The organism is Shewanella sp. AS16, assembly GCF_021412365.1.
GTDB classification, from domain to species: domain Bacteria; phylum Pseudomonadota; class Gammaproteobacteria; order Enterobacterales; family Shewanellaceae; genus Shewanella; species Shewanella salipaludis.
Genome location: NZ_JAKCLK010000012.1, coordinates 1 through 57671, shown reverse-complemented (window position 1 = coordinate 57671; position 57671 = coordinate 1). Strand labels below are relative to the sequence as shown.

The following is a 57671-nucleotide window of genomic DNA, read 5'->3' as shown; positions in this document are numbered from 1 at the left end:
ACCATGATAATCAAGATGATCCCGGCTCAGATTAGTGAATACTGCGGTATCGAAAGGCACGGCCGCCACCCGTCCCTGCACCAGGCCGTGGCTGGAGACCTCCATGGCACAGACCTTGGCGCCCCTGGCCTCGAATTGGGCCAGTTGTTGCATCAGGGTGATAGCATCGGCCGTGGTATTGCCGCTGTCGACCAGCTCTCCCCAGAGGCCATTGCCCAGGGTGCCCATCACAGCGGCGCGGTCACCGGCAAGGCTCACCAGCTGGGCGAGCAATTGGCTGACCGAGGTCTTGCCATTGGTGCCTGTGATACCGACCAGCTTGCAGCTGCGGTGCAAGGGATAAAACTGCGCCGCCAGGGCAGACAACTGCCTGCTCAACTGAAAGAAAGCTATCTCTATGCCCCGCCCGCTCGCGCCGGCGGTACGGTTCACCCGGCCATGCGCATCAGGATCATCCGTATGCACCAAGGCCAGGGCGCCCCTTGCCAGGGCTTGGTCCACAAACTGACGGCCGTCGACCTTATGGCCGGGAATGGCCACAAACAGGCCTCCCTGCACCACAGCACGGCTATCCAATGTCAGCATGTTAACGCTTTCGGGTCCTGGATAATGAAACCAAGGCGCCAGCAGATCCCGCAATAATATCATTCTGCACTCCTCGGAATTCCGGCCAATTGCACTTGCGCTTTCGCAGTCATTGGCTCAACGTTTAACATCTGCAACGCCCCGGACATCACGGCGGCGTACACGGGGGCGGCAACATCGCCGCCATAATACTTGTCGCCCTTGGGCTCATTAATCACTACGACTATCGCCAGCCTGGGATCGTTCACAGGCGCGACTCCGGCAAACTGGGCCACATAGTCATCGCCGTAACCGCCGGCGACGGCCTTGCGTGCCGTTCCCGTCTTGCCGGCCGTGGGATAGCCGTCGATATGAGCCTGGGTCGCGGTGCCGCCCTTCTGAGTGACCCCAACCAGCATATGCATCACGCTCTGGGCCACGGCCGGCGAGATCACTTGCTCGCCCTGGGGTTTTTGTTTGAGCTTGAGGATAGACACTGGATAGAGCACGCCCTTGCTGCCCAGGACGGCATACATGCGCGCCAACTGCAGCGGCGTCACCGTCAGGCCATAGCCGAAAGACAGGGTGGCACGTTCAAACTCGGACCAGCGCCGGCGATCATGGATAAGCCCGGCGCTCTCACCCGCGAGATTGATGCCTGAATAATTGCCCAAGCCCACCGACTGGAGGTAACCCAGAAGTTGCTGTACCGGCATGGACAAGGCTATCTTGGTCATGCCGACGTTGCTCGAGTGCACCAAAACCTCGGCCAAGGACATATCGCCATAATAGCGGCTGTCACGGACGATCTTGCCGCCTATGCGCATCAGGCCTGGGTAGGTCTTGATGACCTCGTCCTGCTTGACAGTGCCCGCTTCGAGCGCCGCCGCCACCACGAAGGGCTTGATCACAGAACCCGGCTCGTAGGTGTCTGTCATGGCGCGGTTGCGCATGCGATAGGGCTTCAGTTTCTCCCTGGCGTTGGGATTGTAGGAAGGGGTGTTGACCATGGCCAGCACCTCACCCGTATGTACATCCAGCACCACCACAGAGCCTGAGGTGGCCCGGTTCATTTCCGTGGCGCGTTTGAGCTCGCGATAGGCCAACTGCTGAATGCGTTGGTCTATGCTGAGCACCAGATCGTTCGGACTCTCGCCTTCCTGCACTATGTCCAGGCGTTCGACCACATGACCATCACGGGACTTGCGCACTTTCTGCTTGGACGGGGTCCCCGTCAGCCAGGAATTGTAGGTATTCTCTATGCCTTCGATGCCGATATCGTCTATGTTGGTGATGCCGATCAGCTGGGCGGCGATCTCGCCGGCCGGGTAATAGCGCCTGGATTCAGACTTGAGGAAGACCCCGGGCAACTTGAGCTGACTTATGTAATCGGCGACGCCGGGGGTCACCTGGCGTTTGAGGTAGGTGAAACGTCTCTTGGGGTTGCTCTTGACCCGCTCGAGTATGTCATCGACTGGCTCATGCAGTACATCCGCCAGGGCCTGCCAGCGGCGCATGTCGGCGAAACCATTCTTGTCATGCACCTGCTTGGGATCCGCCCACACGGCGCGCACGGGCACGGACACGGCCAGCATCTCGCCGTTTCTGTCGGTGATGAGTCCCCGCTGCACCTCACGACTCGTGGTTCTCAGGGTGCGCATGTCACTCTCGTGACGCAGTTTCTCCGGCTCTATGATCTGTATGTAGGCGGCACGACCTATCAGGCTGACAAACAAGAGGCAAACCAAGCCCACGACGACATAGAGTCGCCAATGGATCAGCTCGGGTTTCTGTTTGCGCTTTGCCTGTTTACTCATGACTTCCTGTTCTCATGGGAGCCTGACCACCACTTCTTCGCTGGGCAAGGGTCGACTCATATTCAGTTCTTTGGTTGCTACTCGGGTTATGCGACTGTGTTCCGCCAGAGATTGCTCTTCCAACAGCAAGTTACGCCACTCTATGTCCAATCTGTCCCGCTCCTGCAGCAGCTGATCCCACTGGGTCGTCAGCTTGCGGCTCACATGGCTGGTGTACACCACCAGGATGGCGTTCAACAGCACCAGAGTCGCGACCACCAGCACCCACTTATGGCGCCAGAGGTCGAGCACTATTATCCGGGTCAGATTGAGCTGAGGCTTGGACATGAGCAGGCTCAGTAATCCAGACGCTCGGCGACCCTGAGCACTGAGCTCCTGGCCCTGGGGTTGCGCGCTATCTCTTCATCCGACGGTTTCATCGCCTTGCCCACCGGCAGCAAATGACGCGACTTGTTGATCTGCGCTTCGGTGAGCGGCAGTCCATGGGGCACGCTCTCGCCCTGGCTATGACGACGAATGAAACGCTTCACCATCCTGTCTTCCAACGAATGGAAGCTTATCACCGACAGACGCCCCTGGGGTGCCAGCACCTTGAGTGCGCCCTCGAGCGCCTGGTCTATCTGCTCCAGTTCGCTGTTAATGTAAATCCTGATGGCCTGAAACACCCGGGTCGCCGGATGCTTGTTGCGTTCCTTATTCTTGGTGATCCTGTTGATGAGCTCGGCCAGATCCTTGGTGCGCAGGAAAGGGGTCTTGTCGCGATCGGCGGCGATACAACGGGCTATGTGGCGGGCATTTTTTTCCTCGCCATAGGTCTTGAAGACCCAGGCCATGTCTTCTATTTCGGCCCTGGCCAGCCACTGAGCCGCGGTCTCACCCTGGCTGTTGTCCATGCGCATATCGAGCGGGCCGTCACGCAGGAAGCTGAAACCTCGCTCGGCATCGTCCAACTGAGGCGATGACACCCCTAGATCCAACAAGACACCATCTATCTTGCCCGTCAGGCCCAGCTCTGCGACATAGTCGGCCATCTGGCCGAAGCCGCCGTGGACTATCTGAAACCTGCTGTCGTCGGCAAATTGCTCGGCCGCGGCTATGGCCTGTGGATCTCTGTCGATGGCGATGAGGCGGCCATTGGGACCGAGCTGACTCAAGAGATAGCGGGAGTGCCCCCCCCGGCCGAAGGTGCCGTCGATATAGATGCCGTCGCGCTTGAGGTTCAAGCCGGCAACGGTTTCTTGCAACAACACGGATAAATGGGCAAATTCCTGACTCATATTCTCTTCTTCAATTGGTTAACGCATGGCTTAGAGTGAAAAATCCGCCAATCGCTCGTTCACTGCGAGCCGTTCGCTGCGGATAATTTCCTGACTGTCTTCTATCTGCTGTTGCCATGCAGTTTCATCCCAGAGCTCAAACTTATTCAGTTGTCCCACCAGCATCAGATGTTTATCCAATCTGGCGTAGCGGCGCAGGGTTGGCGTAAGCAGTATCCGTCCATTCGCATCCAGCTCAGTCTCATGGGCGTAACCTAACAGTAAGCGTTTTAATGCACGTTCTGTGGGCTGGGTATCGGAGAGACGCAGCAGTTTAGTCTCGACCCTTTCCCATTCAAGGAGGGGATAAATCAACAAACAGTGAGATTCGATATCGACGGTGACAACGATTTTTCCGGCATGCTCAAGCTGCAAAGATTCACGGTATCGCATTGGAATGGCGATCCGTCCTTTGATATCTAAGTTGATTGCGCTTGTGCCCGAAAACACTTCATTGCATCCCTGTTGTTGTTGAAGTAACTCTTAATATATCCACAAATATCCACTATTCCCCACAAATGCTAAGTTTAGGGACAGAATGCAAGCAATGTCAAGGAATGGGATCTTTTTATAAAGCCAGGCAGCAAGCGGGTTAGCAGCATGTTGAAACAGGATAAAACCGCTGCAAACCGAGGTGGTAAAAAGTGGGCTCGGGAGCTAAACACGTGGAAACAATAGACATAAATTGACCACCAGGGTGGGGCCGACAAGCCTTAAGGTGGCGGATAATGCCCGCAATCGCCCGGCCAACCCTGAGTTTCCCTCGAAAAAACGGCTCAATATACCCGAAAGTCCAAGGAGAATAAACGCCGTACGCCAATGAGTGCGGGGGTAAGGAATCGCCGGGCCATGCCTGCGGGGAAAAAGATCTCTGTCGCTGCAACCCGATAACGTAAAAGTCACCTAATAACCGCCAAAGGGCAACATGCCGACCGGCATTTGCCGCCGCGGAGTCGGCAAGGGCTGCGGGACGGGAGAACCGCCGCAGGCGTGCTGGCCGATGGCGGAAAAACCGCATATAGTCTAAACATTAACCATGAGTTGCCCACAGCAGGCAGTTGTCATCGGCCTAAATCAATGAATAAGGGATGCTTCATGATAAGTTTAGACAGCATGTATGCCATGTTAGCCAGACCGGTTCGCTCGGTATTCAGACCCAAGCGGACCGTCGAGCCGGTGGCGGCCGCCACCAAGATAGCCACAGACAGTCACGAGGCGCCGCAGTCGCAGCTGCCGCCCAGGCTGGAACGGCGCAAGACAAGCATAGATCGCCGCCGCGATCCGGACGCCGACAGGCGCCACCATACGGAAACAGATCGCCGTCGCTCCGCCAGGCAGGAAACCGATGCCAACAGCCAAACGCCGACAGAGCACCCGACAGATCACATAGACGTCGAAGTATGATGGCGGCCGCGATGCAGGTTAATCTGGGCTTGGCCGCTAAAGCCGAAGCTCGGGTCGCAGCGGCCTAGCTGTGACAGAAGCCTAGCTGCGACAGCGGGCGACGGCATCCTGCCAGGCAGCATACAGGGACGCCCGCTTCTCGGGCGTAATCTGGGGCACAAATCTGCGTTCGATAGCCGTCTTATGTTTGATTTCATCCATGGATTGCCAAAAACCCACAGCCAGTCCGGCGAGGAAGGCGGCGCCCATGGCGGTGGTCTCTGTCAGCCTGGGACGCAGCACCTCGACATCCGTGATATCGGCCTGGAATTGCATCAGAAAATCATTCACCACGGCACCGCCATCCACCTTGAGCTGCTTCAGGCTGACGCCGCAGTCTTTGCTCATGGCGTCGAGTAAGTCGCGGCTCTGATAGGCGATGGCCTCGAGCGCGGCACGTATGATGTGGTTACGGTTGGCCCCCCGGCTCAGGCCGAACAGGGCGCCCCTGGCACCTGGATCCCAATAGGGCGCCCCCAAGCCGACAAATGCCGGCACCAGGTAAACCCCCTTGGTGTCTTCCACCTTGCTGGCAAAATACTCAGTGTCCTGGGCATCACGGATCAACCCCAGCTCATCCCGCAACCATTGCACTGTCGCACCGCCCATGAAGACGGCGCCTTCCAGGGCATAATTCAGTTCGGCCCCTGGGCCGGCGGCTATGGTGGTCAAGAGGCCATGGCGGGAACGCACCGCCTGTTTGCCCGTATGCATCAAGAGGAAGCAGCCTGTGCCATAGGTATTCTTGGCCATGCCTTCCTCGACACACAGCTGGCCAAACAGGGCCGCCTGTTGGTCGCCGGCCATGCCAGCCACCTTGATCTCCCCATGGCCACCTATGAGGGTGCTGCCGTAGACGGCGCAGGAAGGTTTCACCTCGGGCAGGATAGCCGCGGGAATGTCGAGCGCCTCGAGCAGTTTGGGATCCCATTGCCCAGTGTGGATGTTAAACAACAAGGTACGCGAGGCATTGGTGGGATCTGTCACATGCACCTTGCCCTCGGTAAGCTTCCACACCAGCCAGGTATCTATGGTGCCAAACAACAGCTCGCCCCGCTGCGCCCGCTCCCTGGCACCCGGCACGTTCTCCAGCAACCAGCTTATCTTGGTGCCGGAGAAATAAGGGTCCAACAACAGGCCTGTGTTTGCCCTGACATACTCCTCCAGCCCCTGGGCTTTTAAACGCTCACAGATCTCGCTGCTGCGGCGGCACTGCCAGACGATGGCGTTGTAGATGGGCTTGCCCGTGGCTTTATCCCAGATGACTGTGGTCTCACGCTGATTGGTGATCCCTATGGCCGCCACCTCATCGGCCGGGATCCCGGCCCTGGCGAGCACTTCGGTGAAAGTCGAACTCTGGGATGCCCAGATCTCCATGGGATCATGTTCGACCCAACCGGGTTGGGGATAGAACTGACTGAACTCACGTTGTGACAGCGCCACTATGTTGGCCTGGTGATCGAACACTATGGCACGGGAGCTCGTGGTTCCTTGATCGAACGCGACTATGTATTTCTTGGTCACTATGGCTTTCCTTATGACTCTTTCTCTTGTGCTTGCAACTGCAGGGCCAAGCAACGGCGGCTCCCCAGGTCGGACTCGAGCCCGTTCGCCGCCACATCCAAGCCATGACTATACAATAATGGCCAACAAACACAGTAACTGAAAAACAAAAAAGCCCAGCAATTGCTGGGCTTAATATTAATACAACCTCAGTATACGGCCATTTTACATCTTGTAGCTCAACTGCAAACCGGCAAGCCAGACGTTACCGCCGGCCTCACCGTTGAAGCTGACATTGGCCAGCCCCAGCAGATCCTGGGATTCGTTAATTGACGCATCGCCATGGGCCTTGATGTAAGTCAGCGCCAGATCCAGAGTCAGGTTGGCCGTCGCCTGATAACCAGCGCCAACACTGAACCATAAACGGTCCGAATCCGGGATAGTGATGGTGCGATATTCATCATCCACGGCCGTCTTGTCCAGCGCCACGCCGGCACGCAGCAGCCAGGCCTTATCCAATTGGTAAGTCGTACCCAAAGCGAAGCGCCAGTTATCCTTGAAGTTTTCCTCTTTCACCAGATCCGACTCCAGGCCACCCATGGGCTTAACCTCACCCGGGAAATAGGCCACCAGCTGCTCGAACACGCTCCACTGAGTCCAGTTGACGCTGGCATGCATGGCCCAGTCATCCGTCAGCTCATGGTAAGACGCCAGCTCGGCGAAGGCAGGCAACTCCAGCGGCAGGTAACCCGGGATCTCCAGGTCCTGGCCACCCGTATAGAGCAAACCTGAAGCCTGGCCATCCAGTTCCAGCTCAACGCTGCTGTGATAGGCGAAGCCCAAACGGTTGGCCGCATCTATTTGCCAGCTGGCACCCAACTGCCAACCATAGCCCACGTCATCGCCTTCCATGCCCTTGAGGCTGGTACCGGCGGCGGGTAAGCGCGCGGCAATCTGGGCCGGCACATAAGGATTTGCCTTGATGGCACCTATCCAGCCGGGTGCAGAGGCACTGATCTCGCCGTCGCCATAGACCAGGCGCAAACCGGCACCCAAGGTCAAGGCATCGTTGAAACGATAGGCCAGGTTAGGGTTGAACTCGACCGTGGTGACCGAGGTGTGGTTGCCGAAGATCGCCGTTGGGTGTGTCGCCGCAACTTTGGTCTCCAGGCCATAATTGGAGTTTATCGCCAGGCCCCAGGTCCAGTGGTCGTCGAGTTGATTCGAGTAATAGAAGTTAGGCACCAAGGCATTGTCCGCGACATCGACGGCGTCGGCATCCATCACCATAGGCTGTGAGCCCAACAAGGGAGAGCTCAAGGCAAGCTCACCCTTCACATCGACATCCGGCATCACATAGATGCCACCGACGGAAAGATTGCGTCCTGGGAGCAAACTCAGCATCGCCGGATTGCGTGCCTGGGCACTGGCATTGTCCGCCATCGCGGCTTCGCCGGCAAAGGCGCGCCCCAAACCCGTCGCCGAATACTCGGCCAACTGAAATCCTGCCGCCTGCACTTGAGCCATGGCTCCCAACATAGCCGCACTCACGGCCAAACTGATGTAACGTTGTTTCATTGTTATTCTCTGTGTTTTTTTGTGTGTTTATCACTGAGTCGAGTTGTGAAAATAGAGTAATAACTCCATTCCGGTAGCAGGCAGTGTACTCATACGGCGCCCGTTTGCAACCGAGCAGAAAAGAGGCGCTCAAAAACCCGGCAATACCAGGGCGTGGGACATGGCACTGAAGAAAGGCGCAAGAGAAAGTGGAGCAGGAGAGAGTGAATGGCGCTGCAGAGGATGAATGAGCCGCCGGCACCGGACTGATGCAAGTCAGCTCAGCGCCGGCGCCCCAATTCGGGTGGCGTCATGGCGGATGCGGCAGCCTGAAAGGCGCAAGTGAACCGATTAAGCCCCTAAACAGAGCCTTTATCGACACGGATTAACTCACGGGCGCCAGCATAAAAACCACGCGAACAAGCTGCTCTAGTGGTTTAGCTCAGGCACAAGCGCCTTAGGCCCGCCAGGCGGGAATGCCGGCCTCATACTCCCTGATGCTCGCCTCATGGGACAGGGTCAGGCCTATGGCATCCAAGCCATTGAGCAGCTTATGCCGCGCCGATGCCGCCAGGCTGAAGTCGAATACCGCCCCCGAGGGGGCCGTCACCTTGAGCGTCTGCAGATCGACGCCTATCCTCGCCCCCTCGTTGGCTGTCACTTCGTCGATCAGCTGTTGTACCTGGGCATGGGTGAGCACCACGGGCAACAGGCCGTTGTTGATCGAGTTGCCATAGAAAATATCGGCGAAGCTCGGCGCTATTATGACCCGCAAGCCAAAATCCGCCAGTGCCCAAGGCGCATGTTCCCGACTGGAGCCACAGCCGAAGTTCTCTTGGGCCACCAACACCGAGGCCCCCTGGTATCTCGGCTGATTGAGGGAGAACTCGGGATTTGGCTGTAAACCCGCCTCATCCAGATAACGCCAATCGTGAAACAGATGCACGCCGAAGCCATCGCGGGTGACCTTGGACAGGAACTGCTTGGGGATGATCTGATCCGTATCTATGTTGGTGCTGTCTATCACCACGGCCAAACCTGTATGTTCAGTGAATGCTTGCATTGGGTACTCCTAGTAAGGCTTGCGAATATCGACGAAATGGCCGGCCACTGCAGCGGCGGCGGCCATGGCCGGACTCACCAGATGAGTCCGGCTGCCACGCCCCTGGCGGCCCTCGAAGTTGCGGTTGCTGGTCGAGGCGCAGCGATCGCCGGCCTCCAGCCTGTCGTCGTTCATCGCCAGACACATGGAGCAGCCCGGCAGCCGCCATTCGAAACCTGCTTCGATGAAGATCTTATCCAAACCCTCGGCTTCGGCCTGCAGCTTCACCTGACCCGAGCCAGGTACTACTATGGCCACCACGCCGGCGGCGACCTTACGGCCCTTGGCATGAAAGGCGGCGCTGCGCAGATCTTCGATGCGCGAGTTGGTACAGGAGCCGATGAACACCTTGTTGATGCTGACCTCTGTCATCCTGGTGCCGGCCGTCAGCCCTATGTACTCCAGCGCCTTCTCCATGCTGGCACGGATAGCGGCATTGGGCTCGGCCTCGGGATTGGGCACGGCCTCGTCTATGGCCACCACTTGCCCAGGGTTGGTGCCCCAGGTCAGTTGCGGCGCAATATCGGCGGCGTCGAGGATGACGCTGGCATCGAATATGGCATCGGCATCGCTTTTCAGCTCGCTCCAGGCCGCCAATGCCTGGCTCCAGGCCTCCCCCTTGGGGGCAAACTCACGTCCGGCCAGATAATCGAAGGTGGTCTGATCCGGCGCCACCATGCCCGCCTTGGCCCCCATCTCGATCGCCATGTTACATACTGTCATGCGCCCTTCCATCGACAGTGCCGCTATGGCCTCGCCGCAGAACTCGACCACATAGCCAGTGCCGCCATCCATGCCTATCTTGCCTATGATGGCCAGGACTATGTCTTTCGCTGTCACACCCTCGGCCACCTTGCCGCGCACCTCGATCTTCATCGTCTTGGCCGGCAATTGCCTCATGGTCTGGGTCGCCAGCACATGCTCGACTTCCGAGGTGCCTATGCCGAAGGCCAGGGCGCCGAAGGCACCATGGGTGGCAGTATGGGAGTCCCCACAAACGATGACGGTCCCTGGCAATGTGATGCCAAGCTCAGGGCCTATGACATGTACTATGCCCTGATTGGGATGGTGAATATCGTACAGGCGCACGCCGAATTCTTCGCAGTTCCGGGCCAGGGTCTCCACCTGGGTGCGGGCCATGGGGCTCAGGGCCGTCAGGCTGGCACTGCGGGTCGAGGTGTTGTGATCCATGGTGGCGAACGTCTTGTTTGGCGCGCGCAACTTGCGGCCCGCGGCCCGCAGACCACTGAAGGCCTGGGGCGAAGTCACCTCATGCACCAGATGCCGGTCGACATAGATGATGGGCGCCTCGCCCTCCGGGCTCGCCAGCAGATGACTGTCCCACACTTTCTGATATAAGGTTTTTGCTACCGACTGAGACATTACACCCCCTCCCTAATTGCCCTGGCGATATAGTCGCCCATCTGTGCCGTCGTCTTGGCGTCCGCTCTGTGTTCGGCGCTCAACAACTCTCCCGTTAAATAACCGTCGGCCAATGCCTTGCCGACGGCGCGTTCTATGGCGGCGGCGGCGGCTTCCTGCTTCAGGCTATGGCGCAGCATCAGCGCCGCCGAGAGGATCTGCGCCACAGGATTGGCTATGCCCTTGCCTGCAATGTCCGGAGCGCTGCCGCCGGCGGGTTCGAACAGGCCGAAGCCGCCGGCGTTCATGCTGGCCGAGGCCAACAGGCCCATGGAGCCGGTTAACATGGCGATCTCGTCCGACAGGATATCGCCGAACAGGTTAGAGCAGAGCATGACGTCGAACTCATGGGGACGGCGCAGCAGCTGCATGGTGGCATTATCTATGTAGATGTGTTCCAGTTCGACATCGGGAAAGTCGCGCGCCACTTCTTCGACCACCTGACGCCAGAGCACAGAGCAGGCCAGGACGTTGGCCTTGTCGACCGAGGTCAGCTTCTTGCGGCGGCCGCGGGCGGCCTCGAACGCGATACGGGCGATGCGCGCTATCTCGCGGCGACTGTATCTCATGGTATCGAAGGCTTCTTCATCTTCGCCCTCGCCCTGACGCCCTTTCGGCTTACCGAAATAGATGCCGCCGGTTAACTCACGCACACACAGGACATCGAAGCCGCGGGCCGAGATGTCACTGCGCAGCGGCGACATATGTTCCAGCCCGGAATGCAACTTGGCAGGACGCAGGTTGCAGAAGAGTTCGAAGTGACCCCGCAATGGCAAGAGCGCGCCACGCTCCGGCTGCTCGTTGGGCGGTAACGTCTCCCACTTGGGGCCGCCTACGGAACCGAACAGTATGGCGTCGGCCGCTGCACACCCCTGCAGGGTTGCTGCCGGCAAGGGGCAACCATGCTTATCTATGGCGATACCGCCGACATCGAATTCGGCATATTCCATCTCCAAAGCGAAACGCGCCTCGACGGCACTCAACACCTTGCGCGCCTCGGCCATCACCTCTGGTCCTATGCCGTCACCGGCCAACACTGCTATTTGATAACTCATACGCCACCCAACTCCTTATTTTTCTGAATGCTATCGGCAATCGACACCCGTCGTTGCGAGACGTTAAACGCTGCCCAGCTCTTTGCTCTGCTGCATCCGCTGCTTGCAATCCGCGACCCTGTCGGCACGGCGGATCAGGTTCATCACATGCACCAATGCCTGGGCCGAGGCTTCAACCACATCGGTCGCCAGCCCCAGGCCGTGGAAGTTCTGCCCATGATAATTGGCCGTGATGTCCACCTGCCCCAGGGCATTCTGACCTTCACCCTTGGCCCCCAGCTTATAGCTGGAAATATTGACCTTGTGGGCCGTTGCCCGCGCTATCGCGTTGTAGGCGGCATCGACCGGGCCATTGCCAGTGGCGGCCTCGGTTTTCGACTCACCATCTATCGCTATGCGTACGGTCGCCGTCGCCACACCTTCGGTGGAGTCTGACTGCACCACCAGCTGTTGCAGTTGGTAATGAGCGTCAGTTTCCGTCTGGGCCTCCATGAAGGCCAGGGCCTCCAGGTCATAATCGAACACTTGCCCCTTCTTGTCCGCCAGCTTGAGGAAGGCCTGATACAAGAGGTCCATGTCATAGTCGCGCTCGCTGTAGCCCATTTCCTCCATACGGTGTTTGATCACATGGCGGCCCGAGCGCGAGGTCATGTTCAGGTTGTTACGATTCAGACCTATGCTTTCCGGGGTCATGATTTCATAGGTATTTTGCGCCTTTAACATGCCATCCTGGTGAATGCCCGAGGAGTGGGTGAAGGCATTGGCCCCGACGATCGCCTTGTTGGCCTGCACCGGCATGTTGCATAACTGGCTGACCAGATTGGAAGTGCGGTGGATCTCCTTGGCCCTGATGCCGGTTTCCACTCCCAACAAACCCTTGCGGGTCGCCAATATCATGGCAATTTCTTCCAGTGAACAGTTACCGGCGCGCTCGCCTATGCCATTGACGGTACATTCAATCTGTCTGGCTCCCTGCTCCACCGCGGTGATAGAGTTCGCCACCGACATCCCCAGGTCGTCATGGCAATGCACCGAGATGATCGCCTGATCTATGTTGGGAACCCGGTTGAACAGCGTCTGTATGATGCCACCGAATTCGCTCGGCACCGTATAACCTACGGTATCCGGGATATTGATGGTGCGGGCACCGGCGGCGATGGCCGCCTCCACCATGCGGCACAGGTTGTCTATCGGGGTGCGGCCGGCATCCTCACAGGAAAACTCCACATCGTCGGTGAAGCGACGGGCATATTTCACCGCCCCGACCGCCATGTCCAACACTTGCTCGAAGGAGCGCTTCAACTTGCTCTCGACATGTATGGTCGAGGTCGAGATGAAGGTATGAATGCGGAACTGCTCCGCCACCGACAGCGCCTGGGCCGCCGCATCTATGTCTTTCTCCAGCGCCCTGGCCAGGGCGCATACCCGGCTCTGCTTGATGGTGCGGGCTATGGTCTGCACCGACTCGAAATCCCCCGGTGAAGACACAGGGAAACCCACTTCCATCACATCCACGCCGAGACGCTCGAGTGCCAGTGCAATTTGCAGCTTTTCCTTGACCGTCAAACTGGCGGCCAGCGCCTGTTCGCCATCGCGTAAGGTGGTGTCAAATATGATTACCCTGTCAGACATCTCGCTTCTCCATAGGAGGTCATCCCCCGTTGATTGCAGCTTTACCCGCACCTGAAAACAAAAAACCCCGCGACTGTTAGCGCGGGGTTTGTGAATGCTTGCCTATTTATCGAGCGTGCAACACTAAGACCTCCGCGCAGTATCTGCGAGAGAGAGAATGAGGAGGTCGAGTGTCAGGCTGATGTTGTTCATTGGAATTTTCTATTCACCAAATGTAGATTTTTATTCTGTATCAATATTTTGAACTGGTTAATATTTAACGTGTGGCGCCATGGGTGTCAACCCCGAATTTTTCATGTTCAACACATTAGACCAGTCAGAAGCCGGCGAAAACAGTTCAATTCCCCTCCGGGCAAAGACCAGATGGTCCGCCGCAACAGCCAGGGCGTTCATGTAAGCCCAAGGGGCAGCATGGGGATAAGCGGCTCATAGCATAAGATTTTTATGCAACTTAGCATGAAAAACTGGGTATACTGGCGCCCGGTTTATTCTGGGATCCCCACTCGCGCACTATCGGAGCATTAAATGGATTTTCGTGTCATGGTTCTGAGTCTGCTGATATGGCTGACACCGCTCGCGGCGGGGGCCATGGAGCAGATGGATAAGCTGAATCTCTTGATGTATCAGTATCCGACCCAGGCCATGGAACAGATAAACCAACTGGAAAAACAACTGGATAAACCTGGCACGCCTGAGATTGAACGCCTGCGCCTCAGCCTGTTGAAATGTTTCAATCTATTGCAACTGGGTGAGAATGAAGCCGCCCTCAACCTGGCACAGCTGGGGGATGCCAAGGCCAAGCAACTGAAACTGGATAGGGCCAGGCCCTATTTCCTCACCTGTCAGGCAGATGCCTACACCAATTACGACATGCTCAAGCTGGCACTGCCCTTGTTGGATTCGGCCGTGATCTTGGCCAAGCGCTACCAGCAACCCCAGGCGCTGGTCAATGCGCTGCGCCTCAGGGGCCAGTTGGATACGGACACAGACAATTTCACCTCGGCCATCGAAGATTTACGCCTGGCACTGGACATCTACCCCGACATTCACACCCAGATAAACGACTGGAGCTGGCCACCACAGGCCTATCTCTACGCCGCCATGAGCAATTTACTCTACGCCAGCGGTGATCTGCAGCAGGCCCTGTATTATGCCAACCTGGGGCTGCAATCCGACGAGGCTAAAGGCAAAGCCCAGCAAGCCTTGTTGATCAATGCCGCCATGGTGACTCTGGCCAATGGTGACACCCAGGCCAGCGACAACTTGCTCAAGCAAGCCAAGGCCCTGCAACCGGAAATAGCCTCACCACTGGAACTGGCCTTCAGCTATGGCATCATAGCCTCGATCGACTTCAAACGCGGCCGGCTGGACAGTGCCGAGGAGTTGATCCGACTCAGCCTGCACACCTTCGAGGCGCAGAGGAAGTTAATTGTAACCATGCGGGCCAAGCGCCTGCTGGCGCAGATCCTCTTTGCCAAGGGCAAGAACGACGCCGCAATGGAACTCATAGAGCAAGCGATAAGCCAGGGCATAGAACTTGGGCAATACAGTGACCTGGAGGAGTTTTACGCCATAGTGAGCCAACACTACGCGGCCCAAGCCAACTTCAAGTTGGCCTATGCCTACTCACTCAAACGCTATCAAGCCAAGGAACAGGCAGATCAAGCACTCAACGATGCCCGCTTCATTCAGTTCAAGGCCAGATTGAATCAGCAGGAATCCCTGCAGCTGGTCTCGCAACCCGACACCGGCAACGCCCTGTTTGCATTCAAGGGTCTCTACTTGGCCCTGATAGCCGCCACCCTGGTCCTGCTGTGTGTCTGTGTCTGGTACCTGATCTACCGTAAGCACAGGCATCAAGCCGGCAATAGCGGCGTGCAAGAGTCAGGCTCCATGACGCAGGAATTGGATGCCATGCTCAGTGGTGCCAAACGGGGCAACACGCCATTGTCACTCTTGTTGTTCAACACCAGCCATGTGCGCCAGGTCGATCTGTCGCCTTTGCAGTCACAGATGGAACAAAGACTCAGGGAGCAGGACAAGCTGATACGCTATTCGATGGATGAGTTGGTGATCATCTTGCCCCATACCTCAGCCGTCGGTGCCAAACGTGTGATGGAGCAGCTCGTCGACTGTATTCAGCCCTGGCAGGCGGGTTTCAAGGTCAATCTGGGGCTGGCGACACTGCAACATTTCGATACCTTGGCGTCGCTGATAAAGCGGGCCAACATAAGTCACTTGGGTCAGGTCAAAGCCACAGAGTCACCGGCGTCATCACCACAAGCCCAATAGCTGGGACACAAGTGCCGTTTCCGCCCTCACTCCCCCGCCAGATAGGCACTGATTTCGTCGAGGAACTCACCGCCGAAACGACTGAGCTTGCGTTCACCCACGCCATTGACCGCCAGCATCTCCCCAGGGCTGGTCGGCACCATGGCCGCCATTTCGGCCAGGGTGGCGTCGTTGAACACCAGATAGGGAGGCACATCTTGCTGTTCCGCCAGATTTCGGCGCAATAATTTCAACCTGGCAAACAACTTACGATCGTAATTCTGTGGCACCCTGGCCTGACTCGGCCTGCGTTTGCCCGTGATAAGTTGAATTCTGGGCTCGGCCAACATCAACACTAGTTCGCCCTTGAGCACGGGTCTGGCGGCTGGATTCAAGCGGATCGCCGAGCCGCGGCTGATGTCTTGGCTGGCCAGCCCCAAATGGATCAATTGGCGAATGACACTGAGCCAATACTCATGACTCTTGTCCTTGCCTATCCCCCAGGTCGTCAACTTGTCATGTCCCCTGTCCAGCACAGGCGCGGCCTTCGCGCCCCTGAGCACTTCTATGACATGGTTGATGCCGAAACGCTGTCCCAGGCGATAGATGCAGGACAGCACCTTCTGGGCATCCTGGCTGCCATCATAACGCTTGGGCGGATCCAGGCAGATATCACAGTTACCGCAAGGCTCGAGGGCACTCTCATCGAAATAGTGCAGTAACACCTGACGCCGGCAGGTCTGTGCCTCGGCGAACGCCGCCATGCTGTTGAGCTTATGGAATTCGACCTGCTGCTGCGGTCCGGGTTCGGACTGCTCGATAAGATGCCGGACCCTGCCGATATCCGCCGGATCGAACAACATGAAGGCCTCGGCGTCCAAACCATCGCGGCCGGCACGGCCCGTCTCCTGGTAATAGGCTTCGACGCTCTTGGGAATGTCATAGTGCACCACATAGCGCACGTTGGACTTGTTGATGCCCATACCGAAGGCGACGGTGGCCACCACTATGTCGAGTCTGTCCTTGAGGAAGCCGTCCTGGACGGTCGCGCGCTCTTCCTGGGTCATGCCCGCATGATAAGCCCCGGCATTGAACCCTTGTTGGCGCAAGCGCTCGGCCACCTCATCGACCCGGCGCCGGCTGCTGCAGTATATGATGCCGCTGTTGCCCTTCTGCGCCGTGATGAACTGCCTGAGTTGATTGGCGGCGTTGAGTTTCTCGGCGACCGTATAACGTATGTTGGGTCTGTCGAAACTGGCCAGCAGGCTGTAGGGGGTGATCCCCAGGCGCTCACAGATACTGGCGCGGGTCGCCTGATCTGCCGTGGCCGTCAAGGCCATCATAGGCACATGGGGAAAATACTGTTTCAACTGCCCCAGGGCGGCGTATTCCGGCCTGAAGTCATGGCCCCACTGACTGATGCAATGCGCCTCGTCGATGGCGAACATGGCCAATGGCAGGGACTGCAGCCGCTCTATGAAGTCGGGCCGCAACAGGCGTTCGGGCGACACATACAGCAGCTTAAGCTCACCGAACCTCAACTGCCTCAGCACCTCCAGACTCTGCTCCCTCGGCTGGGACGAGTTGAGATAGGCAGCGGCGACGCCTGTCTGCAACAGGCTGTCGACCTGATCTTTCATCAAGGAGATCAAGGGAGAAACCACCAGGGTCAGGCCCTCCATCAGCAGTGCCGGCAGCTGGTAGCACATGCTCTTGCCGCCACCGGTCGGCATGATCACCAGACAATCCTCGCCGGCGCACACCCTCTCTATCACTTCCCGCTGGCCATCCCTGAAGGCGCGGTAGCCAAATACTTGTGCCAGGCGCTGTGACAGCGGATCTTGTGATACTTCCAATGCAGATGGGTCCATGGGGCTCGGATGTCAAAAGTGAGGCGCACTATTCTAATCCAGCTCGCCGGCCCTGTCTTGCCTCAATCGCCTTCGTGTCTCCTTGGGTTTGCATTTCTCGCCTGAATGGCGGTAGATTAATTGCTCTAAAAAGAATCATTCGGCTTGCATAGGCACAGGGACACACATGGCTACAGCTATTCAAACAGAAACACTCCAAAGGGTCGCCCAGATTTTCGACGCCCGGGTGCCCTTCCATAACCTGCTGGGATTGGACATCAAGCGTTATGATCTCGACGGCGTCGAAGTGACTATCAGGATGAAGCCAGAGCTGATAGGCAACATACACCAGCAGATCCTCCACGGCGGCGTGACAGCCACCATACTGGACGTGGTCGGCGGCCTGACCGCCTTCGCCGGCCTGGTGGCCAGCCGTGACGATTGGTCCCTGGAGGCCTTGCAGCAAAGGCTCAAGACCCTGGGCACCATAGACATGCGGGTCGATTATCTGCGCCCTGGCCGCGGCGATGTCTTCACCGGCACGGGCAGCGTGATCCGCGCCGGCAACAGGGTCTCTGTCTGCCGCATGGAGCTGCATAACGAGCAAGGCACTCACATCGCCTTCGGCACGGGCACCTACATGGTCGGCTAGCGCTTGCTATCTCCCCATAGGGGATAATGCCAGGGACGCCTCCAAGCCGTCACGGCTCGGTGGCAGCCAGGCTTGCCGGCCATGGCAGACTAACGGGACAGGGAGCGTTAAAAGAAATAGCCCCAAGGCTTGAGCCAGGCAGTTCGAGGGCCTACAATCGCCACTCCAATCGACTCCGAACTGCTCACATGCCCAATCTCGAACACCGCAAAGGGATCTTCCTGGCGATTTGCGCCTATTGCCTCTGGGGCTTTGCGCCTCTGTACTTCAAACTGCTGCAACAGGTGGCCGCCACCGAAATACTGCTGCACCGCATCATCTGGTCGTTCGCCTTCATGTTGTTGCTGATGGCCGGCATCGGCGGCTTCTCCCGCCTGAGATTGCTGCTGCGCCAGCCGAAACAACTGGCGGTGTTGCTGCTGACCTCAGTGCTGATCGCCGGCAACTGGCTGCTGTTTATCTGGGCGGTGAATAACGACCACATGCTGGATGCCAGCCTGGGTTACTTCATCAATCCCCTGCTCAACGTGTTGTTAGGCATGCTGTTCTTGGGTGAGAGGCTGCGCAAGCTGCAATGGGTTGCGGTGGCGCTCGCCTGCGTGGGGGTGATGATCCAGTTGCTCTCTTTCGGCTCCATCCCCTTGGTCTCACTGGCATTGGCGGGCTCCTTCGGCTTCTACGGCCTATTGCGCAAGAAGGTCAATGTCGATGCCAAGACCGGGCTGCTGGTCGAAACCGCGATCCTGCTGCCCGTGGCACTGAGCTATCTGCTGCTGACCCTGGACAGCGCCAGCGCCAACATGTTCACCAACCCCTGGCAGATGAACCTGATGTTGATGGCCGCCGGCATAGTGACCACCATTCCCTTGTTATGCTTCGCCGGTGCCGCCGTCAGAATCCCCCTGACCCTGTTGGGTTTCCTGCAATACATAGGCCCCAGCATCATGTTCATCATGGCCATAGCCGTGTTCAACGAGCCTTTCGATGTCGAGAAGAGCATCACCTTCGGCTTCATCTGGAGCGCCTTGCTGCTGTTCAGTGCCGACATGCTCATCAGGCGCAAGCAAACCAGGCTGGTGTCCGACTAGCTCGGCCAGCCGCTGACCTGGCGGCCGATAAACGGGCGATGAAACCAAAAATGCCAGCTGAGCTGGCATTTTTATTGGGCGCTTACTGCAGATCTAGGGCGAGAATTTTGGAGCGCCGCTGATAGTTATACAGCTGCTTCTTCTTCTGCGGCAAGGCATCCACTTCGACTATGTTGAAGCCATGCTCCAAAAACCAGTGAATGCTGCGGGTGGTGAGGGCAAACAGCCGATCATAGCCCCTGACTCTCGCCTGATTGATGATGTTCTTCAGCAACAGGCTGCCTCTATCCGCATCCCGGTAGTCAGGGTGTACCACCAGACAGGCGAATTCGCCGGCATTGTCTTCCTCGAAGGGGTAGAGGGCGGCGCAGCCAATGACCAGCCCATCGCGCTCGATCAACATGAACTGCTCTATCTCTATTTCCAGCTGCTCGCGGGAACGCCGTACCAATATGCCCTGCTCTTCCAGCGGCCGGATCAGATTCAATACCCCGCCGATATCCGCTATGGTTGCCCGGCGCAGTCGCTCGGCGCTCTCTGTCACTATCTGGGTACCTATGCCCTCACGGGAGAATAGCTCCTGCAACAGGGCACCGTCTTCGAGATAGCTGACCAGATGGCATCTGGGCACCCCGTTACGACAGGCGTCTATGCTGGCCTTGAGGAAGGCCGTAGTGCCTATGCAAGGTTGTTGCTCCGCCTCCAGCCGATCGAGGATCTGTTGTGCGTCGGTCGGCATCAGCTCGGCGATGACCTCACCATTGCTATCGAGGATCCCGCTCTGGGCACTGAAACCTATCATCTTGTCGGCCTTGAGCTTGATGGCCACCTGGGTCGCAACTTCTTCGGCCGTCAGGTTGAAACTCTCGCCTGTGACCGAGGCCGCAATCGGCCCCATCAACACTATGCAATCCTTATCCAGCTGATGCCGCAGGCCCTCGACATCTATGCGGCGCACCTTGCCGCTGAGTTGGAAATCCACCCCATCATCTATCCCCAGCGGCTGGGCGATCACAAAGTTCCCGCTGACCAGGTTGATCTGCGCCCCCTGCATTGGGGTATTGCTCAGGCTCATGGACAGGCGGGCGGTAATGTCGAACTGCAAGGCCCCGGCCACCTGTTTGATCACTCTCAGGGTGTCTTCGTCGGTGATCCGCACGCCATTGTGGTAGGCAGGTGCAATATTGTTGCTGCCGAGCGCCGCATCTATCTGCGGCCTGGCGCCGTACACCAGCACGACCTTGATCCCCAGGCTATGCAGCAGGGCGACATCATTGATGATGGCGCGAAATTGATTCTGGGCCAGGGCTTCTCCGCCGAGCATCACCACGAAGGTTTTGCCCCTGTGAGCATTCACATAGGGAGCGGAATGACGAAAACCATCGACTAATTCAGTGGTACGCACGCGTTATTTTCACCTCTATTCGACCCGGGACGGGCACCCGCCCTGTCCACATTGACAATTTCGGCTATGCTATTGCATTTTAATTCACAATAAAAGAATTTAATCTCACCATGGAGCCATATTTCATCATAACCAGTCAGTATCGCCGTTTTGTGTTACACAAATATAAGTGTAGAAGAAATAATAGTACTTTCAGGCGCATTCCCGCCGGCAGCCGGGGTCGGATTTCGCCAGGCAAAAAAAAAAGCCCCAAGAAGGGGCTTTTCGCAAGAAGTGAAATCGAGTAATTACTTGATTTTAGCTTCTTTGTAGATAACGTGCTGACGGATAACGGGATCAAATTTCTTGATCTCCATTTTCTCAGGCATGTTACGCTTGTTTTTCTCAGTAGTGTAGAAGTGACCAGTCTTAGCGCTTGAAACTAATTTGATCTTCTCGCGATTACCTTTAGCTTTAGCCATGATCTATTATACCTTCTCGCCACGGGCACGAAGTTCAGCAACAACTGCTTCGATACCTTTTTTGTCGATCAGACGGATACCTTTAGTAGATATACGTAACTGTACGAAACGCTTTTCTTCTTCTAACCAAAAACGGTGGTTTTGCAGGTTAGGCAAAAAACGACGACGGGTCGCGTTTTTTGCATGCGAACGGTTGTTACCAACCATCGGCTTCTTGCCAGTAACTTGGCATACTCTTGACATGTCAATCTTCTCCAAAAACAATTTAACGCTCGAGCATTAATGTACCTCGTATGGCCGTCGCCCGAGGCACAAAGAGGGCGCATTTTATACACGATCCCCTAGGGAAGATCAAGCAATAGATTAATTAATCCACCCTCGCTCCGCAAAGGATACTATCTCAGTGTCGCCGACAACCATATGGTCTAGCAAAGATACATCTATGGTTGCCAAGGCATTTTTTAAGCGTTCAGTTATGCGTCTGTCAGCCTGGCTGGGCTCGGCGATGCCAGACGGGTGATTATGGCACACTATAACTGCCGCAGCTTTTTTCTCCAGCACCAGGCTAACCACTTCGCGAGGGTAAACCGATGCCGAATCTATGGTGCCGCGAAATAGCTCTACAAACTGTATCACTCTGTGCTGGCTATCGAGCAGCAAGATGGCGAACACTTCATAGCTGCGATCGGCCAATTGTCGCATTAAATAGTCCCGAGTTAAATCGGGATTTGTCAAAACCTGGCCTCTTTGCAGATTTTCGTGCGCCACACGCCGTGCCAACTCGGCAGCGGCCTGAAGCTGGGCGTATTTTACAGGGCCAACCCCGGGAAGTCGACACAACTGCTGCCTGGATGCCGCCAACAGGCCCCTCAGACCGCCAAACTCATTGATCATGCCGCGGGCAAGCTCGACGGCATCCACGCCGGGGATGCCACTGCGCAACAACACCGCCAGCAATTCGGCGTCCGAGAGCAAGTTGGCCCCAAGTTGCAGCAGCCTATCCCTGGGGCCCTCACCCTCGGGCCAGTCTTTAATTCCCATCCGCCACTCCCTGTCCAAGCCTGCTGATTTAACGGCCGTTCCCTAAACAGTATGGAACATAATTTTTCCCCCTTGGCCTCACAACAGCGAAACCCTTTGTGATATCGTTGGCGCAATGATTTCTCAGTCGGATTGAGTCTGTGAGCCTGACCAATAAAAAAATACTCCTGGGCATAGGTGGCGGCATCGCCGCCTATAAGAGTGCCGATCTGGTGCGGCGCCTCAAGGAACGTGGCGCCCAGGTGCGGGTGATCATGAGCCAGAGCGCGCTGGAGTTTATTACCCCGCTGACGCTGCAGGCCCTGTCAGGTCATCCCGTGGCCACCAGCCTGCTGGATCCGGCCGCCGAGGCCGCCATGGGACATATAGAATTGGCGCGTTGGGCCGATATGCTGTTGATAGCTCCTGCCACGGCCAACCTGCTTGCCCGTATCAATGCCGGCATGGCAGATGACATACTCACCACCACCTGCTTGGCTACCCAAGCCCCTGTGGTGCTTTGCCCGGCGATGAACCAGCAGATGTACCGCAACGCCGCCACCCAGGCAAACCTCGCCCAGCTGGCGCAGCGTGGACTCACTCTCTGGGGCCCGGACAGCGGCAGCCAGGCCTGTGGCGAAGTCGGTCCCGGACGCATGCTGGAGCCTTTGGCCATCGCCCGGTTGACGGAGCAGTTCTTTGCCCCCAAGAGTTTTGCCGGCCAGACGATATTGATCACCGCCGGGCCCACCCGCGAGGCCATAGATCCCGTGCGTTACATCTCCAACCACAGCTCGGGCAAGATGGGCTTCGCCCTGGCCAAGGCCGCGGCCGACATGGGCGCCAAGGTCACCCTGGTTGCCGGTCCCGTCACCCTGCCAACCCCGTCCGGCGTGCACCGCATAGATGTAGAGTCGGCGCAGGAGATGCTGCAGGCCGTGATGGATAATGTTGATCAGCATGGTATTTTTATCGGTTGCGCCGCGGTCGCCGACTATCGCGTCGCCGAAGTCGCCGCCGGTAAGATCAAGAAGTCAAGCGAGCAGATGCAGCTTGCACTGGTACGCAATCCTGATATCTTAGCCACGGTTGCCAGCCATAGCCCCAGACCCTTTACCGTGGGTTTTGCCGCCGAGACGCACGATGTCGAGGCCTACGCCAGGGGCAAACTCAACAACAAGAAGCTGGATATGATAGCCGCCAACGATGTCTCGGTTGCCGGTCTTGGCTTCAATGCCGATGCCAATGCCCTGCGGGTCTTTTGGCAGGATGGCAGCCAGGATTTACCCGCGACCGATAAGCTCAGCCTTGCCGGACAATTGCTCTCATTGATAATGAAAAAAATAACCCATAAATGAAGACACCAATAGAACTGAAAATCCTCGATTCGCGCATAGGCTCTGAGTTTCCCCTGCCTGCCTATGCCACCCCAGGCAGCGCCGGCATGGATCTGCGGGCCATGCTCGACACAGACCTGACCCTGGCCCCGGGCGAAACCGTGCTGATCCCCACAGGCATCGCCGTCCATGTGGCCGATCCCAGCCTGGCGGCGGTGATCCTGCCACGCTCCGGCCTGGGTCATAAACACGGCATAGTGCTCGGCAATCTGGTCGGCCTCATAGACTCGGACTATCAGGGGCCGCTAATGGTGTCCTGCTGGAATCGCAGTCAGCAGCCCTTCACCCTGGAGATAGGCGACAGACTGGCACAGCTGGTCTTCGTTCCCGTAGTGCAGGCACAATTCAAACTGGTCGACGAGTTTGACAGCTCAGATCGTGGTGAAGGCGGATTTGGCCACTCGGGCACCAACTAATCTGTCGATGATTGATCCAAGGATTGATCTAAGAGTTGAGCTAAGAATTGAGCGAAGGAAACTGCAATGGCTGTAACCCCAAAAATAAATCGCCGTGAACATATTCTCCAGTGTCTGGCACAGATGTTGGAAACCAACCCGGGACAAAGGATCACCACGGCAAAACTGGCCGCCGAAGTCGGGGTGTCCGAGGCGGCACTGTATCGCCACTTCCCCAGCAAGGCCAGGATGTTCGAAGGCTTGATCGAGTTTATCGAAGAATCCTTGTTGTCGCGCATCAACCTCATCATGGACGAAGAGAAAGACACAATGAAGCGTTGCCAGCAGGCACTGCAGCTCTTGCTGGTGTTCGCCGAGCGCAACCCTGGGATCTCCAGGGTACTCAACGGCGATGCCCTCTTGGGTGAAAACGAACGCCTGCGCAGCCGCATCGGCAGTCTGTTCGCCAAGATAGAGACCCACCTGAAGCAAATCCTGCGGGAAAAGACCCTGCGTGAAGGCAAAGGCTTCAACCTGGACGAAGCCATACTGGCCAACCTGCTGCTGGCGGTTGCCGAAGGCCGCATAGCCCAATTCGTCCGCAGCGAGTTCAAACAGAAGCCTACCCAGCACTTCGAGCAGCAGTGGAACTTCATCCAGCAACAATTGCTGCAGAGCTGATGCGTTAGCCTCTTCCCAAGAATAAAAAACACGGCGCTAGCGCCGCCCCAAAAGCACTGGCAAACCTTGTTTTGCCAGTGCTTTTGTTTTAAGGTGCGCCACTCCATATTTTCAACAAACAATTTACACTTAGTGCACAAGGACGTTTATGAAACTCTTCCGGCTCCTGGCTTTGACATTGCTGGTTGGCGCCAGTAATGCAAGCGCCAGCCAACCTCTGACCCAGGCACAACTCTTCAGCAAGGGCGCGGCATTTGGGGATGTAAAAATCTCCCCCGCAGGCGACTATATCAGTGCAATAACCAAACACGATGGTAAAAACAAGCTGCTGATCTTAGACGCCAAATCGAAGAAAATCATCCATGCAGTGTTTTTTGCCGACAATGCCCAGGTGGGCAATTATGCCTGGGCCAACGACGAACGTATCGTGCTGCAAAAAGAATATCTCAAGGGGTGGCAGGATCATCCCCTTTATTATGGAGAGTTGATGGCGGTCAACGCCGACGGTTCCAAGTCCACTTACCTGTTCGGATACAACAGTGGCGAGCAGCAAACAGGCTCCCACCTCAAAAAGAACACCCCAATACAGGCTTCGGCTTTTATTCTGGATCCTCTGCCCAATGACGAGCGTTACATGCTGGTCAATGCCGTTCCCTGGAACAACTCTCATACACTGGACTTCGAACTGCACCAGGACGTTTATCGGGTCGATATCTATAAAGGCACCCGCAAACGCATCGCAGGCTCCCCCATAGGCCAGGCACGCTTCATGACAGATCATGAGGGGCAGCTGCGTTTCGTCACAGGTGAAGATAAAAACAACGAGACCCAGGTCTTCTATCGCAAAGATGGTGACTGGCTCAACACAGACAAACTCCGGCTCGAGCTGGATGACTTCACCCCCATTTCCTTTGCCGAAGACAAGAACAGCATCTATGCCGCCGGCAGCACTGCCGGCCAGCCTCAGGCCGTCTATAAGATCAATCTGGAGAATGGCGAGAAGCAGCAGCTGATCCAGGATGCCAGCGTCGATCCGAGCCACTTCTGGATCAATGGCCAAACCAAACAACTCTACGCGGTCGAATTTGAAAATGGCTACCCCACTTACGCCTTCATCGACAGTGAAGACAGCCATGCCAAGCTGTTGAAGCAACTGCTGGGCGCCTTGCCCGGACATCAGGTGCAGATTGTCAGCGAGACCCGCGACTCGGATAAATTTATCGTGTTTGCCTTCAACGACAGAGATCCGGGTAACTATTACCTGTTCGACAGCCGCAAGCTAAAACTGGAATATTTCGCCTCGGCCAAGCAATGGCTGGATCCCGAGCTGATGGCCGAAGTCAAGCCTGTCGAATTTCACAGCCGCGATGGCAAGCTCATCCACGGTTACCTCACCCTGCCCCACGGCATAGAGGCCAAGCAGCTGCCGCTGGTAGTCAACCCCCACGGCGGTCCACACTATGTGCGCGACGCCTGGGGCTTCGATCCACAGAGCCAACTGCTGGCCAGCCAGGGCATGGCGGTGCTGCAGGTCAACTTTCGGGGCTCAGGCGGTTATGGCGAAGCATTTCAGGCGGCGGGTTACCAAAAATGGGGCACAGAGGTGCAACAGGACATCATAGACGGCACCCGCTATGTCATAGAGCAGGGTCTGGTAGATAAAGACCGCATTTGCATCGTCGGTGGCAGTTTCGGTGGCTACAGCGCACTGCAGAGCGCCGAATTGGCACCGGACTTGTTCAAATGCGCCGTGGGTTTCGCCGGTGTCTATGATCTCAAGCTGATGTTCGAGGAGGGCGATGTCTCCGACCGTCGCACCGGCATCAGCTACCTGAAGCAGGTGCTTGGCGAAGATGCAAACACGCTCAAGGCCATGTCACCCGTCTATCATGTCGATAAACTCAAGGCAAAATTGTTATTGATCCACGGCGGTGAGGATGACAGGGCCCCCATAGCACAGCTGGAGTCACTGGAGAAATCCCTCAAGGCCCATAACTATCCCTACCAGAAGCTGGTGATGGACGATGAGGGCCACGGTTTCTATAAAGATGAGCACAGGGCCAAATACTACAGTGAGATGCTGAGCTTCTTAAAAACCAACCTGAAACTCTGACATAGCCCAGAGCCAGTCCCAGCAACAAGCCGATAGCCACTGCTGGCCATCGGCTTTTTTGTGGTCTTTTGCCCGCCCGACGGTATGAATTTACAGCAATTCAGGGTATTCTCCCCCTCCGCGCCTGCGAAGGGGCGCAATCCCAGAGTATATTGCCGGTCTCCAGGGCGCTGCATAGCCAGGGCCATGGAGAGAGGCACACAGTGACAACCACTGCCTGTGGTAGTGGAGGAACCCATGACATCGAAAGAAGCGGTATTATCCGAAGCAGCATTGACGGTACGCACGGCACTGAGCGAGCGCGGCCTGGAAACCCCCATGATCCCCTGCGGCCTGAGTGCCGACGAGCGCAAAGAGCGCATCGAGCATCATATGAAAGAAGTCCTGACCCTGATGTCATTGGATCTCAGTGATGACAGCCTCGCCGATACCCCGCGCCGCATCGCCAAGATGTATGTCGATGAGATCTTCTCCGGCCTGGATTATGCCAATTTCCCCAAGATCACCGTCATAGACAACAAGATGGGCTTCGATGAAATGGTCAAGGTGCAGGACATCAGCCTCACCAGCACCTGTGAGCACCACTTGGTGACCATAGACGGGGTGGCCACAGTCGCCTATCTGCCGCACAAGAAGATCATTGGCCTGTCGAAGATCAACCGCATAGTGCGCTTCTTCGCCCAACGGCCCCAGGTACAGGAACGCATGACCCAACAGATCCTGGTGGCCCTACAGGCGCTGCTGGAAAGCAAAGATGTGGCGGTCAAGATAGATGCTGTGCACTACTGCGTGAAATCCCGCGGCGTGATGGACTCCACCAGCACCACCACCACCACGGCGCTTGGCGGCATCTTCAAGAGCAATCCTGCTACCCGCGCCGAATTCCTGCATCAGTAGTCCCGCCGGTGCCTAGCTCGCCGTCAGGCGCGCAATAAACAAAAAGCCAGACCCAAGGTCTGGCTTTTTGTTGTGGCCGAGTCGCTCAAGCTACACCTACACAGGCATCAGATGCCGTATTGGTCACGGTAGCGGCTCACGGCTGCCAGCTCGGTTTCCATCCCTGACTTTTCAGACAGATAATCGATCAGATCCGCCAGCTTGATGATGGACACTATCTTGCAGCCAAAATCACGCTCCACTTCCTGAATCGCCGACAGCTCCCCCTTGCCCTTCTCCTGACGGTCGAGCGCGATCAACACCCCGGCCAGCTGAGCTTCATGGGCCGCTATGATATCCATGGACTCGCGTATGGCGGTACCCGCGGTGATCACATCGTCCACCAGCATCACCTTGCCCGTCAGCTCGCTGCCGACCAGGCTGCCGCCTTCGCCGTGATCTTTCTTCTCTTTGCGATTGAAGCAATAAGGCATGTCGAGATCATGATGTTCCGCCAGCGCCACAGCAGTAGTAGTGGCTATGGGGATCCCCTTGTAGGCAGGGCCGAACAGCAAATCATACTCTATGCCCGAATCCACCAATGCGGCGGCATAGAAACGCCCCAGGCGCGCCAGATCCCGGCCGGTATTGAACAGGCCGGCATTGAAAAAATAAGGACTGGTACGGCCCGACTTAAGGGTAAACTCACCAAATCTCAGTACCTGACGTTCTAAGGCAAATTCAATAAACTCACGCTGATAGGCTTTCACAATCTCTCCTCGTTATTACAGCCGGCGCTAACCCAGCTCTCATTATCTATGCCGTTGCTCTTGGCTAATCCAAAAAAAGGACCCTTGCGGGTCCTTCATACAAACTTAATTCAATGCCGACTTCTGTACATCGACTATCTCACGAATGCTGTTCTTGGCCAGCGCCAGCAGTTCGAGCAATTCTTCATGGCTGAAAGGCTCGCCTTCGGCTGTGCCCTGGATCTCGATGATCTTGCCGGTTTCCGTCATCACCACGTTCATGTCCGTTTCGGCGGCGCTGTCTTCCAGATACTCGAGATCGCTGATGGCTTCGCCCTTGAAGATGCCGACGCTGACGGCGGCGATCAGGAACTTGAGCGGATTGGTCTTGAGTATGCCCTTGGCACGGGCCCAGTTCAATGCATCGACCAGGGCCACACAGGCCCCTGTGATCGCCGCGGTGCGGGTACCGCCATCGGCCTGGATCACGTCACAGTCGATCACTATGGTGTTCTCGCCCAGAGACTTCATGTCCACGGCGGCGCGCAGGGCACGGCCGATCAGACGTTGGATCTCCTGGGTGCGGCCCGATTGCTTGCCACGGGCGGCTTCCCTGTCCATGCGGCTGTGGGTCGAACGCGGCAGCATGCCGTATTCTGCCGTCACCCAGCCCTGGCCCTGGCCCTTGAGGAAGCGCGGCACGCCTTCGGTAAAGCTGGCGGTACAGAGTACCTTGGTCTCACCGAATTCGACCAGCACAGAACCTTCTGCGTGAGCGGTGAACTGACGCGTGATGGTGATAGGACGAGTTTGAGCTGGCGTTCTGTTGCTTGGACGCATGCGAGATTCCTGTTTTCAGAGTCATTACCGATTTTGGCTGCATATTATAAGGGCTTGGGCTCCCGGATGCCATGTTATCGCGCCATTCTATGCAAACTGAGGCCAGTTCACTTTAACCCCGGGGATAAGATCACTATAATCGCCATTCAATCTGCCGATTTAAACCAACGGGATAACCCATGATCCAAAGCATGACAGCCTACGCTCGTATCGAGCACAAAGCCCAATGGGGCACAGCCTCCTGGGAAATTCGCTCTGTCAATCAGCGCTATCTCGAAACTTACCTGCGCCTGCCTGAGCAATTTCGCAGCTTCGAACCTGTGCTGCGGGATCGTCTGCGCAAACGTTTAAATCGCGGCAAAGTCGAAGTCAACCTGCGCTACGAACTGGCCGACAGCAGCAACAATGAGCTGCAACTCAACCAGGACTTGGCCAAACAGCTGCTCAGCGCCGCCAACTGGCTCAAGCAGGAAGCGGGTCAAGGCGAGCTCAGCCTCACGGATCTATTGCGCTGGCCCGGCGTACTCTCCAGCTCGGAACAAGACATGGACGCCATAGGCGCAGATCTGCTGCAAGCCTTCGACAGCGCCATAGATCAATTCATCGAGGCCCGCGGCCGTGAAGGCGCCGCCATCAAAGACATGCTGCTGAGCCGCCTCGACGGCGTCACCGAGCAGATCGCCCTGGTACGGGAACACATGCCCAAGGTGATGGGATATCAACGCGAGAAACTCAACAACCGCCTCGCCGAGATCAAGGGCGAACTGGATCCCGCCCGCATAGAGCAGGAAATGGTGCTGCTGGCACAGAAGCAGGATGTCGCCGAAGAGATGGACAGGCTCGAGGCCCACGTCACAGAAGCGAGGCGCATCCTCAAGAAAGGCGGCAGCGAAGGCCGCCGGCTGGACTTCATGATGCAGGAGTTCAACCGCGAGTCCAACACCCTGGCCTCCAAGTCCATCAGCACAGAAATCACCGCCGCCGCCGTGGAGCTGAAAGTCTTAATCGAGCAGATGCGCGAACAGATCCAGAACGTGGAATAGTTGCGCATATAGATAACAGAGAGATACCAAAGCCCCGCAATGCGGGGCTTTTGCGTTTATGGCGCTTCGAACTTCGGGAGCAACAGGCATCGTGACACTTGGGGCGTTTCATCACAACTCATGCCTCCCCTCTCCGACACGCCGCAGCTCCTACATGGAGGCCAGGTCGCGCCATCCGCCACTGGTGCCGCCGGGGCCGGTTTGGCCTTCCAAGGTGCAGCAAGTGCAGTGCTCTCGGCCACTATTGCCATGGAAAACAGGTAAATGTGACCCCTGCCAGGCGCTTAGGTGTTTTGCATTCATGCCCACTGAGGTATATTGGACTCCTTATCATTGCAATGTAGATACAAGGAAAATCAGTGGCCTACTTGATTGATAACTCATCGGGGACGCGAGTCTATTTATGCACCAGCCACAGCTTCGGCCGCCTGCTGTTTTCGGTGCAGACGGAAGTCCCGCGTGCGGAAGTATCGAAAATACACTGCCTGGTAGAATGGGAAAATCAACAATGGCTGATAAGGGACATCAGCCTCAACGGCACCTGGGTCAATGGCGAGCGTCTGGAGCCGAATAAGCACAGGTTATTGCACCTTGGCGATCGCATCAGGATCTGCAATCTCGACGATGCCAGCTTCGAGGTGCAGGACTTGTCTCCCCCCATAGATATGCTGATCCCCCATCCGGAGCAGCACACACAGCAACAAGAGATCCCGCTGGCCCGTTTCAACATATTGCCCAATGAACAGGCTCCCGAGCTGCTGGTCTATTACGACACTGAGCGCGACGTCTGGACCATAGAAGAATATGACCGGCAATCGGTGGAGCACAAGCCTTGGCCGGATCACGACAATATTTTACTCTCGGGTCAAAAATGGCAGCTGTTCGTCAATGAACAGAACTGTGATACCAGAATATTGCGCCATAACGCGGTCAACAATCTCACAGTGACCATCAAGACGAGCCTCGACGAGGAGAGCACCCAGCTCCTGATCCACAACGCGGGGCAAACATTCGATTTGGGCATGCGCAGCCATCATTATCTCACCCTGTTGCTCGCCCGCTATCGAGTGCACGATATTGGCCTGGGGATAGCGGCGGATGAACAGGGCTGGAGAGACGGCAGTCAACTGATGCGCGATTTAAAAATTGATGCCAACCATCTCAACATTCTCATCTACCGGGCGCGCAAACAGTTTGCCAGCGAACTGGGACTGAGCAACAGCCAGAACCCGGCGCTCATAGGACGCAGGCCGGGTAAGATACGTTTCAATGTTGCCCATTTCACCCTGAAAAAAGGTGACATAGACGAATATGTTGCGCCTCTGCTGCCCCATGACCCAGTAAGTCATATTGAATGCTAACCCGGGTCCAACATTATCGTATCGAGAAGTGCCTGGCCCGTGGGGGTATGGGCAGCGTCTATCTGGCCTATGACGAGAAGTTGTCACGCCACGTCGCCCTGAAACTGCTGGATACAGACAAAGGCGCACCGCAGCAGAGCCTGCAGGAAGCCAGGGCGCTGGCACGGCTTAACCATCCCCATGTGGTGCAGATCTACGAAGTCATAGAGGGCGAGTCCCCTGGGCTGGTGATGGAATACATCAAGGGCCATGACTTGCTGACGCTGCAACGCCAACAGATATTGAGCCTGCCGCAAAAACTGCAGATCCTCAGCCAGATTGCCGCTGCGCTGGCCGCGGCCCACAAGGCCGGCATCCTGCACTGTGATATCAAGCCGAGTAATATTCTGATCTGCGACAGGCTGCAGGCCAAGCTGTGCGACTTCGGCCTGGCACAACAACCACAGAATGCACCGCCCTCTTACGGCAGCCAGCCCTATATGTCACCGGAGCAGCGACAGGGCAAAGCGCTCGATGAGCGCAGCGAGCTGTTTTCTTTTGCCGTGCTGGCCTTCGAGCTGCTGGCTAAGCGTCACCCCTTTAGCGACGCCGACAAGCCGCGCGCAATGGATGCCGCCGGCATCATACCCGCACTCCCGACGGAATTGATTAGCCTGCTGAATAAGCTGCTCGATGCCAATCCGGGACGGCGGGGGTACAGCAGCGAGCAGGTCGCCGAGGTGTTGGCCCGCATCTACCGGGATTTGGAGTTCCAGGCACAACTCAACCAGCAGACCATGGCCATTCCTGTCGCCAAACCATCGCGTCTGCAGGGCACACTCACACTGTGGGGGCTGGGGTTGCTGCTCTGCCTGGGCCTGGGTTACGCCGGCTTGGATTATTGGCGCAGCCATCAAGCCAACCGCTATGTCCTGGTGCTGGAACCCAGATTCGATCAGCCAACGGCGCAAGAGCAACAGCTGTTGCTGCAAGCGACCATAGACGATGCCCTGCGCCAGGCGGTGCTCCACACCCGCGGCACGACGCTGATTTCCCGCAGCGAGCTCAACCAGAACCACGACAACCTCAAGCAGTTGGCACAGCTGACGGGCGCTACGGATATTGTCGATACCGAGATCGACTGCCGGGTCCAGCCTTGCCAGATAAAACTCAGCCGCTTGGAGCCGAAGCAATTAAGCGTACTGGGGCAGGTCAATTGGCCCAGCCTGAGCAACCTCGACAACTACAGCCTGTTTCAAACGACCCAAAGCCATTGGGCAAGGCTGTTTCAGGGCCTGGATATGCAGCCCGACAAACCGACTATGTCGGCGGTCGAATATCAGGAATATCTGGCGATATACAGGTTGTCATTCAACACCCTGGATGCAGGTTTGCTGGCGCGCCTGGATACCTTGTTGGAGCTTAACCCCTATATTACCGCGGCCTATTCTCTCTATCGGGAACATGCGCTCAAGCTGTACCACTCATCCGAAGACTCTGCCCTGTTGCAGCGGCTGGCGCAGCGGCTGGACAAGAGCCCGGGCTCCTACAAGACCAGTGTGTTTTATGCCGTCGACAGATTCTGGCTGGCACTGAGTAAACAGGACTATCGGGACGCAGAACAATACAGGGAGAAAGCGCTCGAATTGGGCCTGGATCCCGCCCATGCCGCCGCCCTGGGGGGACACCTGGCCCTGTATCAGGGCCAGTATCGTCAGGCTCGGGAGCAATATCTGTTGGCCTATTCGCTGCGCCACGACACCGCCAGCCTGATGAACCTCGCCATCACAGAAATCGCACTCGGCGAGGCCAGCCAGGCGCAACAGCGGCTGACGCAGATCCTGGGTATTCAACCGCAAAACTGGTCGGCCAACGTCAATCTGGGGATCATTTATTTGACCCATGGACCGGTAAGGGATGCCATAGCGCGTTTCGAGGCTGTGCTGGCACAGAGTGAAGACCCGGAAATCCTGAGTTACCTTGGACTGGCACAGCTCATCGGCGGCCAACAGTCGGAGGCACTCGCCTCCATGCGCCGCTCTGTGGCACTCAGCCCCGACGTCGCCACCTATCGGCTCAATCTGGCCGACGCCGAGCTGGTCAGCGGCAACCAGGCCCAGGCAGAGCAACATTATCAGGCGGTGTTGCACCTGTCACCACAGACGCCGGTGAGCGTGGGCGAATGGCTCGAACGCGCCCAGGCCTCGCTGCATCTGGGCAGCACAGTGGCGGCCATGCGTGCCTTGAATGAAGCGCAAAAACTGGCGCCGGCCGACACCAACGTCGCCTATGTTGCCGCGTTGATCGGCAGCAAAACCGGCAATCTGGACTCGGCCCTGGTACAGATGGAACAGGCACTGGCCTCTGGGTTGGCCAAAGAGTGGTTTACTCTGCCCTGGTTCACGCCGCTGCAGCAACGCGAGGAATTCGCGGCACTGCTGCAGCGTTATTGAGTCCTAGCCCTGCGGACGTTGAATTTTGATGCTGGGATCTTGTGAGTAATAGAGTCCCAATTGACCGCCGCCAAGGCTGTTCTCAGGCAGGAAGCTGGCCAGGTAGCGGAACGCCAGCGGCAGCTCGTTGCTGCTTTCCTTCACCTGGCTGACAGTGATAGTCAGGCAAGTGCTGTCATCATTGAGTGCCGTGGTTACCGCAAAGTCCGGGTTGTTGGCGGTATTGTTTTCAAAATATACCCCCTTATCATAGAACTGCCATATGCCAGGCTCTTGCGTCGAAGCGTCGAGCAGTACAAGCAGCTTGAATGTCTGCATCTCGGCCAACAAATTCAGCGTCGGGAATTGCACATTGTCCGCTGCGAATATCACCTCCAGTTCACCGTCCAGGGGTTGGAACTCGTTATTCCTTAATATTTGCGTCTGCCAGTCGGCCGTCTTATGTGGCGTCACCTTGAGGCAGACGATCGCTATGCCGCCCTCGACAGTCGAGGTGTTCGCATTAAAAGCCGGTACTATTATGGTATTTTCGGACATAAATTTCTCCAAGTGACAAAAGGATGCAGCGCGATACTCAGCTGTATGAGTCGTGTTCAACTCACTATCCACGCTAGCAGTAATCAGAATTTTATTCTATCTGTTAATGACTTAAAAAAGGATTACACGGCATTACACCCAGGAACCAGGGAAACGCTCTTCGGCTTGCCGGCATCGGGCCGCAGGCTGTCTTCGCTGAGGCTGAGCCTGGCCTCAAATCTGCGGGCACTGCAGTAGCTCACCTGCATCTCGTGTCTCAGCCGGGCCGAATGCTGGATCTTGAGCATGGACTGCTGGGGCAACAGCGACTTGGTCAACGTCAAGACCAAGCGTATCCCGGGATTGTCCCTGGCCTGATAGCGCGCCCAGCCCATGAAGACCCGGGCGCCCACCTGCGCCTCCAGCAGTATGCTGGTGCTGCTGTTCGCGGGCAGCACGGCGGGAAATTGTGCCTCATAATGGCTGCCACCCGGTCGCCTGAACAGGGGAAAGGGGGAATCATTGTTCAACTCTATCCTGGCGCAGTGCCTTAACTCGGCCTCCTGGAGCTGTAGTGTCTGTTGCATAAGCCCTTGCCCACCCTCATCCGCATCAAGGCGTGAGCCGGCCAAGGCAGCTCCGCCATCCAGTCTGTAAGAGTAAGGAATTTAACGGCCAAAGCGAATTACACGCCATTACACGAGCGCGCCACAGTGGCGCCGACAAGCAAGATCTGGCTGCGGCTGCCCGAACATTCAGCCAACTTGCCGGGTTTTATGACACAGGCTCGGGTAGCGACTCACGCACCTTATCCGGCCAGGAGAAGCTGAACACTGCGCCGCGGGGGGAATTTGGGGTCAGGCTGATGGTGCCGCCGAAGGTTTCAACCGTCTTCTTGACTATCGCCAGTCCCATGCCGCTGCCCTCCACCTCATCACGGGGTCTCAGGGTCTGGAACATGCTGAAGGCGCGCTCGGCCAGCGCCGGCGGTATGCCGGGGCCGTCGTCTATGACATCGAACTCAAAGCTGTTGCGTCCTGGGCGCACCCTGACCCTGATTTCACCCCCGGCTCTGTCGTGATGCTTGATGGCATTGCCGAGTAAATTCCTGAAGATCAACTCCAGCGGCACCCTGGCCGTCCGTAACCTGGGAAAGTTGCCCTCGAGTTGCAGCCTGAAGACGGCATCCAGGCACAGCAGCTCGAAGGTATCCCGTACCAGGTCGGCGGTGTCGACCAGCTCAGGGTCGCCTTCCAGGCGCCCGGCACGGGCATAGGCCAGCAGATCCGCCAACAGTTGCTCCATACGGTTGATCCGCCCCCGCATCAGCCTCAAATGCTCGGCCGATTCCGGGTCTATCTTGCCGCTCAGGTCCTCTTCCAGCCAGGTGGCCAGCTGATCTACGCCCCGCAGCGGCGATCTCAGATCATGGGAGGCCACATAGGCGAAGTTATTCAATTCCTGATTTCTGCGGGTAAGCTCATCGGTAAACTGCTTGCGCTCCGAGATGTCGACTATCGCCGAGAGCACCTTGATGCCGACCGTGGTGTCGACCCGGCTGAGGCCTATCTCCACCGGGAATTCACTGCCATCTTTGCGCAAGGCATAGAGATCCCGTCCCAGCCCCATGGCCCTATTCTCCGGCTTGGCAAAAAAGCCGCTGCGCAGGCCCGGATGCTGATGCCGAAAGCGCTGCGGGATCAGCATTTCTATCGGCTGCCCCAGAAGCTCCTCACGCAGATAGCCGAACAGCTTTTCGGTCTGGGCGTTGACCAGTTCGATACGGCCCAAATTATCCGTCATCACCATGCAGTTGGGCGCGGCCTCGATCACCTGCCGAAAGCGCTTCTCCAGGCTGGAAAGTGCCTGGTTGCGCTGGGACAACTCGGCAATGAAATGCCGGCGCTCTGAAATATCCACTATGGCCGACAGCACCTTGGCGCCTTGCTTGGTGTCTATGCGACTGAGGCCTATCTCGACCGGGAATTCGCTGCCATCTTTACGCAAGGCATAAAGCTCCCGTCCGAGTCCCATGGGGCGGGTTTCCGGCTTGGCGAGAAAGGCATTGCGCAATCCGGGATGCTGGCGATGAAAACGGGCGGGGATCAGGGTTTCTATTGGTTTGCTCAAAAGTTCGGCACGAGCATAGCCGAATAACGCCTCTGTCTGGGCGTTGACCATTTCGATCACCCCGGCCTGATTGATCAATACCTGGGCATAGGGGGCGGCTTCTATGACCTGGCGCATGAGCGTCTCCAATTCGCTCACGGCCTGCAGTTTGAATTGTTCATTTTTCAGGAATAATTTCATCCGGAAATAATAAAATACCCCGCCACAGATGAGCCCCAGGAGGCCGATGGCAAGCAGGCAATAACTCCCCGCCATGACAGCCCTGTTAAGGACAACAGACTCGGGAGCCAGGGTGATCAGGGTCAGGACCCGCTGTGGCTCATCCGGATCCAGCGCTATGTTTTTCTTTGAAAAATAAAAGGTACCCGATTGCGACAGTCCGGGAACCGAGTGAGAGGCGGCTAATTCCCGCGGTGAGACCAGGTTGAAATCATGGCTCCAGAGATGCCGCTCTCCCAGATCGAAACCGAAGCTCTGAGCTGCGTCCGGATGCACCAGATAATCGCCTTCGGCGTTAACCATCAGGGTGCGGATTGGGCCGAATTCGAATGGGATACTACCTATGCTCGCCAGTAACCGGGAAACATCCGCGTTCAATACCAGCATGCCAAACAGCTGGCCATCCTGGCGATACACCGGCATGCCGGCGCGGACCATGGGCGTCAGGGGCTGCGACAGCCGGCCATGCTCCCGGTTCAGGCTGATATCGGAAATATAGACACTATCCCTGCCGAGTTTGGCGATCGCCATGAAATAGTCCCTGGCGGCCTTGGGCTGCAACTGATTGTCGGCGACGGCAACAGGTGTGCCATCGATACGATCGACCCGGACCAGTTCATGCCCCTCATCCGCAATGCCGATGAAGCGGATCTGGTTCAATGCCGGATTGGCCACGAGATAGGCACTGAAAATTTGTTTCAACCTGGCGCGCCAGATCTCGAGCGAGTCCCCCTGCAGTGGGTCCAGGCCGGCGTTGAAACTGGCACGGACCATGCCTTGTACCCCCGGGGTCTTCTCCAGAAACTGCACATCTTCTTGAATGTTGACCAGCAGCAACTGCAACTCGGCGCTTTTCTTGTCGGCGAGCGTCGCCAGTTGTTGCTCCAGTTCCATGACGCCCCTGGTATACACTTTGCCGCCATAATAGGCCGAGAGCAGCACTGCCAGCAGCAGGAAAAGCAACAGGGGTCTGACGAAAACGCGTTTATCTTTCGACAGCAAAAATCGGGAAAACGGCACAGCAACACTCCCTTTAGTTAGCCATTCCAAGACATGGCTCCGTGTTCCCCGCTCTCACGACCTTCGCCATAGATGGGGCATAGCTCAGGTCAGGCCAACAAGAACCTGGACTCGAACTCGGTTGCCGGCAGGGCCTCGGCATAGAAATACCCCTGCTGGAAATCACAGCCATGCGCACAACAAAATTGTGCCTGGGCATTGGTCTCTACCCCCTCGGCGACCACTTTCAGCCCCAGGGCCTTGGCGAAGCGTATCATGGCGGCCAGCAGACGGTCCTGGGCCTCGCCCTGACCTATGCCCGAGACGAAGATGCGATCTATTTTCAGCGCGTGAATGGGGAATAGCTTCAGATGCTCGAAGGAAGAAAAGCCGGTGCCAAAATCATCCAGGGATAAGCGCACCCCGCGGGCAGCTATCTTGGCCAGCTTGGCGGCGATATTCTGGGGATTCTTGATCAAGGCATGCTCGGTAATCTCCAACTCAAGCAGGCCGGCATCCAGACCGCTGTCGGCCAGGGCACTGTCTATGGTTTCGAACAGATCTTGCTCCTGCAATTGCCCGGCAGACAAGTTGATGGCGATGGCCAGACACAGGCCATCGGGAGCCAGGCAGTGACGCCAGGCATGGACCTGGCGGCAAGCGCTTTGCAACACCCACTTGCCTATCTCCGGCATCAGCCCTATCTCTTCGGCCATGACCAGAAAGTCGGCCGGCAGTAGTACCCCGCGGCTGGGATGCTCCCAACGCAGCAAGGCCTCCAGACCGATCAACCGACCATTCTTGGCATCGATCTGGGCCTGGTAGTAGAGTTTGAATTCCTGTTGTGCCAGCGCATTGCGTATGTCGCGCTCCAAGGCCATGCGTTTGCGCACGGCCTGATGCAGTTGTTTCGAATAGAAGTGGCTCTGATTGCGGCCCGCCTGCTTGGCGCGATACAAGGCGATATCGGCGCATTTCATCAGATCCAGGGTGTTGTTGGCACTGTCGCCGTAAACGGCTATGCCTATGCTGGCGGTGACCCGCAACGAGATGCCATCGCATAGCATGGGCTCGTGAAAGGAGGCCACTATGCGTTCGGCCAGCAGTATCGCTTGCTCATCGCGGGCCAGGTCCTGGAGCAGGACCACGAACTCATCGCCCCCCAGACGCGCCAGCAAATCGCTCTCGCGGATGACGGGTTTGAGCCGCCGCGCCACCTCGATCAACAGCCGATCACCCACTCCATGGCCGAAAGTGTCATTGACCTGCTTGAACCTGTCGACATCCAGCAAGAGCACCGCCAGGGTGCCGCCCCTGCTGGCCCTGCCGACCCCAAGCTGCAGGGCGCGTTCGAAATCGTAGCGATTCGCCAACCCGGTCAGGGGATCGCACTCGGCCAGCTGCCGCAGTTCATTCCTGCTGTTATGCAATGCCTCTTCCAGGCGGTAGCGATGCTGCGCCTGATATACGGCGCGCCACAGGCGGCGGGAGTTGACCTCATCCTTGAGCAAAAAATCTTGCGCCCCGGCTTCCAATGCCTGAGCCGCCAGCGTCTCGTCCTCCTGTTGGCTGAGCATGACAATCGCCGTCTGACAGGCGTCGGTGCTGCGCAACATTTTCAGCACCTCGATGCCATCGCAGTCAGGCAACCTGAAGTCGAGCAGAACGACATCGAAACGCTGCGCATTGGCGAGTATCAAACCCTGCTGCGCCGTCGTCGCCTGGGCAAAGTTGACCTCAACCCCGGCGTGTCTCATGGCCCTGATGATAGCCATGCGGTCCAGCTCATCGTCATCGATAATAAGTACTTCCATGTATTATCTTCCTCGATTAACGTTAACTTATGCAGGGCATCTCGACCACACGCCAATAATGCTCCAGCATTTCCATTATGTGTATAAAACCATCCCCGCCCTGTCGTTTGACTATGTAGCCCGCCACATGCTGGTCATAGGCGGCTATCCTGTCTTCGTCGTCCTTTGAGGTCGTCAGCACAAAGACCACTGAGCTCGCCAGCTTGCGGTCCTGGCGTAACTGGGCCAACATCTCTATCCCATTCATGCGCGGCATGTTGATATCCAGCAAGATAAGATAAGGCCGTGACACACTGTCTGCTTGGCGCAATAATTCCAGCGCCTCCACCCCATCCTTGGCACGAATCAAAGGATTGGGGATCTTGAGTTGCTTCAAGGCGCGCTCAACGCCCTTCACATCGACATAGTCATCATCCACCAGCAAGATGGTGACAGGTTTGCGTTCACTCAATTCTTGATTCATGGCAATACTTCCGTGTTTGGTACCCTGACCCATGCACTGGTTCCATCAGGCTGCAAGCCTCAGGCACCTGTCGATGAACTATAGTAGTCGAACACTGTCTGCTCAAGTTTCTGATTTAAAGGGGAGAAGTGGCCTGGCTATCGCCATGGGATGCCAAGTGCCTATTGGGGGCGCTTAGGCCGAATAGCCTGCGCCCGATTGGGACTTGAATACGAAAGCCCTGCAAACCCAGGGCTTCAGAGCTACATGGATGAAGACGCTGCAGCCTGCTAGCTGCACAGCAGCGCTTGCAGTTCGCTCAAGGAGTTCACCTGATAATGGGGCGATATGCCTGTTGGCACCTGCTGACCGTGGGCGTTGTACCAGCAGGTGTGAATGCCGGCGTTGATGCCGCCCAGAATGTCGGAATGGGGATTGTCCCCCACCATCAACACCCGCTCCCGCGGCGGATCTTGCATCAGTTTCAAGGCATGTTCGAAGATGCCGGCGTCTGGCTTGGCGATCCCCACCTCTTCGGAGATCACCAGAATATCGAAATGATGCTGCAGCCCGGTGCGCTCCAGACGCACAGTTTGCAGCTCGGTGAAGCCATTGGTGATGATCCCCAGCTTGGCCTTGCCCTGCAATGCCGCCAACAAGTCGCGGGCACCGGGCAGCGGCGCACAGATCTCGGCCATGGCCGTCAAGAATGCGCTGTTGAGCCTTTGGGGCGTGAGCCGGAGCCGTGCCGCCCAGGGCTCAAAGCGGCGGGTTTGCAGCTCGGCGGCGCTTATCCTGCCGTCCTGATAATCGACCCACAGAGGCTTGTTGACCGCCTGATACTCATCGAAATCGGCCTGGCCGAAGTCGACCCCAAAGCCGGCAAACATCAGCCTGAGGCCGGCGAAGGCATCGAAATGAAACAGGGTCTCGTCGGCATCGAACAACACCCAATCGAAGGGCAGGCTTGTGCTGTGGGGCATGATATTCTCCAGGAAGTAACGACAGGCCAGCGGTCGCCGGCCACACCTATGGCGAGCGCTACTCTACTTTGTTTTCAGTCATTCTATAATCCCCAATGAATAAATTCATTGTTGACTGAATCTCTACAATGCCGACAACCGCAGATGGACAAGAGCCACAGCCAATCTACAACCAAGGCGCCAGAGCCGGTTAACATCGAACCCCAGCTACAAGCTGATGAGCCAGACCAGGTTCTAAGCCAAACTGGGTTATGAGTTAAGTTGCCAAGAAAAAGCTTATTAGCCTATAAGCACTGGGCATCGCTTAAAGAAAGGTGCACCCCGGCAGACTCGCTTATAAGTGAAGTGGGATAACAGCCCTGCCCCTTGGACATTTCAGAGATACGCTCCCTGGAGATGCCGCGAGCGTCCTGTCGGCACTCTCTATCAGGGACTCTCTCTATCAGCACTACTCCTATCGACTGCATTCCTATCGCCCTCTTCCTATCGACCCTCGCCCTATCAAAAGCATTCCTGGTAAACACAACCCTTATCAGCAGACCAGCGGCAGCGCAATAAGCGAGATGGCGGCGTTGGCATGATGCCACACCCCATAGATAAGCGTTTATAAGCGAATGCCGTTCGCCTATGAGATCGGCCCCTTAAATATTGTATAAATCATTGATTTAAAATGGTTAAAAAGTTGGCCAATAAATTGCTGTATGGCTTGCTGTAACCGGAACTATTCAATCCATTGAGGACAGGCGAGCAAGGCTCGCCGATATCCCGTCCAGCTCCCGTACAGTTCCTGCACAGCCTGAGTTGCGTACCGTCTGCCAACGGGCGTAGATAAAAGTGTTAACCAAGAAATTTTAGAAGAAGAGGATGGAACCATGAAAATAGCAATCCACAAACATCTGGCCGCCAGGGCCCTGCTCTTGGGCAGTTGTTTGCTGTTAGCCCCCATCAGCGGCTGGGCCGAGATCGACAGCAGTGCCGAACAAGTCACCCGTCTCACCCTGCAGGGGCAGATAGATACCAGAGCACCCCTGTCCAAGAGTCTGTGGGCGGGCGCGCACAACGCCTTCGCTTCCTATGATTGGAAGGCAGGTGATTACACAGATGTGAACCAATGGTACTCGCCGAAAAGTTTATTTTGGCGCGGCATTCGTGTGATCGAATACGATGTCTACCCCATGTCGGCCAGCGATAACACCCCCAAGCTCTGTCACCTGGGTTTAGAAGAAGCAACCAAATGCAGCTGGACCTTTGTCAGTGTTGCGAGCCTGGCGACAGGACTCGACGAGCTGTCGGATTACTTATCCACCCATAAAGACGAAGTCTTGATGTTGAAACTGGAAGCCTATGACTCGGATTACCATAACAACTTCCGCAACTTAATCGGCGATAAGATCAAAGACAAGCTCGGTGACTACGTCTTCAAACCCGAGAACTGGGGCTATAACAGCGGCGATTGCGCCTCCTTGCCGGTGCAAACACTGCGTAAGCAGGATGTGCTCGATGCCGGCAAGAACATCATCATAGTCACCCAAATTCCACGCAAAAAAGATCTGTGCAATTATCATGACGAGGACCACGCCAGCAAGTATCTGGAATGGGTATGGATAGGCGCCGACGAGTTCGACAGCAGCGGTAATTTGTCGTCCAGCGAAGCCTTCTGCCAGAACGGAGATCAATGCGCCAAGGATGCAGACGGCGATGAATCCTTCTCCGCCCATTATGCACTGGGGAATTTCAGTTTGGCTCTGGACGCCACCACAGAATACAAAAAAGACGAGATCGATCTCCACGGCGATAAGGTGCTCGCCAAAGCCGAAGAAGGTGCCAATATTCTGGAACTCGCCCTGGTGGAAGCGAACGCCACCACCATAGGCGCCTCCAAAGCGCCGCAGATCGAAGATTACGTCTGGTCATGGTATAGCGGCGAACCTAACAATGCCAACAACAATGAAGACTGCGCGCTGAGCCGCTCCGACGGCATGCTCAACGACGCCAACTGCAGCCTAAGCAAACGCTTCGCCTGCGTCGATGACAATAGAAACTGGCAAATATCAACCGCCTCAGGGTCTTGGGAGCAGGGATTCAGTGCCTGTGAAGCGCTGGGCAACTTTCACTTTGCCATGCCCTTCAACGCGCGCGAAAATCAGGATCTCCTCAGTGCCAAAAGCGATGCGGGTATCACCACTGCCTGGCTGAATTATCATGACCAAAACATCGAAGGGGTATGGCAGGCCAGTACCGAGTATCAAGACATAGGCTACAGCAAGAGTACCGCCAAAGGCGACGCCTCGGCCGGTGATGCTTTCGATGATCTGGATATGCTGCTGCGCAAACTGCAGGGCACAGGCGCCTTGAACCTGAGAAGCATCAAGCTCAGCGAAGGCGACAACGGCAAATTTCGCTATGTGCGCATGTGCTATAAGCAGGGACAAGTCGTCTCCCATGCCACCGCCGACGGCAACGACATTTGCAAGACACATGGCTCAATCAATGGCGGCCACAACAGCGAAATCACCCTGGCTAGCAGCGGATACGTCAAGGCGATGACGTATTGTGTCGATCGTGACGACGGCAAAGATCGCGTGGTTTATCTGAAATTCACCACCAACAAAAACAGCTCGATCTCATCGGGCACCTGTACCGGCACCACCTATACCCTCAACTACGGTGATCAGATCTTCGCCTTGCACGGCCGTGCGAGTAATGATTTCATTAGGTCACTCGGCGCCCATCGCATCGCCGCCTCCCAGGTCACCCCGCCTCTGTATGCCACCGACTGGCTGGACAGGGACGACCCGGCGAATGGCGACAACGAGCTGTTTACCGCCCAACAGCAAAGCGGCAATATCTCCTCCGCCTGCGCCGCCAGCGATGTCACCGGCATTGTTGCCAGGGTAGTAGGCAACAAACTGGATGCCCGCCTCACAGGCCAGAGGCTGGTCAACAACAGCACAGGTTTCGCCTGCTGGAACTCGAGCAACGGCGGTGACTCCAACAATACCACCTGTGAAGACTACGAAGTCAGATACTTCTTCACCAATGCCAGCTGCCTGCCCTGATAGCGCCGCTTGGCCATCGGTGTAATAAAGAGCGTGCAACAAGCAGCTGGGAACAAACAAGATGTAACAAACGGCCTGTAACAACAGACGTATAACCAGCGGGGCAGTCATTGCCCCGCTTTTTTCTTTTTTCTGCCCTTAGGAGCAATCTTGTCCGGCATGGCTGCCATGGCCAGTGCAGCCCATAGCCTGCTGCAGATGAGGTGCCGGATGCACTCATCTTGCTATGGCAGGAAGCCATAGCGCAACCTTTGGCATTATCCCTATTACAGGGGCTGCAGTGAGACACAGGTTCTTGATCTCACAAGCAGCGGCCAATCTGCATTTCATTTTACAGAGCAGAGACTCCGAGTCATGCCAAGCAATCGCCTCCCGCGAGGGTAGTGCAAGCACAGCTGTGACACGCCGCCAGCACCTCCCTGTGGGCTCTACGAAAACATCCCTGTTTTCGAAGGTCACAGCCATGCTTACACCCGGGTTATATCCCTCTTCGATTTGACAACTCTGTAACAGAGGCAATGCAGCACCAGAACATTATCAACGGCAGCATCCGCCAACTAGCGCTAGCTAAATGTCGTGAACACATAGACGCACAAACAATCATCCATGTCGCCAACGCCTGTTTAAGTGCTCCGGTTTGGCATCGCGACGTCCGGAAATTGTCATTGGAAGTTATACCTGTCCCCATATTCTTTTTCACAAGAAGCATCCCTGGATGCCCTACGGTGACAAAAATCCTCCATAAACAACTATCAGCAGCTAACCAAATATGTCCATATATCACGGCCAATTCGGCTTCCTTGCCTCTCGTTCACTGTTATATGGCTGATTCCATGCTCGCCCTATCAAGGCGCTACTACAGAAATTTTACTCGTTGGTGATCCTAAATCTCCGCAGAGCGCGGCATTAAGTGGAGCAGTGCCCAATCTAAAATAATTTGCCGTTGCCTTATTTCATATTATGGGGTTAGCCTACATATGCTATGAATTGAGCATTCATCTTTAGGAGTCACTATGAGGCTTTCAGAATATTTCGTCTTAAATCGCACACAAGCCTACCTAGACTTTGTAGACATCCCCTTAAATACCGATCTAGCTGTTTTCTTGGTTCCAAACGCAATCAAGTCGCTCGATTCCTCATGGGGAAATGAGTTGTCATCATTTCTACAATCTTTTTTTGAAACTGTCTTAAGGCTTATAAAGAATGGTGACAATCATAGGGCTAAAAGATTACTCGCGTCATTAAGTGAAGGAAATGAGTTCCACTTGGGTTACTCAGTGGGTAAATCACGTGGCCACGGTTTTGGTGATGAGTCGGCTGACTCTGTATGGGATGCTTTAACCAAAAGTAAGGCAGCAACATCTGGGTTGCTGCAAGATTTGGAAGATACCGCTTTACTTATTCATGGTATTGGTACCGACATGATTTCTGATGCCGTATGCAACATTCTTCGTCGTCCTTTAATCAAATATACTCAAGATATGTGTCGCTACTACGGAATACCATTAACGCAGAATGTAGAGTCTGGACCTCTCTGGAACCCTAAAAAAGAAGTTTGGGAAACTACATTTGTAGACTTGCCAACTACTTCATATGGCAAAGTCATATTGGTTCCCAAGGTTTTAGTTCGTACCCGATTAAGTTACCAATATGACGAATACTATAGGTATTACTTGTTGCCTCAGATGCAATCAGAACACCTTCGGAACCAAAGCTCACTTGTAGAAACGCTAAAAAATGGCTCACAGCGGGTTACGAAGAAAGCTCTGATGGAAAAGTATGGCAAAGATAAACTTGCTGTAGTTGAGCAAACAATCCTGAAACCATATGTATTAGATGAATATCGTGATGCAAAAGTTGAGAGTCCATCTAGCCCGCTTTCTCACGAGCAACTTTCTGAGCTTGAACACATTGAAAAACCTGACTTAAATTTGTTATTGGACCAACTAAAATCTCTACCTGTCGGCAGGGAAACCGCCGAGCAGTACGAGGACATAATTGAACGAATTGTGTCTGTAATTCTATATCCATCTTTGTGCAACCCGACGAAACAACACAAAATACACGATGGTAGAAAAAGAATCGATATCACGTATGTGAACGAAGCTAAAGGTGGTTTTTTCTACTGGTTAGCAATGCACTATTCTGCGCCTCATATCTTTGTTGAGTGTAAAAATTATGGTAAAGAAGTTGCTAATCCAGAAATAGACCAATTATCCGGTAGATTTTCACCGAGTAGGGGAAAAGTTGGCATGTTGATATGCCGCTCAATTGAAAACAAAGAGTTATTGTACAGACGTTGTGTGGATACTGCGAAAGATGAGCGAGGGTTCATCATAGCCTTGGATGACGCAGATCTTGAGGTACTGGTTCACGAATATATGGATAGCGCCAACTCACAAGACTTTAACCTTTTGCGCCAATACTGGAAGCAATTGGTGGACTAATCACCTAACAAGTGACAGTGGTGTTTAATCAAAAAAAGGTAAAATAGCCAAAACACTCTTAAATTAAAATGCTTAGATGAACACTATTGCCGAAGGAGCACACCCTCCCCATCGAAGTTGCCGCGGGGCGAACAGACAAATTGCGTGAGTCTTGCCATGGATGGCAAGCTAGCTTTCGCAGGTGCAGGGACGCATCCTTCGAAAGCGCTAGCGAATTTGGCTATGAGCCCAAGGGGCTGTCAACTTCGTCGGGGCGTCATGGTGGATGCAAGGAGGATAGGACGAGCAGTCCTCCTTGCTCGGGTGTGGGCTGAAGGCCCACGACTTTCATCCAAACGAAATTTGGAAAAAAGACACCCCCTGAAGCTCTGAGGTCGTCTTAAAGCGCTTGTATGGTTAATCCTCCGTCAACGGTGCACTGCTGAAGCTGTGCAGCACCAGCTTATCTGCCTCCGGGTTGATGAAACTCGATGCCAGCAGCTGCTTGTCGCCATCTTGCCAGACGGCGTGACTGTGGGCATTGAGCGATACCAGCACCAGGTTGACGCCCGGCTTGAACAGCTCTGCGGGCAAGTGAACGTCCGGCCCGTAGAGGCGCTGGATCTTCTTGCCGTTCACATAGAGATGGGCGTGACCGTTGAGCATCTTCCCGACTGCGGCCTGCTCCGGAGGCCCCAAAGCATAGTGACGCAGTGCCAGGTGCAGATTGATGCCGGACATGGCATCGCGGTGCAACACCAGCGCCAACTCGGGCAAGGGGCTGTCATCCGGCACCTGAATGGGCCCATAGTCGTGCACCATGCTGGCCATCTCGGGCCCTGCCATTTGATGACCTGGCATTACGGAACCGGCTGTTTCGGACACGGCCATGGCCTGTTGGGCGTCGGCGCGCGCCGCCAGACACAGCAGCAACAGCGCACCCAAGACTCGTTTGCTCATGCTCGCCTCCTAGTTGCCACAACTGGCAAAGGTGTCGGCGGGCAGCTCACCGTAGAAGGTCGGCCCCACCTGATAGGGGAATACCGGTTGCAGCTGGCCCGCTACCGATTGGGCGGTGACGTGATAGTGGTAGCCCAGGCCGTCGTGATCATGGCCGTTGTGTTGGTCCAGGTATTCCCCGCCCATGGCCGTCAGAGCGGCATCGTAATAATAATCTTCGAAATAGATACCACTGACGGCGGCTATGCTGTTGCCGGACATGGTGGTGACATTGGTATCTGTGTCCGGTCCTGCGCTGACGCTCTGGGTGCCTTTGCTCAGATCGTATTGATCCACCAGTTGACAACTGCGCACACCGTCGGCGCCACAGCCGGAAACCGATGCGGCGCTGTAGTCACGCTTGACCCAGGCGGACTTGGCCAACACCCCCTGCATAGTGTAGGGACCATAGATGGGATAACCATCGGCGGCGAAACCATAGATGGGGGAATGACCGTTGCCATTATCATCCAGTAAAGTCTGCAGACAAGCCGAGTACATGTGGTGGTGGTAGTTGCCCTGTTGCTGGGCATGGCCCTGGCAGATATCCACGTCGTATTGTTCAAACACCGGCGCCAGATTGAGCCAGACCTGCTGATTGTTGTAGCTGGAGCCATCCTGCCAGTTGAATACCGCAGCACCGTTGAGCATCAGGCCTATGGTGTTGAGCGAGGTCGCACAGGCGGTGCCGCCAGCCGGGGCCGGCTCGGTGGGCAGCTTGAGTTGCGCGCTCTGATTGGAGGGACATGCAGGACCAGGCGGCCAGTAACCCAGATTGCAACTTGAGCCCACAGGCTTGTAGCCTATATCCTGGCCGAAGGCGATCATCTCGCCGGCTTTGGCCGAGGTCACGCCACCGTAAAAATCGCTGGCGGCCTTGGGCCTGTTATTCAGCCAGTCCACATCGCTCTGGCTGAGGGTCACTTTGTAATCCGGAATACCAGTCGTGGCCACCGTCAGGTAGTTGGTGCCCGCCGACGCCGAGGTTTGCAGCCCCTGGACATTCACCAACACGCCATTGCCGTTACTCTTGATGTAACCGGAGCGGACACTGGTGTTGAGCAACCACTCGGCGGCGGTGACGCTGACTTCGTCCAGGTTACTGATCTCAGTGCCGTCGCTCACTTCCAGTCTCAGCAGGTAGTTGCCCGCCTGATCCGGTACCAGGGTGGGGCTGGCGCTGGCGGCGTTGCCGAGACTGCTGTGGCTGCCCGCCGGCTGCTCCGCCAGGGTCCAGCTGTAGCTCAAGCTGTCGCCGTCGGCATCGCTGCTGCCGCTGCCATCCAGGGTGACAGTGGCGCCGACGAAGCTGTATTGATCCTCGCCGGCCGAGGCGATGGGCGCCGCGTTTTGGCTGCCCTGACTGCCACCGGCGGGGGTGGCACCGCTGCTGTCTGCAACTGTGCCGCCGTCATCCGCACTGCCCCCGCCACCGCAGGCGGTCAATGCCAGACCGACAGGCAAGAGCAGCGCCAGGCCGCGCAGGCGTAAAAAATAAGCTGGAAACTGTGATGAAAGGTGCATGGCAAAACTCCCTGTAGTTAACATTAAATCCATTTACATCAACGCAACTTTCCTGCCAACTTTATTTAACACTAGTAATCAAATGCTTAGGCAGCCGCATGCCTGAAACGCTTAAAGACAGGCCCAATCGCTTATAGCTTGGCATAGCTTCGCTTATAACATCCCTCGCTAGTCGGCTGTGTAATAGGCCCAGCGGCGCTCTCCCTGCTTCACGAGTCGCCCCTCGCGGTGCAGTTTCTTCAACAGGTAGGAGGCGCGGCCATGATCCACCCCCAGCAAGGCCTGGACGGCAGTATTGTCGATCCGCCCCCGGGCGCTGGCATAGCGCAGCAGCGCGTCTTCCTCCGAGTCCGGCGGCGCGCCGGCGCCCACCGCGTCTGCAGAGAGTCTGCTTTCAGAGACCAGCCCTTCTGAGTGAAGTCCATCGGCAAGCCTCCCATCTGAGCTCACCCCGGCGTCGGCTTGGCCGGCATGTGCCGCCGGCGCGTCCCGGCCCACGGCGGGCATAGGTTCCAGAAAATGCAGGTGTTTCAGCCTGATGCCCTTACCCCGACTGGCGATCAGGGCATACTCGAGCAGGTTCTTCAACTCACGCACATTGCCCGGATAGTGGTAGCGCCCCAGCGCCTGCAACGCCTCCCGGGCGATCGCCGGTTTATCCCGCCCCATCTGGGAGGCGAGCAACTGCAGGAAATGCTCGACCAGGGGGGCTATGTCACCCGGGCGCTCCCTGAGCGGTGGCAGGCTCAGCTGATAGCCGGCCAAACGGAAGAAGAGATCCTGGCGAAACTGCTTATGCTGCACCTTGTCCCTGAGGTCGACATTGGTCGCCGCGACCACCCGCACATCCACCCGACGGCTGCTTTTCCCGCCTATGGGGATCACTATGCCGTCTTCCAGCACCCTGAGGAGCTTGGCCTGCAATGCCGGCGGCATGTCGCCTATCTCATCGAGAAACAGGGTGCCGCCGTCTGCCTTGACGAAATAGCCCTGCCTGTCGCTCGTCGCCCCTGTATAGGCGCCCTTCACATGGCCGAAAAATTCCGCATCGGCCAGCTCGGCGGGAATGGCTGAGCAGTTCACAGCCACAAAAGGCCGGTTGCTGCGCTCACTGCCATAGTGGATCGCCCGGGAAATCAACTCCTTCCCTGTGCCGCTTTCTCCCAGCACCAGCACATTGGTGCGCGGCGCCAGCTGCAGATCCCGCACTTCATCCAGCAGGCGCGCCGTGACCCGGCTTTGGCCTATGAAGGCATCTATGCCCCATAACCTGGCCTCCTGCCGGCTCAGCATGGACAGCTTTTCGTCCGCCAATTGCAGTGCATCCTCCGCCTGTTGGCGCCTGTCAATCTGCTGCTGCAGCGCCAGATTCAGCCCCGCCAGCTCACTGTTCTTGCTTTCCAGCTCCTGCTGTTGCCTGCGTATCGTCAGGTGCGCCAGGATCCGCGCCAGCACTTCCTCTCGCTGCAACGGCTTGCTGATAAAGTCTATCGCCCCGGCGTTGAAGCCCTTCACCTTGCTGTGGGTGTCCGACAGAGCGCTCATGAAGATCACGGGCACGTCCTTGGTGGCCTCGGCCTGCTTCAGCCGGCGACAGAGTTCGAAGCCGTCGATGCCGGGCATCATCACGTCCAGCAACATCAGCGCCGGGGTGTTCTGAGCCGCCAACTGCAGCGCCTGCTCCGCGTCCAGCGCGACCCTCAAATCCAGGCCACTGTCGGCCAGATAATTGACCAAAACATCCAGGTTGTCCGGCTGATCGTCGACGATCAATACCTGTGGTTGCGACATGAGATAACTCCGGAGTAAACATGATTATGCGAAACAGTATAAGAACCCAAAGCTATAAGAGCCTATAAGCGATCAGGAAAAACTATAAGCACCGGGGTGGACTGTTCCAAGAGTGGCAATATAATGCCCTGATATTTAATAATTTATCAAGTTGGCGTTTTTCTTGCTCTGCTATGCCAGGCATTATTCTTACCACAGAGCCGCAATGGAAAACTCCTTGAATACCCTGACAGACAAACCTTGTGTTCTGGTCGTTGACGACAATGTCGATAACCTGGATGTGATGATCGCCAACCTGCAGCAGGAGAGCATAGAACTGCTGGTCTCCCTGTCCGGCGAGGAAGGTCTGCAACTGGCACGGGAACTGTCCCCGGATCTGATCCTGCTGGACATCATGATGCCGGGCATGGACGGTTTCGAGGTCTGTCGGCGGCTGAAACAAGATCAGGCCACAGCCGATATTCCGGTGATCTTTATCTCGGCCAAGAACAACGAAGCGGACATAGAACAGGGGTTGCGGCTGGGCGCAATAGACTTCGTCAACAAGCCTTTCTCCATCCCCATACTCAAGGCCAGGCTGCGCAACCACCTCGAAGTCAAAAACCGCACGGACAGGCTGGCCCGGCTCGCTTGTACCGATGCCCTGACCGGCATAGCCAACCGGCGCCATTTCGACTGCATGCTGGAACGCGAGTGGCGCCGCGCCGCTGCGACCCAATACCCCTTATCCGCGCTGATGATAGACATAGACTTTTTCAAACAATTCAATGACAGCTACGGCCATAATCACGGCGACGAGTGCATAAGGCAGACGGCACTGACGCTGAGCCAGCAGCTGCTGCGCCCCGCCGATCTGCTGGCGCGTTATGGCGGTGAAGAATTCGTGGTGCTGCTGCCCGAGACCAGCGAAACCGGCGCCCTGGCGGTGGCCGAGCGCTTGCGTCAGGCCATGGAAGCACAGGCCATCCCCCATGCCGGCTCCGCATGCCTGCCCCATGTCAGCGTCAGCATAGGCATGGCCTGCATGCATCCCTGGCAAGGCGACAGCTGGCAGACGCTGCTGCACAGGGCCGACCAGGGCTTGTATCTGGCCAAGCAACAGGGGCGCAACCGGGTCTGCAGCCGGGATGAAACCTCGGCGCAGATAAGGCTGAGACTCAATTAAATTTGTGCTGGGCTCAGGTAAAATTTATCCTGCTAACAATTTTTTGGTTAATAGCGCGGATAAAAAAATAAATGAAAAAAAACCGACTGCGTAATCTGCTGCCTTTGGCAGCTACCCTGACACTCATGGCCCCCGCTTTCGGCTTGAGGGCCGATGAACAAGAGGAGATGGCCGCCCTGATGGCGCTGCTCGAAGAGGAGACAATGCTGGCGACCCAGACCAAGATGAATGCCGACTATGTGCCCGGCATGGTCAGCGTATTGGATGCCAGAGAGCTGGCCGGCTACGGCGTACAGACCATAGGCCAGGCGCTGAACCAGGTGGCCGGCTTCTATATCACGGTCAACAATGCCGGCGATCCCCTCGCCATAGTCCGCGGCACGGGCGCCAGTCTCGGCGCCAGCAACCTGAAAATCATGTTGAACGGGGTGCCGGTCAACCGCGCCATCGACGGCTCTGCCGATTGGCTGTACCGCCTGCCCCTCAGTCAGTTTGAGCGCATCGAAGTGATCCGCGGTCCCGGCTCCTCCCTCTATGGTGAATTTGCCTTTTCCGGTGTCATCAATGTCATTTCCCGCAGCGATAATCTGCTGACGGCTGCAGCAGGCAGCCATGACGCCCTTGGCAGCAACCTGTTGGCACAGCACAGATTCGGCGACGACACCCAGGCGAGCCTGAATTTCTCTGTGTGGGACAGGGACGACAGCGGGCTCAAGGGCAACCCGGATAACTTTGCCAACTCGGGACGCGGGTTTTCACCCGGCGCTATTTTCGATCGCGAGCAGGGCACCCTGGCACTGGCCAGACTCGAACACCAGGGCTACCAGCTTGAGCTGCAATACGCAGATGTGGAGCGCGGCGGCTGGTATGGCCGCAATGCCGCCATGCCGGCATCGATAGCGCCGCGCCAGGAGACATTCCTGGCCGTCAATATAGATAAGAGCTGGCAATTTACCCCGGAATTGACCCTCAAGACCGAGCTTTCCCACACCCGCTCGCAGCTGACCGAGGCGGCCTATCTGCCGATCCCGGCCGGGGGGCTGAGGCCGGGAGGCCAGCAAGTGCTCGTCAACCAGTACCGCCAGGACGGCAATAGCGAATCGAGCGACAGGGCCAATGTCTCGCTGCATTGGACCCCAACAGAAGATCACAAGCTCTATGCTGCGCTCGGTTACAGCCACAGCCGGGTCGATGATGCCTTCGGCAGATTCCTGCAACCCGGCCAGGCGGCGATCGAGTTTCCCGCCGACAGAACCCGGGTGCTGGAGGATTCGAGCCGCAGCCTGACCAGTGTGACACTGCAGGATCAGTGGATGCTGACAGAGGCGCTGGAACTGACCCTGGGGGCCAGGTTGGACAGTTACAGCGACTGGGACGCCAACCTGTCCCCCCGCCTGGCCGCGGTATGGCGCGTCGACGAGCACCATATACTCAAGGCCCAATATGCCGAGGCCTTCCGGCCGCCAACCCTGGAAGAAGCTCACCCCGGCCCCAACTCCTTCCCCGGCACTGTGTTCACCCAGCTGAGCGAAGAGAGACTGAACTCGAGCGAAGTGGCCTATGTGTACCGGCGCGATGGCTTGAGTTTCCACACCACAGTGTTTAACACCAAGATAAAAGACCTGATCGAATTTCTCCAGCAGCCGGGGCGGCCGCCCATCTGGCACAACAACGGCGACATCAGCACCACAGGGGTGGAGTTCGAGTGGCAACAGGCTGTCAACCGCAATTGGGATTGGTTTGCCAACCTGTCTTACGTCAGGGCCAGGGACCATAGGGACAGGGACAAGATACTGATAGGATCGGCCCAATGGCTGGCGCGGGCCGGCATCAGCTGGCACGGCGACAACCATTTACACCATGCCTTGCTGTTCAACTATGTCGGCGAACAGGAAGGAGCGGATATCGAACTCAGGAGTCAGGTGGCGCACGAATTTGATCCCTACTTTACGCTGGATTACACCCTGGGAGTGGCGCAGCCCTTGCAGATAAAGGGGCTGGATATCACGGTCGGGCTGAAGAACCTGACGGGGGAAGAATACGACACAGTGCCCAATCCTGTGCAATATCCCCAGGGGCTGCATCAGGGTGAGCGCACAGCCAACCTACAACTGAGTTATCAATTCTGATGCCGTATTAGGAGCAAAGTGAGATGAGACCGGGCGCAGGCATACTCCATCAGACAAGCAAACTTGCCCGGCAACTTAGGTTGCCTGGCAAGTTTGCTGCTCTGTTGCCTGTTCTTTTGCTTAGTCTGTTGCTGTGGCCGCCATTGCTCCATGCCCAGTCAAACAACGACAGCTTCACCGACCACAGGGTCAGGGTCGGCCTCAAGCTGTTTCGGGCGCTGCTGAGCGCCGATCTCAAGCTCAAGGAGAAGACAGACACCTCGGGCGCCGTGCCCGTGATCTTGGTCCATATCAACAGCGAAGACGACACCCGGGAATACCAGGCCCTGCTCGACAACTATCTGCGCGAGATCAACGGCTTGCCCCTTAGAATCGACATCCGTACCCTGGAGCAGATATTGCGGCCCGGCAGTGACAAGCCGGCGGCCATCTTTATCGCCCAAAAGCTGAATGATGCCGAACTCAGCGCCCTCATAGAGCAGAGCATCAACCAGGGCGTCATCCTCTTCTCGCCCTTCGAGGGGGATGTGGAAAAGGGCGTGCTGGCGGGGATCTCGGTACAGGCGGCGGTGCGGCCGCTGCTCAACATAGGCACGATGAACCAGAGTCGGTTGAGTATCAAATCTTTTTATCTCAAGGCGGCACGTCAGTATGAGTAAATTTTCCCTGCCGCTGCGGCTGCGCCCCGGCAGCAGCCTGTTCAGCCAAGGTATCATCAGCGCCATCTTCATCGCCCTGCTGGCCGTGCTCGCCTGGTCGCTGGAAAATTATTGGCAGCATACCCTCAAGCCCAGGCTCTATTTGGCCGCCCAGACCCAGGCCAATGTGTTGGCACAATCCCAATCCGCGGTGATAGTCGAGACCCTGGAGCACAGCAAGCCCGAGGAGCTGGCCGGCAAGCTGCGCAGCCTGGTGCAGGAGATGCTGATCGTCGAAGATCCGGCGATCGGTGGGCGCTATGTCCGCGGCCTGACGCTGCAATTCGATTACGATCTGCTGGAACTGGCACCCGGCTCGCTGGATTTCCATGAGGGCGATGCCCAATGCCTGAACTGCTTCCAGATAGCGCTGCCGCTGATCACCGGCCGCGGCGATCTGCTGGGGATCGCCAATATCGCCATCAGCGACGGCTATTTCAAGACCCTGAGCAATGAAATGCAGAGCCGGCTGTTTGCCGAGTCGGGGCTGACCTTCGGACTCTTGGTGGCTGTCTGGCTGGTCATGATGTTGATGTTCCACCGCCTGCATGCCGCCAAACACTTGCTCGAAGCCTCGGACAAGGCCAAGACCCGCTTCATGGCAAACATCACCCATGAGCTGCGTACCCCGCTCAATGCCATTTTGGGTTACACCCAGCTCTACAAGGAAGATCCGGCCTTGATGGAAAACTATCGCCAGGGTATCGACAGCATAGATCGCAGTGCCGACCACTTACTCATGATGATCAATGACATACTCGAATTTTCCCGGGCCGATGAGGACAGCGTCACCTTCCACCCCTGCGAGGTGGCACTCACAAGTTTCCTGAACACCCTGGTGGAAATGACGCGTCTCAGGGCACAGCTTCAGGGGCTGAATTTCAAGGTGCAGTTCGATGACAGTCTGCCCAAAGCCATCCGGGTCGACGAGAAGCGCCTGCGGCAGATTTTGCTCAATCTGCTCAGCAACGCGGTGAAATTTACCCCAGGCGGTGAGGTGGTTTTCAGTGTTACCCGGCTGAAAACCCAGCTCCAGGACCACTGCCGCTTGCATTTTTGCGTGGCGGACAGCGGCATAGGCATAGCCAAGAATCAGCTCAAGGAGATCTTCATTCCGTTCCAGCAATTGGATAACCCCATCACCCGCGCCGAAGGCTCGGGTCTGGGCCTGAGCATCAGTCAGCGGCTCATCGCCCTGATGGGCGGCAAGCTGCACGTCAGCAGCACCCCGAATGTCGGCAGCCGCTTCTGGTTCGAACTCGAACTCCCCTGCAGACGGGACCCAAGCCCGGCCATCGAAGCCAGGATGGAGACAGCCACAGACACTGAGGCCGACAGCAGTATCAACCTGCCGCCACTGGCGCAGCGGGAAGAGCTGGCGCTGCAGGCCCAACGCCACGACGTGCTGGCCCTGCGCCAGCTGATCCGGCAACTGGAACAGGCCGGCTGCTACCAGGATTTCCTCGCCGACATAGCCCCCTTCGTCAGCAACTACAGATTCAAGCTGCTGGTCGCCAAATTAGGCCAATATGAGCAAACGCCATAGCGGCCAGCCGACAGCACAGGCACTCACGCCGAGATGAAGCACGCTTTGCGACGGCGCCATCCCAGCAGACCCAAGAGCCACACAGACCAGAGTGACAGCGAGCCGCCCTTGTCCGCCTCAGGTTCAGGCTCTGGTTCAGGCTCGGGATCCGGCTCGACAGCGGCCGCCGTCACTGTCACTGCCACCATGCCTTCGGCCATGCCGCCGTAGCCGTCACTCACCCGGTAGCCGACAGTGACTGTGCCGCTGAAGCCAGGCTCGGCAGTGTACTCCAGCCGATTGCCGGCGGTCACCACAGCGCTGCCATGCCCGGCACTGACCTCGACCAATGTCAGGGCATCGCCGTCGGCGTCGCTGTCGTTGGCCAGCACGTCGATCACCAAGCTCTGCCCCTCGACAACCTCGGCCTGATCCGCTAAGGCCACGGGGGCGGTGTTTTGCACCTGGGTACTGACCACCCCCGGATCTTCAATCACGCCGTTGGCTACTCCATCGGCATCGTTGGGGCCACCGTCCTGCAACAGCAGTTGCACGCATTGATGCCCTGCCACCAGGCCGGGCTCAAAACTGTCGGAACCGACTTGCGGGCACTGGCCCTCAAGCAGCGGCGCCGAGCTTATGCTGTTGTTGGCATCTTCGACAAAGTCATACCAGCCTTGAACCTGATTGTATTTACGATAGACGGCGCCTTCCGGCAGCACACTGGCGCGCGGCAGTGGGAACACCACGGCAACCGATTGCCCGGCCTGGAAGGTGCCGCTCAGGGTAAAGTCGAGCACGGCGGCGACCTGGCTGAAGTGGCTGTCGTTGCTGTCAGCGGCGCCGCTGTCTGCCGCTACCGAGGCTGCCAGGTCGTCCATGCTCATACCGGCGCCGCTGCCGGCTATCATGGCGCCGGTGATGTTGCCGAGCGCCAACTGCACGCCGGCCGTGGTTTGCATTGGCTCTGTGCTGCTATTTACCGGCAAACGGCTGCCATCCACATCGTTGTCCAGATAATCGGCGATACCGTCACCGTCGCTGTCGCCGTAACCTTCCTGGCTGTCGACAAGGCCATCGCCGTCTGTGTCTGCCTCGCTGCTCAGCTGCGGCAGCGACTCGACCTTGAAGCGAATGCGGCGGCTGCTACTGAGCGGTGCCGGGGTATTGGTTTCGGTCACAGTCACATCCACGGCGTAGCGGCCAC

At 56.8% G+C, this 57671-nt stretch carries 46 protein-coding genes (1 of these 46 running past the window's edge); 18 read left to right on the top strand and 28 right to left on the bottom strand.

Annotated elements, in window-relative coordinates; genetic code table 11:
- The 5 genes in view from murE to mraZ are tightly spaced (at most 30 nt apart) and all read right to left on the bottom strand, a layout consistent with a single transcriptional unit that may run on beyond the window.
- Nucleotides 1–648: the beginning of a UDP-N-acetylmuramoyl-L-alanyl-D-glutamate--2,6-diaminopimelate ligase gene (gene murE, locus LZP73_RS17795; RefSeq protein ID WP_234236292.1), read on the bottom strand. Its footprint begins 831 nt before the window's first position; the window shows 648 of its 1479 coding nt (coding positions 1–648); it begins with the start codon at nucleotides 646–648; its stop codon lies beyond the left edge, outside the window.
- Nucleotides 645–2381, bottom strand: coding sequence for a peptidoglycan D,D-transpeptidase FtsI family protein (locus LZP73_RS17790; protein WP_234236291.1), 1737 nt, complete (start codon nucleotides 2379–2381; stop codon nucleotides 645–647). The genes murE and LZP73_RS17790 overlap by 4 nt, the downstream gene beginning before the upstream one ends.
- Before the next feature lie 12 nt (nucleotides 2382–2393).
- Entirely contained in the window at nucleotides 2394–2708 is a 315-nt protein-coding gene (ftsL, locus tag LZP73_RS17785; protein ID WP_234236290.1) for a cell division protein FtsL, read from the bottom strand.
- Nucleotides 2709–2716: 8 nt separating this feature from the next.
- On the bottom strand, nucleotides 2717–3658 hold the full coding sequence (gene rsmH, locus LZP73_RS17780) for a 16S rRNA (cytosine(1402)-N(4))-methyltransferase RsmH (RefSeq protein ID WP_234236289.1): 942 nt from the start codon (nucleotides 3656–3658) through the stop codon (nucleotides 2717–2719).
- Nucleotides 3659–3688: 30 nt separating this feature from the next.
- Complete coding sequence (gene mraZ, locus LZP73_RS17775; protein ID WP_234236288.1) at nucleotides 3689–4147, bottom strand: division/cell wall cluster transcriptional repressor MraZ; 459 nt, start codon at nucleotides 4145–4147, stop codon at nucleotides 3689–3691.
- A 645-nt stretch (nucleotides 4148–4792) separates the two neighbouring features.
- Here mraZ and LZP73_RS17770 point away from each other — a divergent pair.
- On the top strand, nucleotides 4793–5101 hold the full coding sequence (locus LZP73_RS17770) for a hypothetical protein (protein WP_234236287.1): 309 nt from the start codon (nucleotides 4793–4795) through the stop codon (nucleotides 5099–5101).
- 81 nt (nucleotides 5102–5182) lie between these two features.
- Here LZP73_RS17770 and glpK read toward each other — a convergent pair whose 3' ends face one another.
- The 6 genes from glpK to leuA all read right to left on the bottom strand — a co-directional run bounded on the left by glpK (nucleotide 5183) and on the right by leuA (nucleotide 13411).
- Nucleotides 5183–6664, bottom strand: coding sequence for a glycerol kinase GlpK (gene glpK / locus LZP73_RS17765; protein WP_234236286.1), 1482 nt, complete (start codon nucleotides 6662–6664; stop codon nucleotides 5183–5185).
- Between the two features lie 204 nt (nucleotides 6665–6868).
- Nucleotides 6869–8221 (bottom strand): outer membrane protein transport protein, encoded by a 1353-nt coding sequence (locus LZP73_RS17760; protein WP_234236285.1) that lies wholly within the window; start codon nucleotides 8219–8221, stop codon nucleotides 6869–6871.
- 436 nt (nucleotides 8222–8657) lie between these two features.
- Nucleotides 8658–9263: a 3-isopropylmalate dehydratase small subunit gene (gene leuD / locus LZP73_RS17755; RefSeq protein WP_234236284.1), complete on the bottom strand. Its 606-nt coding sequence runs from the start codon at nucleotides 9261–9263 to the stop codon at nucleotides 8658–8660.
- Nucleotides 9264–9272: 9 nt separating this feature from the next.
- Nucleotides 9273–10685 (bottom strand): 3-isopropylmalate dehydratase large subunit, encoded by a 1413-nt coding sequence (gene leuC, locus LZP73_RS17750; RefSeq protein ID WP_234236283.1) that lies wholly within the window; start codon nucleotides 10683–10685, stop codon nucleotides 9273–9275.
- Nucleotides 10685–11779, bottom strand: coding sequence for a 3-isopropylmalate dehydrogenase (leuB, locus tag LZP73_RS17745; protein WP_234236282.1), 1095 nt, complete (start codon nucleotides 11777–11779; stop codon nucleotides 10685–10687). The genes leuC and leuB overlap by 1 nt, the downstream gene beginning before the upstream one ends.
- A gap of 63 nt (nucleotides 11780–11842) precedes the next feature.
- Nucleotides 11843–13411: a 2-isopropylmalate synthase gene (gene leuA, locus LZP73_RS17740; RefSeq protein ID WP_234236281.1), complete on the bottom strand. Its 1569-nt coding sequence runs from the start codon at nucleotides 13409–13411 to the stop codon at nucleotides 11843–11845.
- 525 nt (nucleotides 13412–13936) lie between these two features.
- Between leuA and LZP73_RS17735 the strand changes: the two genes are divergently transcribed.
- Complete coding sequence (locus LZP73_RS17735; RefSeq protein WP_234236280.1) at nucleotides 13937–15703, top strand: diguanylate cyclase domain-containing protein; 1767 nt, start codon at nucleotides 13937–13939, stop codon at nucleotides 15701–15703.
- A 26-nt stretch (nucleotides 15704–15729) separates the two neighbouring features.
- On the opposite strand, the gene recQ is transcribed toward LZP73_RS17735, so the two are convergent.
- Nucleotides 15730–17553 (bottom strand): DNA helicase RecQ, encoded by a 1824-nt coding sequence (gene recQ / locus LZP73_RS17730; RefSeq protein ID WP_234236279.1) that lies wholly within the window; start codon nucleotides 17551–17553, stop codon nucleotides 15730–15732.
- A gap of 166 nt (nucleotides 17554–17719) precedes the next feature.
- Between recQ and LZP73_RS17725 the strand changes: the two genes are divergently transcribed.
- Nucleotides 17720–18184, top strand: coding sequence for a thioesterase family protein (locus tag LZP73_RS17725; RefSeq protein ID WP_234236278.1), 465 nt, complete (start codon nucleotides 17720–17722; stop codon nucleotides 18182–18184).
- A 188-nt stretch (nucleotides 18185–18372) separates the two neighbouring features.
- Complete coding sequence (rarD, locus tag LZP73_RS17720) at nucleotides 18373–19272, top strand: EamA family transporter RarD (protein WP_234236277.1); 900 nt, start codon at nucleotides 18373–18375, stop codon at nucleotides 19270–19272.
- A gap of 82 nt (nucleotides 19273–19354) precedes the next feature.
- On the opposite strand, the gene argA is transcribed toward rarD, so the two are convergent.
- From argA to radC, 4 genes are all read right to left on the bottom strand, one after another.
- Nucleotides 19355–20677: an amino-acid N-acetyltransferase gene (argA, locus tag LZP73_RS17715; protein WP_234236276.1), complete on the bottom strand. Its 1323-nt coding sequence runs from the start codon at nucleotides 20675–20677 to the stop codon at nucleotides 19355–19357.
- Between the two features lie 287 nt (nucleotides 20678–20964).
- Nucleotides 20965–21138 carry a 50S ribosomal protein L33 gene (gene rpmG, locus LZP73_RS17710; protein WP_007651290.1) on the bottom strand — a complete coding sequence of 58 codons (174 nt, stop codon included), beginning with the start codon at nucleotides 21136–21138 and terminating at the stop codon, nucleotides 20965–20967.
- A gap of 6 nt (nucleotides 21139–21144) precedes the next feature.
- Complete coding sequence (rpmB, locus tag LZP73_RS17705) at nucleotides 21145–21381, bottom strand: 50S ribosomal protein L28 (protein WP_169565092.1); 237 nt, start codon at nucleotides 21379–21381, stop codon at nucleotides 21145–21147.
- 120 nt (nucleotides 21382–21501) lie between these two features.
- Nucleotides 21502–22179 (bottom strand): RadC family protein, encoded by a 678-nt coding sequence (radC, locus tag LZP73_RS17700; protein WP_169565091.1) that lies wholly within the window; start codon nucleotides 22177–22179, stop codon nucleotides 21502–21504.
- 140 nt (nucleotides 22180–22319) lie between these two features.
- Between radC and coaBC the strand changes: the two genes are divergently transcribed.
- From coaBC to folE, 5 genes are all read left to right on the top strand, one after another.
- Complete coding sequence (coaBC, locus tag LZP73_RS17695; protein ID WP_442800760.1) at nucleotides 22320–23516, top strand: bifunctional phosphopantothenoylcysteine decarboxylase/phosphopantothenate--cysteine ligase CoaBC; 1197 nt, start codon at nucleotides 22320–22322, stop codon at nucleotides 23514–23516.
- On the top strand, nucleotides 23513–23971 hold the full coding sequence (dut, locus tag LZP73_RS17690) for a dUTP diphosphatase (protein ID WP_169565090.1): 459 nt from the start codon (nucleotides 23513–23515) through the stop codon (nucleotides 23969–23971). Before coaBC ends, dut begins: the two co-directional genes overlap by 4 nt.
- Before the next feature lie 66 nt (nucleotides 23972–24037).
- On the top strand, nucleotides 24038–24631 hold the full coding sequence (slmA, locus tag LZP73_RS17685; RefSeq protein ID WP_169565089.1) for a nucleoid occlusion factor SlmA: 594 nt from the start codon (nucleotides 24038–24040) through the stop codon (nucleotides 24629–24631).
- A 148-nt stretch (nucleotides 24632–24779) separates the two neighbouring features.
- Complete coding sequence (locus LZP73_RS17680; RefSeq protein WP_234236275.1) at nucleotides 24780–26744, top strand: alpha/beta hydrolase family protein; 1965 nt, start codon at nucleotides 24780–24782, stop codon at nucleotides 26742–26744.
- Nucleotides 26745–26981: 237 nt separating this feature from the next.
- A complete protein-coding gene (folE, locus tag LZP73_RS17675) occupies nucleotides 26982–27641 on the top strand; it encodes a GTP cyclohydrolase I FolE (protein ID WP_234236274.1) in 660 nt (219 codons plus the stop codon).
- 107 nt (nucleotides 27642–27748) lie between these two features.
- Here the strand turns inward: folE and pyrE are convergent, their stop codons facing one another.
- Nucleotides 27749–28390, bottom strand: coding sequence for an orotate phosphoribosyltransferase (gene pyrE / locus LZP73_RS17670; protein ID WP_169565087.1), 642 nt, complete (start codon nucleotides 28388–28390; stop codon nucleotides 27749–27751).
- A gap of 105 nt (nucleotides 28391–28495) precedes the next feature.
- Nucleotides 28496–29209, bottom strand: coding sequence for a ribonuclease PH (rph, locus tag LZP73_RS17665; RefSeq protein WP_169565086.1), 714 nt, complete (start codon nucleotides 29207–29209; stop codon nucleotides 28496–28498).
- Between the two features lie 179 nt (nucleotides 29210–29388).
- On the opposite strand from rph, the gene LZP73_RS17660 reads away from it, so the two are divergent.
- The 3 genes from LZP73_RS17660 (at nucleotide 29389) to LZP73_RS17650 (ending at nucleotide 34045) form a co-directional block, all read left to right on the top strand.
- The gene (locus tag LZP73_RS17660) at nucleotides 29389–30252 is read left to right on the top strand and encodes a YicC/YloC family endoribonuclease (RefSeq protein ID WP_234236273.1); all 864 of its coding nucleotides are present in this window, start codon (nucleotides 29389–29391) and stop codon (nucleotides 30250–30252) included.
- A 359-nt stretch (nucleotides 30253–30611) separates the two neighbouring features.
- On the top strand, nucleotides 30612–31613 hold the full coding sequence (locus LZP73_RS17655; protein WP_234236272.1) for an FHA domain-containing protein: 1002 nt from the start codon (nucleotides 30612–30614) through the stop codon (nucleotides 31611–31613).
- Complete coding sequence (locus tag LZP73_RS17650; protein ID WP_234236271.1) at nucleotides 31607–34045, top strand: serine/threonine-protein kinase; 2439 nt, start codon at nucleotides 31607–31609, stop codon at nucleotides 34043–34045. Before LZP73_RS17655 ends, LZP73_RS17650 begins: the two co-directional genes overlap by 7 nt.
- A 3-nt stretch (nucleotides 34046–34048) precedes the next feature.
- Here the strand turns inward: LZP73_RS17650 and LZP73_RS17645 are convergent, their stop codons facing one another.
- The 6 genes from LZP73_RS17645 to yjjG all read right to left on the bottom strand — a co-directional run bounded on the left by LZP73_RS17645 (nucleotide 34049) and on the right by yjjG (nucleotide 41148).
- Nucleotides 34049–34582, bottom strand: a complete 534-nt coding sequence (locus tag LZP73_RS17645) for a hypothetical protein (RefSeq protein WP_234236270.1) — start codon at nucleotides 34580–34582, stop codon at nucleotides 34049–34051.
- 122 nt (nucleotides 34583–34704) lie between these two features.
- A complete protein-coding gene (locus LZP73_RS17640) occupies nucleotides 34705–35148 on the bottom strand; it encodes a hypothetical protein (protein ID WP_234236269.1) in 444 nt (147 codons plus the stop codon).
- A gap of 187 nt (nucleotides 35149–35335) precedes the next feature.
- The gene (locus LZP73_RS21455; protein ID WP_234236268.1) at nucleotides 35336–37930 is read right to left on the bottom strand and encodes a sensor histidine kinase; all 2595 of its coding nucleotides are present in this window, start codon (nucleotides 37928–37930) and stop codon (nucleotides 35336–35338) included.
- 89 nt (nucleotides 37931–38019) lie between these two features.
- Entirely contained in the window at nucleotides 38020–39723 is a 1704-nt protein-coding gene (locus LZP73_RS17630) for a putative bifunctional diguanylate cyclase/phosphodiesterase (protein ID WP_234236267.1), read from the bottom strand.
- 22 nt (nucleotides 39724–39745) lie between these two features.
- Entirely contained in the window at nucleotides 39746–40186 is a 441-nt protein-coding gene (locus LZP73_RS17625; protein WP_234236266.1) for a response regulator, read from the bottom strand.
- Between the two features lie 269 nt (nucleotides 40187–40455).
- On the bottom strand, nucleotides 40456–41148 hold the full coding sequence (yjjG, locus tag LZP73_RS17620) for a pyrimidine 5'-nucleotidase (RefSeq protein WP_234236265.1): 693 nt from the start codon (nucleotides 41146–41148) through the stop codon (nucleotides 40456–40458).
- An 872-nt stretch (nucleotides 41149–42020) separates the two neighbouring features.
- On the opposite strand from yjjG, the gene LZP73_RS17615 reads away from it, so the two are divergent.
- A complete protein-coding gene (locus tag LZP73_RS17615) occupies nucleotides 42021–44207 on the top strand; it encodes a jacalin-like lectin (RefSeq protein ID WP_234236264.1) in 2187 nt (728 codons plus the stop codon).
- Nucleotides 44208–45220: 1013 nt separating this feature from the next.
- Nucleotides 45221–46654 carry a hypothetical protein gene (locus LZP73_RS17610; RefSeq protein ID WP_234236263.1) on the top strand — a complete coding sequence of 478 codons (1434 nt, stop codon included), beginning with the start codon at nucleotides 45221–45223 and terminating at the stop codon, nucleotides 46652–46654.
- Between the two features lie 396 nt (nucleotides 46655–47050).
- Here LZP73_RS17610 and LZP73_RS17605 read toward each other — a convergent pair whose 3' ends face one another.
- The 3 genes from LZP73_RS17605 to LZP73_RS17595 all read right to left on the bottom strand — a co-directional run bounded on the left by LZP73_RS17605 (nucleotide 47051) and on the right by LZP73_RS17595 (nucleotide 50947).
- Nucleotides 47051–47593: a hypothetical protein gene (locus tag LZP73_RS17605; RefSeq protein WP_234236262.1), complete on the bottom strand. Its 543-nt coding sequence runs from the start codon at nucleotides 47591–47593 to the stop codon at nucleotides 47051–47053.
- A 9-nt stretch (nucleotides 47594–47602) separates the two neighbouring features.
- Nucleotides 47603–49156, bottom strand: a complete 1554-nt coding sequence (locus LZP73_RS17600) for a YHYH protein (RefSeq protein ID WP_234236261.1) — start codon at nucleotides 49154–49156, stop codon at nucleotides 47603–47605.
- 168 nt (nucleotides 49157–49324) lie between these two features.
- A complete protein-coding gene (locus LZP73_RS17595; RefSeq protein ID WP_234236260.1) occupies nucleotides 49325–50947 on the bottom strand; it encodes a sigma-54-dependent transcriptional regulator in 1623 nt (540 codons plus the stop codon).
- A gap of 205 nt (nucleotides 50948–51152) precedes the next feature.
- On the opposite strand from LZP73_RS17595, the gene LZP73_RS17590 reads away from it, so the two are divergent.
- The 4 genes from LZP73_RS17590 (at nucleotide 51153) to LZP73_RS17575 (ending at nucleotide 56485) form a co-directional block, all read left to right on the top strand.
- Nucleotides 51153–52112, top strand: coding sequence for a diguanylate cyclase (locus tag LZP73_RS17590; protein WP_234236259.1), 960 nt, complete (start codon nucleotides 51153–51155; stop codon nucleotides 52110–52112).
- Between the two features lie 71 nt (nucleotides 52113–52183).
- A complete protein-coding gene (locus LZP73_RS17585; RefSeq protein WP_234236258.1) occupies nucleotides 52184–54241 on the top strand; it encodes a TonB-dependent receptor plug domain-containing protein in 2058 nt (685 codons plus the stop codon).
- Nucleotides 54242–54357: 116 nt separating this feature from the next.
- Complete coding sequence (locus LZP73_RS17580) at nucleotides 54358–54900, top strand: hypothetical protein (RefSeq protein WP_234236257.1); 543 nt, start codon at nucleotides 54358–54360, stop codon at nucleotides 54898–54900.
- Nucleotides 54893–56485: a sensor histidine kinase gene (locus LZP73_RS17575; RefSeq protein ID WP_234236256.1), complete on the top strand. Its 1593-nt coding sequence runs from the start codon at nucleotides 54893–54895 to the stop codon at nucleotides 56483–56485. The genes LZP73_RS17580 and LZP73_RS17575 overlap by 8 nt, the downstream gene beginning before the upstream one ends.
- A gap of 23 nt (nucleotides 56486–56508) precedes the next feature.
- Here LZP73_RS17575 and LZP73_RS17570 read toward each other — a convergent pair.
- Nucleotides 56509–57671, bottom strand: a 1163-nt coding sequence (locus tag LZP73_RS17570; RefSeq protein ID WP_234236255.1) for an Ig-like domain-containing protein, incomplete at its 5' end; no start/stop codon positions are given.

Excerpts from the sequence above, each read along its gene's own strand:
- LZP73_RS17790 (WP_234236291.1), bottom strand. The coding sequence starts at position 2,381 with ATGAGTAAACAGGCAAAGCGCAAACAGAAACCCGAGCTGATCCATTGG.
- ftsL (WP_234236290.1), bottom strand. The coding sequence starts at position 2,708 with ATGTCCAAGCCTCAGCTCAATCTGACCCGGATAATAGTGCTCGACCTC.
- rsmH (WP_234236289.1), bottom strand. The coding sequence starts at position 3,658 with ATGAGTCAGGAATTTGCCCATTTATCCGTGTTGTTGCAAGAAACCGTT.
- LZP73_RS17770 (WP_234236287.1), top strand. The coding sequence starts at position 4,793 with ATGATAAGTTTAGACAGCATGTATGCCATGTTAGCCAGACCGGTTCGC.
- LZP73_RS17760 (WP_234236285.1), bottom strand. The coding sequence starts at position 8,221 with ATGAAACAACGTTACATCAGTTTGGCCGTGAGTGCGGCTATGTTGGGA.
- leuD (WP_234236284.1), bottom strand. The coding sequence starts at position 9,263 with ATGCAAGCATTCACTGAACATACAGGTTTGGCCGTGGTGATAGACAGC.
- leuC (WP_234236283.1), bottom strand. The coding sequence starts at position 10,685 with ATGTCTCAGTCGGTAGCAAAAACCTTATATCAGAAAGTGTGGGACAGT.
- leuB (WP_234236282.1), bottom strand. The coding sequence starts at position 11,779 with ATGAGTTATCAAATAGCAGTGTTGGCCGGTGACGGCATAGGACCAGAG.
- leuA (WP_234236281.1), bottom strand. The coding sequence starts at position 13,411 with ATGTCTGACAGGGTAATCATATTTGACACCACCTTACGCGATGGCGAA.
- LZP73_RS17735 (WP_234236280.1), top strand. The coding sequence starts at position 13,937 with ATGGATTTTCGTGTCATGGTTCTGAGTCTGCTGATATGGCTGACACCG.
- recQ (WP_234236279.1), bottom strand. The coding sequence starts at position 17,553 with ATGGACCCATCTGCATTGGAAGTATCACAAGATCCGCTGTCACAGCGC.
- LZP73_RS17725 (WP_234236278.1), top strand. The coding sequence starts at position 17,720 with ATGGCTACAGCTATTCAAACAGAAACACTCCAAAGGGTCGCCCAGATT.
- rarD (WP_234236277.1), top strand. The coding sequence starts at position 18,373 with ATGCCCAATCTCGAACACCGCAAAGGGATCTTCCTGGCGATTTGCGCC.
- rpmG (WP_007651290.1), bottom strand. The coding sequence starts at position 21,138 with ATGGCTAAAGCTAAAGGTAATCGCGAGAAGATCAAATTAGTTTCAAGC.
- rpmB (WP_169565092.1), bottom strand. The coding sequence starts at position 21,381 with ATGTCAAGAGTATGCCAAGTTACTGGCAAGAAGCCGATGGTTGGTAAC.
- radC (WP_169565091.1), bottom strand. The coding sequence starts at position 22,179 with ATGGGAATTAAAGACTGGCCCGAGGGTGAGGGCCCCAGGGATAGGCTG.
- dut (WP_169565090.1), top strand. The coding sequence starts at position 23,513 with ATGAAGACACCAATAGAACTGAAAATCCTCGATTCGCGCATAGGCTCT.
- slmA (WP_169565089.1), top strand. The coding sequence starts at position 24,038 with ATGGCTGTAACCCCAAAAATAAATCGCCGTGAACATATTCTCCAGTGT.
- LZP73_RS17680 (WP_234236275.1), top strand. The coding sequence starts at position 24,780 with ATGAAACTCTTCCGGCTCCTGGCTTTGACATTGCTGGTTGGCGCCAGT.
- folE (WP_234236274.1), top strand. The coding sequence starts at position 26,982 with ATGACATCGAAAGAAGCGGTATTATCCGAAGCAGCATTGACGGTACGC.
- rph (WP_169565086.1), bottom strand. The coding sequence starts at position 29,209 with ATGCGTCCAAGCAACAGAACGCCAGCTCAAACTCGTCCTATCACCATC.
- LZP73_RS17660 (WP_234236273.1), top strand. The coding sequence starts at position 29,389 with ATGATCCAAAGCATGACAGCCTACGCTCGTATCGAGCACAAAGCCCAA.
- LZP73_RS17650 (WP_234236271.1), top strand. The coding sequence starts at position 31,607 with ATGCTAACCCGGGTCCAACATTATCGTATCGAGAAGTGCCTGGCCCGT.
- LZP73_RS17645 (WP_234236270.1), bottom strand. The coding sequence starts at position 34,582 with ATGTCCGAAAATACCATAATAGTACCGGCTTTTAATGCGAACACCTCG.
- LZP73_RS17640 (WP_234236269.1), bottom strand. The coding sequence starts at position 35,148 with ATGCAACAGACACTACAGCTCCAGGAGGCCGAGTTAAGGCACTGCGCC.
- LZP73_RS17630 (WP_234236267.1), bottom strand. The coding sequence starts at position 39,723 with ATGGAAGTACTTATTATCGATGACGATGAGCTGGACCGCATGGCTATC.
- LZP73_RS17625 (WP_234236266.1), bottom strand. The coding sequence starts at position 40,186 with ATGAATCAAGAATTGAGTGAACGCAAACCTGTCACCATCTTGCTGGTG.
- yjjG (WP_234236265.1), bottom strand. The coding sequence starts at position 41,148 with ATGCCCCACAGCACAAGCCTGCCCTTCGATTGGGTGTTGTTCGATGCC.
- LZP73_RS17615 (WP_234236264.1), top strand. The coding sequence starts at position 42,021 with ATGAAAATAGCAATCCACAAACATCTGGCCGCCAGGGCCCTGCTCTTG.
- LZP73_RS17610 (WP_234236263.1), top strand. The coding sequence starts at position 45,221 with ATGAGGCTTTCAGAATATTTCGTCTTAAATCGCACACAAGCCTACCTA.
- LZP73_RS17605 (WP_234236262.1), bottom strand. The coding sequence starts at position 47,593 with ATGAGCAAACGAGTCTTGGGTGCGCTGTTGCTGCTGTGTCTGGCGGCG.
- LZP73_RS17600 (WP_234236261.1), bottom strand. The coding sequence starts at position 49,156 with ATGCACCTTTCATCACAGTTTCCAGCTTATTTTTTACGCCTGCGCGGC.
- LZP73_RS17595 (WP_234236260.1), bottom strand. The coding sequence starts at position 50,947 with ATGTCGCAACCACAGGTATTGATCGTCGACGATCAGCCGGACAACCTG.
- LZP73_RS17590 (WP_234236259.1), top strand. The coding sequence starts at position 51,153 with ATGGAAAACTCCTTGAATACCCTGACAGACAAACCTTGTGTTCTGGTC.
- LZP73_RS17585 (WP_234236258.1), top strand. The coding sequence starts at position 52,184 with ATGAAAAAAAACCGACTGCGTAATCTGCTGCCTTTGGCAGCTACCCTG.
- LZP73_RS17575 (WP_234236256.1), top strand. The coding sequence starts at position 54,893 with ATGAGTAAATTTTCCCTGCCGCTGCGGCTGCGCCCCGGCAGCAGCCTG.